The following is a 57671-nucleotide window of genomic DNA, read 5'->3' as shown; positions in this document are numbered from 1 at the left end:
TCCTATTTTATGCAAATATTTTGCATAAAATAGGAAACACTACCATAGTATGTTTGATGTAGCTATATTTTACTAAGTAAAATCTTCGTAAAACTCTTGGAATTTCTGTAAAACTAGTGTAATATCAATTACATAAGCAAATAAACCTATAAATATACCAATAAATTGTTGACTCATCGCAATATTTGACATATACTATTAATCGTATCTATGGTTATTTGCTCTATTATTCAAGGAAACTATTTCTAGAAAGCTATTATACATAACGTTTTCAAGTCTGATAGTTTTCGGGAATAAAATATTTTTCAAAAATGGGAGGAATACTTTGATGTCAAAATCAAAAGTAAGTCGCAAATTATTTGCTACAACAGCTAGTGCTGCATTAGTTGCATCTGCTGTAGTACCTGCAGCTGTATCTGCTGCTGAGGTTAAAGACCTAGACAGCGTTGCAGAATACGCTAAAGACGCAGTTAAAGAATTAGTTGGTTCTGGTGTGATCCAAGGTGACCAAAATGGTAACTTCAATCCAACTAAGAACATCGACCGTGCTTCTGCTGCGGAAATTTTAAGAAAAGCTCTTGATCTTTCTACTGAAGGAACAGAAGATTTCACTGACGTAGAACAAAATGACTGGTTCTACAAATCAGTAGTAGCTACAGCTAACGAAGGTATCTTCGAAGGTAACGAAAAGAACCAATTCTTACCTAAGAAAAACCTAACTCGTCAAGAAGCTGCTAAAGTAATCGTAGCTGCTTACGGATTCACTGGTAAAAAAGAACTTTCATTCGATGACAGTGACAAAGTTGCTGCATGGGCTAAAGATGCTGTTGAAACTGCAGTAGCTGTTGGCATTATGAATGGTAAGCCAGGAAACAAATTCGCTCCAACTGATAACATTACTCGCGCAGAATTCGCTGTAATGATCAAACGTGCTATTGATGCACAAGTAACTAGCGTAACTAAAGTTGACGTTACAAACGAAAAAACTTTAGTACTAACTGGTACTGGTTTACAAAACCTTAAAGCTGAAGACCTTACTTTAGCTGGAAACGTTGTTAAATCTATCGATGCATCTAGCACTAAAGCTACAGTTGTATTCGAAAATGGTTTCCCTCTTGACACTGAGCAAACACTTGCTGTTAAAATTGGAGAAGAAACTAAAGAATTCAAATTCACTTTCTCTCTAGATGAAGTGAAAACAGTTGAATTAGATGTTAAAACATATGATGACGATACTGTTGGTCAATTACTAACATTCAAAATCAATGGTGCTGCAACAACTGCTGACACTGAATGGTTACGTCAAGCAGGATACTCTGTTAATTTCGTAGCTGTTGATGAATCTACTAATGCTGCTGCTGCTGATTTCTTTAAAGGATCACCTTCTACTTCTTCAACTGGTCTATTAAATGATGAAGTTACTGTAGGTAAATACACAGTAGAAATCCAAGTAGTAAAAGATGGTAAAGTAGTAGTTTCTGATAAGAAAACTATTACTGTAGCTGACTTAGAATCAACTACAACTGCTATTGACGCAGTGCAATTAACTACTGCTGGTGGTGTAGTTCTAAACAGCACAACTTTAGTAACTGGTGAAGTTGCTGATATTACTCGTATCATTGGAGATGCTGCTGGTAAATCAGACATCGCATTACCTGTGACAGCTGCTGAAGTAACATCTTCTAACCCATCAGTAATCTCTGTTGATGGTCAAGAATTAACTGCAAACGTTGCTGGAACAGCTACAATTACAGTTAAAATTGGTAATGTAACTAAAACTTTAAATCTTAAAGTTGAAAGTGCTGCACGTACAGTTGCAAAAGTAACTCCAAGTGAGTCTACAGTTAAAGTTGTTGACGGTGTTACTCGTACAATTCAAGTAACTGCTTTTGACCAATACGGTGACCCAATTTCAGTAGGTTCTGCTGATATCACTGAAGATATCCCTGAAAACTCTAGTTCTGTAGCTCTAGTATCTGCTGATGATCTAGCTACTGCAGTAAATGGTAAGACTACTGCTGGTTATACTATAACTGGTGCTGAAGTTGGAACTGGAACAATCTTATTTAAAGATACTACTGGTAAAATCGTTGGACAAATTGCTGTTCAAGTAACTGACGTTAATAACATTGGTTCTACTAAGATTGAACACACTATCGCTACTACTCCAGTTAGTTACGCTGTAGGTGTTGGTTCATCTAAGGACTACCAAGTTTCTCAATTCAACACTAGTGGTTTCTACAATGATGTAGTTACTTTAAGTGCTACTCCTGCTGCTGGTGCATACACTGTTGAGTCAGCAGACACAAATATTGCTACTGTAGCAATCGATGCTGGTGGTGAATTCTTCACTGTAGCTGGTGTGAAAGCTGGTAAAACTGACATCGTTGTTAAAGATGAAAACGGCCTAGTTAAACATAAATTCACTGTAACTGTATCAGCTGATCAAACTGCAATAACTAAAGTTAACTTTAAAGCTGCTGCAGCTGTTGATTATGCAGGTAAAACTGTAGATGTAAATGATGTTTTAGATGTACGTACTGATGGATCTAATAATCCAATCGTATATGGTATCGAACACAATGTTGATACTATTGCAAAAGTTCGTCTAGATGCTACTGCTCCTGCAACTGGTATTCTGTATATTGACTTAGATAACACTGGAGCTAATGATAACAATGATATCGTATTAGGTGCTGTAACTGCTGAAGTATTATCTGGAGCTACTGGAACAGTATCTGCTGGTTCTATTGATATTCTACCAGGTTCATATACTACTGCTGCAACTGATAAAGCATCAATCCTATTCCGTGTATTAGTAGATGCAAATGGTGATGGTAACTACACTGTTAACGAAGCTGTTGCAACTACTACACTAAATGTTAACGTAAAATAATTAGTTAACTATTAATACTTTATGAAGTCTTATACTTCATATTACAGATAAAGCCTTGTAGAGAACTTCTCTGCAAGGCTTTATTTTGTTATTCTAGAGGAACACTGAGACAGGATCCTTATACTAAAATAGTACCGTTTAATAATAAAATGTAATAGTACTTAAAGAATCGCCGAGAAAATAGAACTTTCTAGGGCGATTTTTTGTATTTGTGTATTGGAAATATAATTTTATAGTGTGAAATGTAAGTTCGCCAAAGTTCAAAGTTCAAAATCGAATCTATTACCAAATAATATAGCTAAGAGAGTTTCTGACTAAGGGTGAAATGCTAGGGGAGAAACGCAAGTCGGAAATTGCGAGCAATATCTGGAAATGAATGCTAACACGTCAATTTATATGTTATAATATTATGAAAATTATTAACAACTCAACTGTTACTTTCAAAAAGAGATAATCATTCATTTCGAATTAAAGGGGCGGTTAAATTGATTAGTCATATCGAATGCATGAACCTAACGAGAAACTTCAAAGGGGATGGAACACAAACAATAGCATTAAAGGACGTTAATTTGTCCTTCAATAAAGGAGAATTCACCGCAATCATTGGTCCATCCGGTTCTGGTAAGTCTACCTTATTAAGTCTTCTGGGTACATTAGACAAGCCTAGTGAAGGCACTATTATGTATGATAACGAAGAAGTTTTAAGGCAAAGTAAAAATAAGATTGCAGATTTTCGCTTCGAAGAGATTGGTTTTATCTTTCAACAATTTCATCTACTACCCACATTAACGGCATTAGAAAATGTCATGACCCCATTGTTTTCCAGAAAAGTCCCATACAATAAATTAGAACGTGCCAAGGAAGTTCTCGGGCAGGTTGGACTCAGTGATAAGTTGAATTCCCTTCCCTCACAATTATCTGGTGGACAACAACAGCGTGTTGCGATTGCCCGTGCTATTGTACATAAGCCAAGCTGGTTATTAGCAGATGAACCAACAGGTAATCTAGATACCGAAACAGGGGAGCGGATTTATGATTTATTAAAAGAATTACATGTACAAGAAAACTGTGGAGTGTTATTTGTAACCCATGATCCAGCACTTGCAGCAAAGGCAAACAGGATAATTACAATGAAGGATGGATCCGTACTTTCCGATAAGCTCTTGGAACATGTGGGTGCAACATTATGATTCGGTTTATTTGGCAGAATTGGTGGAGGAGGAAGGAACGGTTTATTCTACTCATTATTGGTGCCTTTATAGTTAGTGCTGGATTAACTTACTTAATCGGTTTATCGGAAACGAATAAAGGGACCATCGTCGATACGCTACAAAAGCGTTGGTCAGCTTCGTATGATATCGTTGTTAGACCAGAAGGGACTCGAAGTGTTACCGAAGACAAACAACTGCTGGAGCCCAACTACTTAAGTGGATTAAGTGGTGGGATTAGTCTGGAGCAGTATGAAACCATAAAGGATATACCAGGTGTAGAGGTAGCGGCGCCGATTGCGATGATTGGCTATGTATGGTATGACGTGGACTTTGGCCAGGTGGAATTGCAAGAGGAAGGCATTTATCGAAGGGTCATGACCAAGAAGGTCAACAATGGTTTACAAGAAGAAACAGAGTCCAACAACTACTACTTTCCATATAATGTCTGGGATATAGCTAATAAAGGGCCAGAGTATGGCGTAGGTGATCAATACCTGGAATGGCTTGTCAGTGGTGAATCCCTGCTGGCAGGAATCGATCCAGAACAGGAAGCGAAGTTAGTCGGTTTAGATAAAGCGATAATTGATATAGGATCGAGTAGATATTTTTCGAATGAGGACAAACATTATGTCAATGAATCAACAGGCTTTCATGAATTACCGATTATCGTAAATCAACATTCTTTCCTGGACAAAATGGATCGTATCACATTTGAAAAGCTAGACATCGGCATTACGAAAGAAAATGCATATGAAGTGATGGAAGATGTGAAAGAAAACGGTGGGGCAAGCTACTTAGACACAATAGATGGTCAAGTAGTCGATACGTTTTCCGTTTCTGGCGAAGAAGCATTTCGTGCATTTGTGAACAAAATGACTGGAGTGGATTGGGAAACTGGGGAAGTGCTGGACCCAAGTGGGACGAAAGAGAATAGTGTCGACTCAGCTTATATGGGTGTTTCAGGCATTGTATATAAACCAAGCCCGTTGGAGTACAGTGAGATTTCAAGTCCATATCCAGATCGCTGGCCATATTCGTATCAAGTAGTTCCGGTTCAAAATGGCGAAGATGCCCCTCCATTGTATCAGGATAAAGAGTCCTATCGCGAGCCGGTACTAACTGCAGAAGACTTTATGGAGATGCCAAGAATAAGACCGGACTGGATAGGTTTCTATGATACGGCTAATCTATCCATCTCCAAAGACCCAACAACAGAGTTACCGATGGAAACATATCGTCCAGCGACTGCGGAGTATGTGATGGATCAAGGTGGTAATCCAATCAATCCGCCTAAACAGCTAAAGCCGACTGGTGATCCGTATAACTTTTTAACAGATCCACCCGGAATGCTGACGACTATTGAAGCGGCGGAAGCAATACTAGGAGATGAACCCATTTCTTCTATTCGTATTAAAGTAGCTGGGGTAGCTGATTTGGGAGATGAAAGCCAAGTAATGTTGGAACAGGTTGCTAGGGAGATTGAGGAAAAAACTGGGCTGATAACCGATATTACGCTTGGTTCATCACCACAGCTAGCGTTAACCTATGTTCCGGGTTTAAACGGTCAAGAAGATATTGGTTGGCTACAACAGCCATGGGTCAATATTGGTTCTTCGATTTCTATTTTTAAAGAAACAAAGATTGGCTTTTCAGGAGTAGTTGCGAGTGTGATTGCTGTTGCCATCATCTATGTATGGGCATCGGGAATTGTGAGTCTACTGGCTAGGAGAAAGGAATTTGCTGTTCTTCTTTCCATTGGTTGGCGTCCAAGTAGGTTGAGCCGTTTATTGTTTATAGAATCGAGCCTGATTGGTCTTTTTGTAGCATTGATTTCTTGGATGATGCTAGGTTTTGTGTATGTATCGAGTGATGCTACGATAACCTTTGACCGTTTCTTGTGGACAGGTCTATTTGGGCTGATGGTATATGTGTTGGGGTCATTTATTCCAATGCTCATGACTAGAAATATCTCGCCGTATGAAGCAATGCGAACGGGAGAAATAGCTGGTAAAGGTAAACAGTTGATTCGTGCTCGAGGAATTAACCGAATGGCATTTAACCATTTTATTGGAAAATGGAAAAGGAGCTTTCTATCGGTTATTTCAATTGCCTTACCAACGGCTCTGTTGGCTGTTTTCCTGTACATTACATTCCGGTTAAGGGGTGTGATGTACACGTCATTACTAGGGGAATATGTAGCTTTAGAGATTGGTCCTGCTCATTATGTGGCTATAATCGTGTCATTGGTGATAGCTATCTTAACAACCGCTGAGATTACTTGGCAGAATGTAACGGAGCGAAGAGAAGAGATTTCCTTACTACAAGCGATTGGGTGGAGAAGATGGCAGATTCGGAGACTTATTCTGGCGGAAGGAGTCCTTAGTGGACTATTTGCGGCATGTATCGGTCTAACCATTGCCTTTCTGATGATATGGGGGCTATATGGTGCATTTCCAGGCGAAGAAATTGGGTTTATTTTAGCAACAGGGTTGATTCCAATCGTCATTGGGTTAGTTGGAACCATTTTCCCAGCTGAACGAGCCGTCCGCATCACTCCGAATCAGGGGATGGGCGGAAATATTACCAATCGGAGAACGGTGGAAAAGTGGATGAAGTGGGTTGTGATTGGTACCTCAGTCGTACTAGTGGGAGGCTTTTTGGTAACGATGATACAGATTGCTCCAAATATCGAACAGGCGAAGGATTTGCCAGAAGCTGAACAGACGTATAGTCCAACGGAAGGGGATGTTTCTGGAGAGGTACCAATAGAGAAAGAGGAAGATGGTTTAAAGAATGATGAAAGCCCTAAACAGGAGTCTGGGGAATACCCGTTAGAGTTTAATGCGGACCAGACTACGAATGATGTTGGCTGGGGTAATGTATTATTTTATACGGCTAAAGAAGTGGAAAGTACATTAGGAAGCCCAGAAGCGGGGATGAAGCATATCGCCATTGAGTTTACATTTGAAGTACTGGATCACATGTCATATGAAATCCTACCAAAGCGGTATTTTACTATAGTAGACGGGGAGGAATCGTACTTTCCAGAGAAGGTTACGATCATTGAGGCTGTAGGCTGGGAAGAAGAGAGATATCTAGAAGGAAGAAATGATGGTAAGCTTCAAGCAGTCCTAGAATTTACAGTACCAGAGACGATAGACAAGTACGGATTATTATTAAGAGCAGGTGGCCTTAGTAAAGGGGCAATGATTTGGTTTGAATAGTGGAAAGGTGCTCCGGAAAATGGGGCACCTTTTTTGGTACATGGGGACAGGTCCATTGTCCCATTTTACGGCATTGCAAACGGTAGTTGACAAAGTGCAACCTCTGTTTGGTAGAAACAAGCGAGATATTTTCCTAAGCTATAGATGTTCCGTTAGAAAGAGAAGCATTTCTAATGGGATACAGAAGAGTATTCACTCAAAAACAAATTCAGAGAGGAAAGATGAAATGAAACATGTATCGATTATTGGAATTATTCTTACAGTAGGCACATTAGTTCTTTTAAAGGTTTTTCAAGACTCTATACCGAGAATTAGTGAACCAATAACAAATGTACTCATATTTATAGGCTTTCTAATTTTTTCCATAATCTATGGGGTATCACATATGAAAAATAAGTAGTTTAGTTGCTTAGAAGGATGATAAGATGGAATAAATGTAAGATGAATTTATTTTACGAATGAGTTATACAAACATGGAGTAATATTAGAAAGGAGTTAAAGGAAGTGACATTCGGTGAAAAGCTCTTAAAATTGAGAAAAGAAAATGGCCTTTCCCAAGAGGCATTAGCGGAAAAATTAAACACATCTAGACAAGCCATTAGTAAGTGGGAAAATGATCAAGGATATCCTGAGACAGAAAAACTTCTAATGATTGGTAATATTTTTGGGGTCTCGATGGATTATATCTTAAAGGACACCCCAGAACCTAGTACTGATAACGAGACCGGGTATTATGTTAGTAAAGAAATGGCAGAGGGGTATTTAGTGACTACTCATAAATCTTCTAAGTATATAGCATTGGGATTTTTCATGATTGCACTATCGTTTATTCCTTATTTCATTTTTAAACAGAATCCGGCTATTTATATGATTCCAACCATCATTTTTGCTACATTCGGAATTGGAATGTTTGTTTCGGTGTCCTTTTTCGAGGAAGGAAAATATAAGGTATTAAAGAAAGAGTCTTTACTTTTTGATAGAAAGTATCATACAGAGCTGACAGTTAGATATGAAGCCTTGAAAAAAAGATATGGTGTTATAAATCTAGTGGGGGTGTGTTTATTTGTTGCAGGTCTCTTGGCCTTTGGAATAGATAGAAAATATATTACATCCGAATTTTTAGAGCCTTATTACCCAGTATGTATCGGATTGATTGCAATTGGTATCTACCTTATCATACGGACTACAACCCTGCTCGAAGCATATAAACTTTTGGCGAAAAATGAGGACTATACCAATAGTTTAGGCTTTAAGATGCGAAGAAAAGTAAGGAAAAAGGTTGATGAATTTTAAGGTTGAATGTAAATAGTTAATAGAGATACTCTAGGGATTGATCAGAGTCCATATACAAACTATCATACTCTTCAACCGTAATATTTAGAAACCTGCAAATTTCTTCATCGGTTAATCCATTGGTTAATAAATTTTCCGTTTTTATTTCTTTATTGGAAGACATTCCCATCACCTCGTTATTAGTGTATTCATTTTCAGTTCAAGATAATCTAGTTATTTGAAATTAAGAAAAAAATCCACATCTAATTTTATTAGATGTGGATGATTAAGCGATTATAATATTCCATCTTCTATTAAGAACTGAATAATCCGATTGGTATTCTTATTATCATGGAATTGATTTATATTTCTATATTTATTAATATACTCTTTTTCTAGTTGATACTCTTGTTGAATGGCCTGTTTAACAGTTTGCATTAACGATAAAATGTCATACACAACAGGACCTGGGGCGTTGGAATCATTGACGGGTGGTTCTGCTTTATAATTTCGAATTAGATAATCTTTCTCTTCCCAATAGAATATTGGATAAGCCCCTCTGTAAATGGCATCATAAATCGCTGATGAATAGTCCGTGATAAAGATAATTGATTGTTTTAATGCTTCGGACGGATTGTTCGATATGATTTGTCGATATTCCGGCATATTGTCATAGATAAAATCTGAAAACTTATTATGCGGAACGATAAGCAATCGATCTAGTAATCCTTCCTTTTCGAAGGCATGGATGACTTTCATGATGGATTTATAATATGTCGTCTCTTCTAGTTGATTACTATATATCAAGCCCTCTTCCCAATAACGATAAGTAGGCATATAGGCAATCTTATTTGCTCCCTTTTCTAGATTTGCATAGTCAAAGGTCGCTAAGCCTGATAGGATTAAATCCTCTTGCTCATAATTCATCTTCTTAAATTCCTCAGCTTCTAGCTGCGAACTGATGACAGATTTATAGACATTGTAATTCGTTTTATCCTTATGAAATCCATAAGCCATTGGATTATCAACAGGCTTGGCAAACATAATCCCATGCTGTAGAAATACTAATGGTGTCTTCATTATTTTATTACGAAGACTATCAATGTAAAGACGATCATTGAGAACATGGTTCGATAGTTCACTAGAAATGAGATAATCAGCATGAAAGATAGAAAGATAATGTCTGAAACTATACTTCTTAATGATATTTCTACCATATTTAGTCTTCACAGCGTTGTAATGCATAGATTGCTTATTTAGTATGAAGTAATTTTCCGAGCGATTTGTTTCCGTATCCATTACTTTTTCAAATACGCGGAATGCTGACTCATCTGCTTTATTACTTTTCTTTTCAAAATAAAGATTTAGATTTCTCCGCCTATCTTTTAAAAGAAATGATAGATTTTTTGCTAGCTTTATCTTCATGCGATTAGCTAGTGAATATTCCTCTGAAAAAGGGATGATGGTTGCGGTAATATTCCCTTTTAAATTGGTCCGGATAACAAATAATTGATCCTGCTGTCTTTTAAGTGAGTAGGTTTTCACTTTTTTATCTGGTCTCTTAAAATGCAGATTATGAATGAGTCGATTTTTATTCCCTATATATAAATTGTTGTGAATCCGATTATCAATATTCACGGATGTTATGGGAAAAACAAAAAATCCATAACGTTTCAGTAGCTTTATCTTGGCAAAAGGACGATGAAATTTAGCAATTTGATGTTCCGAGTTCCGAACATATAAGTATTCATACTCTCGAAAGGAGTTATATGCACTGTGTGTAAATCGACCGAAGATGTAAAAATTCTTAATTCCTTTCAGAATTCGTAAGGAAGCTTTATGCTGGGTAACTTTTAATGGATTTCCTTTTGCAATATAAATTCCATTTCTCTTTACGTAAACATAGTAACGCCTTTTATTGATTACATAAATAGCAAGCAGATTTTCATGCTTGAAATAAGTGACGGCATCTTTACTGAATAAACGTTGTGGATGCTTTACCTTTAGCGTATTAAAGTTTACCGTACTTTTACTATTATCGAAGTGATTGTGAATCACAATTTCCTTATCACTTTGGGTAGCAACAGATATTTTAGAATGTGCCTCAAGAGCATTTAATAAGATTTTGCATATCATTAATTCATTTGTTTCCGTGTCATAGGTAATGATTAGGTTGTAGATGTCATAGGTTACTTTTGCTAGTACTTTCCTTCTACTATCAGATGCTATCGCAAGACTAAGCTCAGATCTGAAGTCAATCTCATCCGTTGTTGGAAAGGAGTTTATCATTGCAATAGTCTTATCATGTTGATCGGAAATCCTAACTCTCGACAAACCCAATTGTTGTACCGTAATTGCATTGTCAAAAATATCTATCTGATATTGGAACTTCTTGTCAGTCGTAAAGGCTTTCTCTTTTAGAAGATAGATTTTATTATCCAGAGAATAAACATATAGATTCTCACTTGTTGATAATTCATACTCCAGTATAAGTTGATCGCTTAACTCATGTTCAAATAGGAGAACTGCCGTGTCATCCTGAAGCTCTTCCACATGGAACTTCAATGAGGTATTCAGTTGTTTTACAAATAAATGGATCCATGATTCATTAAGTTCAATAACGTTTATTAGGTTATGATAAATTCTGTAAATAGTAGACCATGCCTTTCATTTATACCCATAGAAAGTGAATGTGTAGGGCGGAATTTGTATATTGAGGGAAAGTTAGATTACTAGATTAACTAGAAGTAATTAACCCTGTATTTTTACCCACTTCCATTAATATATATAACAAAAAAACAGCCCCGGAACAAGGAGACAGGGCCATTGTCTTGAAACTGTAATATAACATGGCGGTGGGAACAGCCTGCCTTCTTTGATCAAATTTCAAAACCTTGTTTCAATGGGGATATAACTCATGTATATTTAAAGGGACACAATACGATGTAAAAGAGTGGTTCAATGGTATCGAGTAAAAATGCAATACGAATTTACAATAATAGGAGAATAATCTATTTAGGGGCGGTCGTTATAACCATTATTCTAGGTTTAGCATCCAGGAAATTCAGCGACCTGCTTCCGATATTTTTGGCTAATAATGCTGGGGATGTACTGTGGGCTGTGATGATTTATTTTGGTTTCCGTTTATTACTAGTACGAAAAAGTCATGTAACAGCTTTCTGTCTCAGTTTAATAGTTTGTTTCGGTATAGAATTTAGTCAATTATATCAAGAGGATTGGATCAATCATATTCGAGGAACATGGCTTGGGGGATTAATCCTGGGAAAGGGATTTTTAGTAGTGGACTTAATTCGGTATACGGTAGGAATAATTATCGTGGGAATATTGGATTGGTGGAACAAGGAATCGAATCTGTATGAAATGAAACTATTTTATTAAAAGGTACGTATAGATGTATGGGTATTAAATAAACAAAAGAGGTGTTTGTTTTGTTGAAAAGATTTTCCATGGTGTTTTTGACTTTGGTATTCGCTATCGTTATGTTACTTTTGGCTGCAAAAAATCCTACAGGCCCAAATACGGTTTCCTTCGATGAACCAGTAGCACTGTTGTTATCTCTAGGAACTCTTGTCTTGTTATTTGTACCTCCTTTAATTTTATCGTTTTTTAATAATTTTACAGTTAAAATCATCTCAGCTATTTATCAAGGCTTTGTCGTTTTGGGCTACTTAATACTTATTCCAGTAGGCTATCTGATTCCGAGTACTTCGGTAATTGTTACGGCAGCTTTCGGTGCTATTATTAGTGTTTGCAGTATCATTGTGACTATTTTGGTAGGATCGAATAATGGTAGTTTGGTTTCTAAATAATATACGGTAGCTTGATTAAACATGATAGTTTAATAGAAGAAGGATTTGCTTCCTTCCGTATTCTTGGTTATTCGGATACTAACCCAGATTATTGAACTAAAGGGACGTTAGTGGAGTAAAAAGGGGAATTAATAATGACAAAAGATAAATTAAAGGGTTTAACTGGACTGGGTTCTTTCATAACTGTAATTGGATTTATATTTCTTTTCTTCAGTGTTAATTTTGGTACATCACTTGCTGATAATTGGTTGGTTAACCAAGGTGGTGCGGACACTTCAATGTACCTAATAGTAACAGAAGGTTATATAAATATTTTCTTAGTTGCTGGAAGTATACTTTTTGGGATCGGTCTTGCTATCGTGGTTTTTACTTATTACAAGATACTAAATATTAAAGAATAAAAGTGAATTAATTGCATCAGTACTTGGTGCAATGGCAGGACTTGGCGGAGGTATCATTATTAAAGCTCTGCGTGATTTTTTAAATGATTATGATTTACAGACCATTGGAGTTTTGTCTGCCGCAACTGTATTAGCCATGGCAACCGTTTCCCTAATAAAATTGAGGATTTCAAATGTACGGATTGACAAAGAAAATGGATTTATCATTGCAATTGGCTCGATTCTAGGTGGTGTTATTGGCAAGTGGATATTTAACATTTTAGTCTTAGAGATGGGCTTAGACCAGTTAATAGGCAAAATTCAATCTAGTATACTAGCAATTTTACTGAATGTCATTTTTATTATTGTAATTATAATTCTGATGAATGTTTATAATGTGATCATGTAATAGTTAAGTCTATATAGAAGACTTAACTATTTTTGCGGGTAGTATATTTCTAGGTTTCTTCTGAGAGCTTGAAAAAGTTATTCAGAGTACGATGCTACTCAAAACGTACATTTTCCGATATTTCTTTAATACTATCCCAATTTAAAATGTGAATTTCTTCTTCTACTCGTTCGATAATCCCTGATTCTGTCCAGTCTTTTAGTATTCTATTTAGGTGTCTCTTTGTAGTTCCAATCAATGAAGCAACATCATCTAAAGAATTTGTTTTTATATATTTATTTAGTTGTGATGGTGAGTGAATCGTGCATAAATAAGCAGCTAATCGTACATTGACTGGTGAGAGTGCATTTACTCTTGATGAAATGGTGCAGGTTCGAAGCTTATAAGCTAGCTCCTTCAATAATAGTTGATTAAATTCACTATCATATTTTAAATGTGTTTCGTACACTTCTAAAGGAACAAATAATATTTCGCATGGCTCTACTGCAATACAGTTTGATTCAATTAAGCAATCTGCAAATATTTCAACATCCCCCATAATCGATGGCTGCTGGCAAAAGCGTAATAGTAACTCTTTGCCGGTCACTTCCAGGCTAGAAACCATATATCTTCCAGAGAGTAAAAAATAGATGCCTTCTATCTTGTCCCCTGCTTTGATAATAAATTCATGAGGTTGAAAATTTTTGATAGAAAGAGAAGATATTAGATCATTTGTAAAAGTATAGTGATAGATTGATTGAAATTGATTTTGATTCATTTTTCCCTCCGAGACATCTGTCCTTTATCAATGTTATTAATTTTAATATAGTAATAGTAATTTATAAAGAGGTAGGGATCCATATGAACTTTGTATTTGATTTAGACGGAACACTATGTTTCGATGGCAAGAGTATTGATGCGGAAATTATTCAAGTACTTCAAGAGTTAAAGTTAGCAGGGCATCAAGTGATTTTTGCTTCAGCAAGACCGATACGTGATTTAGTACCTGTTATTCCTAAAAGCTTTCATGAAGGATTGTTGGTTGGAGGAAACGGTACTTTTACTTCTGAACATGGGAAAATTCAAGTAACGCATTTTGAACAACAATTATTAGACAAGTTCATCTCTCTCGTTCACCAATACCAATTAAATTATTTAGCAGATGGGGAATGGGATTATGCTTATACAGGTGATATTTCACATCCTATTTATCTAAATATTGATAGAACGAATTCATCGAATATCCCCTTGGAACAATTACAACCAGTCTGTAAATTAGTTATATTTGAACCTAGTGAGGAAGTGTTAGAGCTGCTAGAAACATTTCCAGTTACAGTAACACACTATAAATCGGAGCATGCAATCGACATTAGTCCTCTGGGGATTAATAAGGTTAGAGGATTACATATGTTGAACATTCAGCAATTTATTGCTTTTGGAAACGATAGTAACGACCAATGCTTATTTGAACAAGCTATACACAGTGTTTGTGTCGGAAATAATGACGTGAAGCGATTTGCAAAAGAAAATATTGAACGAACAGATGTGGCAGAAAAAATTCGGTCATTGATGAGAATGTATCATCGGGAGGATTCATCTACGGTCGTTAACAATTAATTAAGATTTAATAGAATTGAATTGTTCATTTTAGGTGCTTTTCTAGGCACCACCAATCACCCCACATCCAACATATACCTGAAACTAAATGCTATCAACATCCGTATATATACTAAAGGAGTTGCTTTTATGAAAAAACTTGTCGTTATGTGTATTACTTTATTATCTCTAGTCCTTTTTACACAACCAGTGTTTGCGGAAGTTGAGTATGCCATTGAGGATGTTGGAATAGATGCTTTTCTGATGGAAAATGGGGATGTTGCAGTAGAGGAAAGGTTCACCTATGATTTTGAAAGTAAATTTAACGGGATTACCCGTACGATTATTCCAAAAAAGGGTACATCTATTGAAGACTTGGTGGCTAGTGAAGATGGAAAGACACTTAAAGTCAAACAAGAAGATAATGAATATAAAATTTATCGAAGCGGTAAGGAAGAAACAGTGACAATAGAAATACGTTATACCATTGAAAAGGGAGTAGAGGTATATGAAGATGTTGCACAGTTCGCATGGCCGTTTTTCGATAGCAGCAATGAATCGCAATACGAAAACATGACAATTCAAGTACATCCACCTACTAATACAAGTGATGTTACGGCTTATGGATACGATGAAGCGTACGATACAGCAGAAGTGTTGGAGGATGGATCTGTCGTTTTTTCACTAGGTTATGTGGAAGATGAGTCGAATGGCGATATTCAAGTCGTATATGATGCTGCTCTTTTTAGTGCTGCTTCACTAACGAGTGAAAAAATGATGAAAGATACGATTATGACAAAGATTGCTAATAACGAAGCAGAAATAGCTGCGTTTCAAAATCGAAAAGAGTGGTTAGATAGCATTGCCCCTTATCTAATAGGAATCTTTGGATTATATTTTGTTGTCTTGCTTTTCACAAGCATGCATAAAAGGTCAGAACAAAAACATGAGGTTCAGAGACTCTTTAAGGAGAGCTTTACTATACCGAAACTGAAAATGAGCTTACCTGCCACCATCTATTATACTAACCCGTTTACACCGAATGAGCAGTTATTGACCACATCGTTGTTAGAATTAGTTCGAAAAGGTTATGTGCAGTCCAACAACGAGAAAGAATTTCGGTTAGTTAGTCGTGATACAGAGTATGAACACGAGCGTTTATTAATCAAGTTTTTGTTTGATGTTATTGGGGACGGTTCAGTATTTAGATTTGGTGACATAAAAACATTTACAAGAAAAAAATCCAATCATACCGTGTACAACGAGCATGTTCATAAATGGTCAACTGCCATTCAAGAGGAAATAAAATCGTATAATCTCACTAAATCGAAAGCAGGCTTTCGATGGATGGTTGCCTTTTCAGGCTTATTGCTTATTCCATTGAGCATTGTTTTAGGAATTCATGAGTTATTTATGTGGCTATTTTTCTCGATTATTCTAATGTTTTGTTTAATCGGATTCAGTATTTTTCATAATCCAAGAACAATGGAGGGGGCCATCATATGGGAAGAATGGAAACAGTTTAGAAAGAACTTCGATGAGCTTGTATCCAACCGTTCCTTAAGATGGGGGAAAGAGGAGCAAATTATTGCGATTAATTATGCGCATGGTATTGGTGATAAGAAAATGATTGAACAAAATAAGTCACTTTTCTATCAGGATGAATTTGCTGGTGCCTCTTCTCATGCGAGCTCGGATACAACGAACTTTATGATTTTCTTGCTCATTGCCACATCGGCGAATCAACACTTTACTGAAGCGGGTACTGTTGTCGCTGCTACTACCAGTACGTCCACTACGGCAGGGACGGGAACAGGAGTAGGCGGTGGAGGCGGCGGATCAGGCGCGTTTTAGCGGGGGGAGGAAATCTCCTCTACTTACCTATTTTTTAAAAACCTCACTAAGAATGAGACCTTAGTGAGGTTTTTTAATTTGAACATGATGCTATGTAAGATCCAGTTTTAAATTAGTTTTTACTTCAGAAAAAATGAAATGAGTTACCGTTGAAGCAATGGGATTAACCGTATTGATAAATTCTTCGGCTTCTGCAAAATTATTAAACTGAAGTTTCAGTAGAAAACATGCGTTACCAGCAACACGATAACAGAATTCTATATTGGAAAAACGTTGGATCAATTTATTAAACCCCTGATAATCTCCATTTTTTACAGTTGCCTCTACAATGCATTGGATGGGCTGTCCAACCTTTTCATAATTTACCTCTACAGTATATTTCTTAATGACACCAAACGATTCCATTTGTCTTACTCTTTCCGTAACAGAAGGAGAAGAAAGATTCACTCTCCTTCCAAGTTCACTCATAGATAGCCTACTGTTTTCTCTCAATTCATTTAGTATTTTCATATCTAATTCGTCTAATTTCATATTTAAAGTAAATCCTCCAAATAAATTAATTTTGAAAAGAAAAAATGGGTAACTTGTAAAATGAGCAATGTTATTAGCGGATTTATTATTATATCATCAATATACAAGGAGGTTAGGATGATGGCAAGGATTAATCTATCGAATAATGGGGATACTCCATTCCAAAAACTGTTGGGCCATAATCCAGCAGTTATGAAAGAATGGTCATCGTTAAGTAAGGTTTTAGAAGAAGAGGCTTTTTTATCAAGTGACTTAAAAGAACAGGTTAGACGAACGTTAGCTCAGAAAAATGGGTGCGAATATTGTAAGGCGAAAGGAAAACCTGATCCAAATGTGTTTGATGAAAAAACCTCTGTTGCAGTCGGATTTGCCGAAGTTTTTCTAAAACAAAAAGGGAATATACCAGATTCTGTTTTTCATGTATTAGTGGATTGCTTTTCTGAAGAGGAAATAAGTGAGCTAGTTGCGTTTATTTGTTTTACAAGCGCACAACAATATTTTGGTGCGGTAATGAGATTAGAACCAAAATCCTTTATTAGGGAGTGATTGGATGGAATAGTGAATGACAGAAAATATCTGTCATTCACAAAAAAAACAGACTGAAAAAAACTTCCTCTTTATAGAATTGAAATAAATCAAGTTTCTGATCGAAATGTTTTTCCTACTTCCTCTCCTAATCCAAAATAGTGCCTAAAATTATAAATTAAGGGACTCCATCTTGCGGGATTAATGTGATTTTTATGGATGATGATGCTTTCATCTGCATGGAAATGTAATACTTGTGTCTCCACTATGGCAAATAATGAATTGTACTCAGGGACTCGTATATCTTTAACCACTGCTTCGATTTGAATTGGGCACTCCTGTATTCGTGTTGGTAAGACTGTCTTTGAATCTATGGGTGTAAGTCCAGAGGCTTCGTATTTTTCCTTTTTATAAGTAAAGCCAATCTCTTCCTTACCAGTTGGTATGTTCTTGGTACCAGTGTAAGAAGAGATTTTTTCGACATTTTCCCATAATGCTGGACTGGGTAAATTAATGACACATTCCTTATGCCTTTCTAAATTTTCTATTGCTTTTCCGCCAAGCCCTACACCAAGGACAATACAATCACCAAGAGCCCATGAGGAAGACATTGGGCTTATATTCGTGGTTCCGTCTTCATTTAGTGTGTTTAGAAGTAAAGTTGGTGTTCCGTAATACATAATTTTTGGTTTGATTTCTTTGAACGTAATAGATTTATTAATCGTATTCAAGTCAAGTTCCTCCTTTTGAATTCCTTCTTTTTATTGTAAATGGTTAATAGTTCTACTATCATCGAAATATGAATGTAAGGAGGAATAATATGAATCCCGATATTTCTAAAATTGCTGCATTGTTATCTGATTCAACGAGATCTACTATTCTACTAAGTCTGATGGATGGAAGTATCCATCCAGTAACAGAACTCGCTCATATGGCAAAAGTAAAACCACAAACAGCAAGTTTTCATCTACATAAAATGTTAGAAGTAAATCTTGTCCGTGTGGAAAAGCATGGAAGGCATCGCTACTATAAGCTAATTAGTAGTGAGGTAGCGAAAATCATCGAATCCATGTTAGTTATAGCACCAGAACCTACTGTAAATTCATTAAGAGATTCAAGAGAAAAAAGCGCCATTCATTTTGCTAGAACCTGTTACGACCACTTGGCTGGATATATTGGTGTGCAAATTACTAATTCGTTAATCCAAAAAGGAATCATCACAAAGGAGAATCTCAATTTTGAAGTGACACCAAAAGGATTACATTTCTTTGAAAATCTCGGAATCAATGTGGAAGAGCAACAGAAGAAACGTAGAGCATTTGCCCGCTGTTGTTTAGATTGGAGTGAAAGGCAGCATCACCTTGCAGGAGCCTTGGGTAATGCATTACTAGAGAGGATGCTAGAACTTAAATGGATAACACGCATGCCTAAAACACGTGCTATTCAAGTAACGTCAACTGGAAGAACCCAATTAGAAAAGGTATTTGGATGGGACACTGGGACAGGTCCCTTGTCCCAAAAATCTACATAACCTGGGTTAATTAAGTCGACAAACAATGTAATTGTTTTAATTTGATTATCAACTGAAAGATCTTAGTTCAGTTAGTGGGAGAAGTGATGTGAAAATAGATAAGTTAACTTGGAGGTTACCCAAAGTGTCTTAGTTAGTAAAGGCACTTTTTTAATTGAGTATTAAATGGGTTCTTAAATCATAATTTTTTCCTGTTCCGGGAATATTATTCTTTGAAGATTTGAATTGGAGGTTGTCATATGGAACATGCCGATAAGGAATTAAATCCATTTAATGTTATGAAACCACTTAATTTAAGTACTAGGGAACAAGATGAATCTCAACCTTTAACCGTTGTTGAAATGGGTAAATTATGGACGACATTTGTTGGAAATAGTATGTCAAGTCAAATCATATCTTATTTTCTTCAACATTGTGAGGATGTGTATATTAAGAAGATATTAGAAAATGCCTTAGCTTTAACTAAAGATTTTTTGCAACGAGTTGAAGAGTTTTTCAAAAAGGAAAATTTTCCAATACCAAAGGGATTTACTCAAGAGGATATAAATTTTGGAGCCCCACGGTTATACGAAGATGAATTTTATGTACATTATTTAAAATATGTAGCTAAGGGTGGTATGAGTATTTACGCAGTAGCAATCCCGTTAGTTATAAGGGAGGATATTAGAGAGTTTTTCATTTATGCAAATCAATGTACGACTATCCTATTAGGGCAAATTAATAGTGTTTTATATGACAAGAAATTAATTGAAAAGCCTCCAATCATTCCAACACCTGAGAAAAATGATTTTATAAATAATCAAAACTACTTAAACGGTTGGTTTGGAGATGTCAGACCACTACATGCAATGGAGATTGTGCACCTTTACGATAATATTGAAAATAACACAACAAGCAAAGCTTTATTATTAGGATTTTATCAAACCGTTAAAGATGAAAAGATAAAGACTTTGTTTAAACGAGGTTTAGATATGACTGATAAGGCAGTGAAGCAATTTAGTGAAAAGCTTCATATCGAAAACTTACCAACACCGTCATACATAGACCATTTGGTTACAACATCCACCTATCCTCCTTTTTCGGATAAGATAATGTTATATCATAAATTTGACATGTTCTCTTTAAAGTTAAGGTCATTTGGGAATTCACTCGCGGTAAATGGAAGAAGAGATATTGCAGCGTTATACGGAAGAGCTACAGTAAACGTTGGTTTATTTGTCGATGATGCTGCAAATATCTTAATTGATAAAGGATGGTTGGAATCACCACCTAAAGCATTCGAGAGAAGTTAAATTAGGTGGGACAAGGGGAGACAGGTTCCTTGTCCCAAAAAATGAAAGCTCTGTGGAGACTTAACTCACCACAGAGCTTTTATTTTTTACTTCAAGTACTGATTACTTACAAGAATATCCTCTAATTCCTTAGTAGGAATAACAAATTCTGTAACCCCCATATAACCTGGTGCTACTTCATATTCATCAAAAGAAATAACTAGTTGATTGTTTGGATTTATATAAAAGTTTTGATCTCTCTTAATGGTTGTAAACACATCAGTATCAAGAACATCTGGTGACTCAATAAAATACATTTTATTTGGGTCTTCCTTCATTTGTTCCTTCATCTGACTAAGAATGTTATTACTGATTACCTCGACATAGCTATCATCCTTGAATAAACTTGGCAATGTCACTAATAATTGGTTTTCTTTATCAATTGTATCGTATTGAATAGTTACTGCAGAAGAAGCAACAATTTCCTCAACATAGCGTCCAATTGATAAGAGTTGGTCTGTTTCGGTTTTAATCAAAAATCCACTATCTACCTGAAGATGTCCATCTTGACCAAAGGCTTGTTGTGACTCCATTTCACTCATGAATTTATCATAGAGTTCTTGACTTTCTGCTAAATACTTTTCGTTTAAGCTTTCCTCTAATGCTTTGTTTTCTAGTTTATCGATAGCCGGCACTTTAATATCTGCTTGATAGTTTCCTTCCTCAACCCTATACTCTTTGAATACCAATACATTAACAATACTCCCTACCACAGGTATATCCTCTAAAGACTTTGCTAAAGTGGGACTAACATTGAGACTGGTTGTAAAAATAATACCCGCAGCTACAATTCCAGCTACCCAACGTATTCCGTGTTTTTTAGGGCTTCTCTTCTGCAGAGCACTTTCTACAATACTGTCTAGTTCTGATGGAATTGGAATTTCCTTATATTTCTTTTTTAATTGATCTATTTTATTGTTACCCATTATGACTGACCTCCTCAAAATCAATGTCTTCTATATGTTCTCTTAATATTTTTAGAGCTTTGTAGATCCGCGTTTTGACGGTGTTAATATTTAAATCCAATACTTCTGCCACTTCTTCTATTTTTAAATCTTCAAAATATCGAAGTACAATCACGCTGCGGTATTGAAAAGGTAATTGATTTAACGCCTGTTCCAAGTCAATATCTCTATAATGGTCTTTATGGCTAGGAAAATGTAATTGAATTGTTGTATCATCTAAGACTGTAACTTTTTTCCTGCGACGAAGAAAATCCAGCGATGTATGGACTACAATTTTATAAAACCAACTTTTTAGAGCATTACTATCCTTTAAAGTATCAGAAGTAATTGCTTTTTGAATAGAATCTTGAACAATATCAAGCGCATCCTCACGGTTTTGTACATAACTATATGCAAGCCGATAAAAATTTTCTTTGTTTTGCATCACATAATCGGCAATCATTTTATCACGCCTAGGCTTTCTCTTTAACACATTACACCTCTCCTTGTATTTTCTTGCTAGCTAACAGAGTACTCATAATATAGACGTGCCAAGTAGGTGAAAAAGTTTTGGACATGGTGACAGGTCCCTTGTCCCAAAGTCGGAGTAACTTGCTATAAACCGTAAACTTAATATTTGTACTCTCAAAAAAAGATGATCCTTATTAGTACAGGACCATCTTTTCTATTATTAATTATAATGTTATAACCTTGCTCTTGATGACTACAGGAGTTAGATTTTTCGCTTCGTTAATCTACTTTTCGTAAATCCAAATATAGTAACGAGTAAGCTCGCTATTCCCCACGTTTGAAGGAATGAACGATATACTCCATCCCAGATAATCGAGAGAAGTAAAGAAACTATGGAAACTAACAAAAATAGCAAAGTATCATTTTCACTTTGGTTAATAATGATACAAAAAAGATACGATAGTAGAAATATGCCTATCATTAGGCATAACCCAATTAATACTCGCAAGCTACTTCTCCCCTTGAATACACTCTAGAAATTAAATTTTTCATTAATAGATTAATTAGCGAGAAGGATATAAGTGCTAACTTGATACGGATCAGAGAAATTACTTAATTAGGGTATCACTAGAAAACTGCTGTTCAGCTGTCATTTTCCTTGTGGGACAAGGGACCTGTCCCCGTATCCCATTCTAATCTTCCTGAGTTTTTACTACTTTAACTTTTTCATAAGTTTGTAATTCTTTAACCGTGGTTAGGTTAGGGAATGCTTCTATTGGAATTTGATAGTCATAGTAATAATAGTTATCTTTTGCATCCACGGAAATGGTTGCTTTTAGCTGTTTAAGAGAGATGTCTTCTTTTTGAATAAATTCAATCACTTGCCGCAGGGTCTGAAGCGCCTCTTCTCGATCGATATCTTCTGCAACTTGGGCATCTGTCACTACTATTGTTGGTGTTGCAGGTATGGTGGATAGTTTGGGTAGCCCTTGGCTAAAATCGAACTTTTTTTCTATTAATGCTTTCTCATCAAGGTGTACCTTAATGTTTGGGCTGTTCTTCAATTTTGAATAATCCTTTAAGGCTAGTTCTATTTCCTTTTCATACATGGTTTTCAGAAAGTGGTCTACATACGTCCCATCCAAGTCCTTGTCAACAGTAAAGGAATAGGAAGACTTATCTTTTGGATAGGCAGTAATGGTAGTTCCAAGTCCTAAACTATTCACTTCCACCTCTACATCAAATTCAATTTGATATTTTTGCTTTAAATAATCCTCGACTTCTTGTTTGGTTTGTTTCTCCTCTTTATTATCGGATGTACCAACCATAATTTGAAAGTACAACATGCCAATGTATGGACGAGCTAAATATAATACCCCGATAACTAGTAAAATCCCAATCACACTTATGATCACTTTTTTATTCATGTGTAAAATCTCCTTGAAAATAGTACCTTTTTTAAAGTATAACATGCTATGTTTCCAAGAAATAGGATGAAAAGTAGAGTTTAAAGCGGTGAAAAAATATTTTGGGAATATTATGGAAGTAATTCTAGTATGATGTAATACCAGGCGAATACACACGAGATTGAGGGGAGGGTAGATTAACTGTTTATGTCGTAATAAGGTAAGGTGAGTCAGTGGCATCAGGAACTTATCTAATAGTTTTATAATAATTATCTTATCGGCTATTTTAAGAAACAGAAAAAATTAACCAAATGATAATACCTACTTCTTAGATGTTCATCAGGTAGGTTTTTTATTTTGGAGAGGAGTAATGAGATTGATAAAAAGAATATCGTTCATGATGATGATCACTGTCATGTTTGTTTTTTCAATTGCACCATCTACATTTGCTGAAGTGGAAACAACATCAAGTGAAGGAATAAAGATACCAGTTCCAGAGTTTGAAAGAAGCTCCATCGATTATGAGGGAATGATTAAATTTCTCGAGGACCTAGAAGCGAAGAGTGAAGGGGAGCTTGAAGTATTTACGCTTAGTGAGAAAAACTACGAGTATGGAAAGAGCCAACAGGGGCGTGACTTGTACGTGGCGAAGATTGGTAATGGAGAAAAGAAGGTGTGGATTCAAGGAAGAATTCATGGGGATGAGCCTTATGGAACAGAGTCTACTCTAAAGATTATCGAGAACCTGGTTCATGAAGCGGATTACTCCTATAAAAAGCTGAAAGATGAATTAACGATGTACTTCATTCCGATGTATAATCCAGATGGCGCTGAAATGAATACTCGAACAACCCTCGTCATTGATCCCGAAACAGGAGAAGTAGTGTTGAATGAAGATGGTGACCCAATCGCAGTGGATATGAATCGCGACTGGATTGAAGAACGTTTTATAGCTAGTGATTCTATCGCGTTTTACGAGTTTTGGGCGGATATTAAACCGGATTTTGCCATCGATATTCACCATCAAGGTCCGAAAACGATGTACAACTCTGATATTCCGGTGACAATGTCTTTAGGTATTTCCTTGGCACCAGGTGGTCCTACGTTACCCGGAATTAAGAATGGGGAATATGATTTGGTTACTCGTCAGGCATTAGTGCATATTTATGATGCCTTAGCACCATATGATGCTATTCATGTAGACCGGTATTCGGTCGGCGATGGTAAATATGTGATTGATATTAAAGGTGGAGTTGTCTCCGCGATGATGCTTGGCTTAAATTATAAGGGGATGAATCCGGATGGACATAGCAATCCCGCGGTATTTTTGGAGACATCAGGAAACACACGTAATGGGGATATTCCAGAAGATCAGCGTGAGAATTTAATTCTTCAGAATGTCATTGCGTTACATTCTTTCTTATATGGATTTGCTACGAACCAATTTGAAAAAGTAGACGCAGACCGTTGGGATGATATCCCACACTATCCATTTGAAGGTTATCAGACAGACACTGGTATAATCCCAGTCTTTAAAGATGTCCCCAATAAATACTGGGCTAGACAATATATTTACTCTCTAGCTGGCAAAGGTGCAATTAAAGGTTATCCTGATGGTACTTTTGGGCCTGCAGATGAAGTTACAAGGGCACAATTTGCAAAAATTCTTGTCGATGCATTAGGACTTGAAGCAGAGAATGGAAAGACATTTACGGATACAACAAACCATTGGGCAAAAGCAGAAATCGCAGCTGCGGTAGAACATGGAATTGTAACAGGGTATAATGAACAAACTTTTGGGCCGGATGATCAAATCACACGTGAGCAAATGGCGTTAATGATCGTCCGGGCGACAGACCTAGATAAGGTTACGAACGAACTACCGTTTACAGATAAGAATAAAGTTTCCAAATGGGCACTTGAGGCAGTACAAACAGCCTTTGGCCACAATGTGATGAATGGATACCTAGACAACACATTCAACCCAAAAGGAAAAGCAACAAGAGCCGAAGCCGCAAAAGTCATCGTCGAAGCAACCCAATAATTGGGACACGGGGACAGGTCCCTTGTCCTACAATAAAGCTCAACTGGTCATTCCGGTTGAGCTTTATTAGGTGGGAAGCACTCCCCCACTTCACCTAGTAATAAATACTTATTTTTCCTATTTTTGAAACATTTTCATCGGATTAGTTCGTCTTATCATTGAGTAAAATGACTAACAAAAGGAGGAGTAGTTTTGAAAAAGAAAGTAGGTATTGCGACAGTAGTGCTGACGGGGATGACTATAATAAGTACCCCTGTATTTACAAGTGCAGAGAGTGAAACACAAGATGAAAAGGCAGTTCCAATTTTATTGGAGGAAACGGAGGAAAAAGCTGATTTGATTTCGGATAACAGCTCCAATCAGGAAAATGTAAGTGACTATGGCATGGCTCAAGGCGTTATAACCGGCATTGAAAAAGACGGAGATGTTGTAACCTTAATTGTGGAGGATAAGGAAAAATCGCTTGTTACCCACTTTACCTTGAGTGAAGATGTACTAGCTTTTAGCAGTGCTACAACAGATGAAATAGCCCATGATACATTAAAAGAAGACTTACAAGTAGAGGTTTACTTTGACAACACTAAGCCTAGAATTATGATTTATCCAGCTGTGATTGAACCTGAATTGATTATTGTCCATGATGGGGAAGAAAAGGGGCAAGTAAAGGTTGGAAAATTTGATGAGAATTTGTTAAGTCTGGATGGAGAGTTACAATTGAAATTGGCTGAAGATACGAAGTTGGTTAGTGAAAGCAAAAAGACGATTACGAAAGCAGATTTAAAAGATAAGGAATTGCTAGTATTTTACAAGATGGAAACCAAGTCACTACCTGCACAAACAACTCCAACGAAAATTGTAGCACTTGACCCACTACATGATGAGCTAGAAGAATTAGTTGAAAAAGACCACTACATGAAAAACGGAACCAAAATGGTTCCATTACGAAGCATTGCTGAACAGTTAGGAAATGCTGTTACTTGGAGTAAGAAGACAGGGTTAATTACCGTTACAAAGGGAAATCGGAACATTACCTTAGAAATTGGGAATAAGGAATATGGGCTGAATAAAGCTATTCATAAACTGGAACATGCGCCGGAGTTGAAGGATAAGAAGACTTATGTTCCGAGGGAGTTTTTTGATTTGTTGTTGAAATAGAGAGGGTAAACCTCTGAAATGGAGTCTCTGCATAGTTTGCTCTTGCAGAGACTTTTTTAGTGGTTAGGATAGTATAAACTTGTATGCAACATTAAAACTAGCACATTCGTAAAAGAACTAGGGAATGTGAGCATCTGCTTTGAAGTGGTGGGACAAGGAACCTGTCCCCATGTCCAAAGGGAGGTAAAAGTTGTGATGCCTATTTTTTGTCACCTGTTTTCCAGGGGAGAATCTGGGGTGGTGAGAGGTTGCGTGATGAGTTTGGTTAAAGATAAATATGTCCCATTTCTGGATGATGTTTACCGATAAAGGTCTTGCCATTTTGGACATAGCCTGCACCAATCCAGTTCCAACTGTTTTGTAGAGTGCACTCTTGGAATTTCTAGCAGCCCCGTATTTATATTCACCTAAAGCGGCAGCATTTACATCTGTATTAAGTGTTATTGATACAGAGAAGTCTTTCTGAAGCCTACCTAATAAATCGTAGTGCTTCCATTTCGTCTTTGGTGTAATCAAAATATATCCGTACGTACTACTATCTTGATTTAAGCCCACCGGGGTCCAAAGCTCCATAACACCAAGTGCCTCAATCACATGTTTACGAAAAAACTGTATTGCCTGATCTAATGTACTATCGTGGTCTTCTGTAGGGAATGTTGTTTAGCGAAAATATTTCCTGTTTCATCTGCAATCACACAAACAAACTTAGTTCCACCTAGCATCATGGTCATATCCTATTTTACTTGTCAACTTTTCCATTCTAAAATAACATGAGAGAAAATAAATGAAAATAAATGAAAATAAGTTGTTAGCGGGATACATAATTTTAAAGGGGAGTGATTTGTATGAGAAAGCCTAGGATTGGAATGGTTGGTTTAGGCGGTATCGCCCAAAAAGCATATCTGCCAATTTTATCGAAAGCAACAGATTGGGAGTTTGTGGGTGCATTTTCACCGAATGCCGTAAAAAGAGATCAAATTTGTAGCCAATATCGTATGCAAAGTTTTACTAGTTTACCAGCATTAATACAAGAAAGTGATGCCATTTTCGTGCATAGTTCCACAGATTCACACTATGCAGTCGTCTCGGAGATATTGAATAATGGAAAAGATGTGTATGTTGACAAGCCTTTAGCAGCAACAGTAGAGGAAGCGGAAAAACTAGTAGAACTAAGTGAAAAGTATGGAAGAAAGCTAATGGTTGGCTTTAATCGTCGATTCTCCCCAATGTATCGAAGAGCAAAAGAATTAGCAGGTGATTTTACTAGCTTCCAATTTGAAAAACACCGTGTAAATGGTGTTGGTCCGGATGATTTCCAGGATACTATGCTGGATGATTACATCCATTTAGTTGATACTGCACGATGGATAGCTGGTGGCGAGATGCGACTTGCCTTTCCAACAATTCAATTGAACAAGGCTAATCATCTTATTTTCGCACAGCATTTGTTCGAAATTGGTGCCAAAGCAATGTTAACCATCACCATGCACCGCAATGCTGGTACCAATTTAGAAGAATTTAAGTTGATTACAGATGGTGCAGTCATTCGGGTGACAAACATGAATGCGATGGAGATTGTTCAAAATGACATGTTAACGATAGAAAGCCCATCCTCATGGGAAACTACTTTGAAGCAAAAGGGGTTTGAAGACGCGGTACACCATTTTATAGCGTGTGTAATTGGAGATAATCAACCTAGTGTTGATGGGGCAGAAGGATTGAAAACACAAATACTTGTTCAACAGTTAATAGCGGAAAATGGTTCGATAAAAACTCCCTACCAGTAGTAGGGAGTATTCGTATTCGTTTAGCTAAAGTAGAGCGTAACTAGGAAGAGTACCCCGAAAATAAGCCACATCCATGAATGATTTCATCAGTAGAAGCCAAAGTTGCTTCATATATGGTCTTATTTTGCTTCTTCATATAAGACTGAACAGCCTTGTATCCTACTGTATAACCGGCACAGAATGGCAGCCCCACCGGTTGATATCCTTCTTGTTCCGCAATTTCATCCCCAAACATATAGCTGCTCACTTCAGCAAACCCTTTAACGTTAAGGGCTTGTCCAATAACATAGGTTGAGTACTCGATTTCTTCCTTATCCATGCTAGTTACCCAAGGTCCTAATTGCTCTGTTCCGTATAATTCTTTTGCAAACGACTCAGCCAATCCTTCTATAACAAGATAATCTCCTACTGTTACATTTCCATGATCCCAATTAAAATATGAAAACCGAATATTATGATGAAACTCATGAGCAATCACCGCAGGAAGTCGCGGTAAATTATAGTCATTTGGATAGATATTGACAGTTATAAACCCAGGAATACCTCCAAACCCCGTAGATCCTCGTTGGAGTTTTAATTTATCAGGGTCTGCAACAAATATCCCAAATTTTAATTCATCTGCATTTATTTTTAATCCCGACCTATTGCTATTTTCTATGCAGTTTTTAATGGTATGTTCCGCTACGGTATAGATGTCGTTTTCTTTTAGGATTGATAAACCCTGTTGGATTTGGTTCCTGTTAGATAAGTCTGCGTAGCCAAGCATTTTGGTAGCCATGATAACGTCATACCCATTCTCGTGCTTCGCTTTTATAGGAACATGGATTAAATTCCACATCTCTCTAAATGGTTTCATCATGGTATAACGAAAATAATCTTCTCTTTCTCTTATATTCGGGATCGCAAGTAGTTCTTGATATTGTTCTAGTGTTTCGATTATTTTAAAGGTCAACCCCATTTCAAATCACCTTTTGCGCAAATAGATTTAGATACTTCTTTCGTTGTAATCAACGTAAATCTCCTCCATATTTCAAGACTAAGGTATTACGTAACGTTAATGTCAACTAACTTTACGAGATAGATTTTAAGAATAAATTGTTTGCCAGTGCCCCTGTCCCGATTGTAAGCGTCTTTTCGGTATTCTAAATACGATTTGCACATTAGAAAAGCCAATTACATGGAGTGACAAACCTGTACAGTTTGTTTGCCTCCTATGTGTAAAGAAAAACAGCCAAGAAGACCTCCAAACATTATATGAATTACTAGGAAAAATCATCGAAAGCAGAACAACCGTCCAAAAACTCATCAAAGCCCAAACCCACCAAACCTTTATGCGGGACGCGGGACAGGTCCCTTGTCCAAAAACTAGAGAAGAGCGCTACAACATGTAAAACTGCTGCAGCGCTTTTCTTTTGTCTCTATCCAAATAATAGTATATGGTTTGTATAGAAAGACATCTCTTTCCGAAGTTTCCCTAATTGTATAGGAAAAAAATCAATACATAACATAGCAGGTGATAAGATGAATCTAGGAACGATTGGTACAAGCTGGATCACAAGTGATTTTATTCAGGCAGCAAAAGAAGAGGGTACATGTAAACTGCATGCTGTCTATTCACGATCAGAGCAAAAAGCTAAGGATTTTGCGGATACACATGGCGCTGAAACTTACTTTACAGATTTAGATCAGATGGCGAAAAGCGACAAACTCAATTGTGTTTATATTGCCTCTCCCAATTCCATGCATGTTGAGCAGGCGATCCTTTTCTTGGAGAACAAAAAGCATGTAATCTGTGAAAAGCCGATGTTTTCTAATCGTAAAGAATGGGAAAAGGCTATTCAGGTAGCCGAGGAAAACGGTGTGTTTTTATTCGAGGCAATGCGAAATATCCATATGCCAGGATTTCGAGCATTAAAGGAGAGTTTGGATAAGATTGGAGTACCGCGAAGTGCTGTCCTAAACTATTCTAAGTTTTCCTCTAGATATACGAATGTCTTAAATGGCGAAGAGCCGAATATCTTTTCGTTAACCTATTCCGGTGGTGCTTTGGTAGATCTAGGTGTTTATCCATTAGCAGCAGCCATTGATTTATTCGGTAAACCAGAGGATGCTACCTATTATCCAGTCAAGATAAGCACCGGTGTTGATGGTGGCGGGACACTCGTTTTACGCTACGCTAATTTCAATTGCACGATTCTATGCTCGAAAATTAGTACTTCCTATAATCCTTCAGAAATCCAAGGCGAGAAAGGGACGATTACGATTGATGATATCGGATCTTTTGCCAATGTGAAGTTTATCGATGATTCGGGAGAAAGTTCGATCGCAACTAATCATCCTAAGTCAGATATGTATTATGAGGTAGAAAGCTTTGTCTCTATTATGAAGGAGAATGATCGAGAAAGATATCAAGCTCTTCTGAAGCATAGTAGTGAGGTTCTCGAGATTACAGAGAAAGTACGTAAGGATAACGGAATTGTATATAAGGCTGACGAGAAATAATTGGTGATAAACCCGGCATCTTATTGATTAGAACTTAATCATTAAGGTGCTTTTTTATATTGGAATAGGTTGAGAAAGTGTGGATGTTGCTGGTGGGACAAGGAACCAGTCCCCATGTCCTTGCTTCCAATGTAGTAAAAAAGTACCATTTATATATTTAAAAAAAGTCTTTTCTTTTTCTGATATCTAGTACATAATGAAAAAGTGTTAAGCGAACAAACGAAAAAACGTTGAAGAAGCTTAACAAAAATTTTAACTAAAAATAGGTCGAAAGTCCTATGTTAGACGACATGAAATCGATATCACTATGGTGTATTCCGCAATTTTCTTATTAATCTATTTTTATTATTACCGTAGTAGATTGAAAGATTAATGTAATGTCAACTATAGTTCATAGATCTTACCAGGGGGAAAATATTTAATGGCAAAATCACATAAATTAGTTAAAACTTCAGCAGCAGTTTTAGTTGCGTCAACAGTAGTTCCTGCAGCAGTTTCTGCCGCAACATTGAACGATATCAATTCAGTTCCTGCTTACGCAAAAGATGCTGTACAAAAACTTGCTGATGAGAACTACCTTGTAGGTGACGAAAATGGTAATTTTAAGCCTGGCAACATCGTAGACCGTGCACAAGCTGCAGAAGTACTACGTAAAGCGCTGAACTTACCTGTTGAAGGTACGGAAGATTTCTCTGATGTTTCTTCAAATAATTGGTTCTACAATGCAGTAGTTGCTACATCACCTGAACTTTTCGAAGGTACAGGCAACGGAAAATTTAATCCAACTGGTGCTTTAACTAGAGAACAAGCGGCAAAAGTTATCGTAAATGGCTTTGGCTTAACTGGTGAAACTTCACTTGATTTCTCTGATGCGAAAGACGCTTCTAGCTGGGCAAAAGCTGAACTTGAAGTAGCTGTAGCAAATGGAATCATTGAAGGTAAACAATCAAATGGTAAAACTCTACTTGCTCCACAAGCTCAAATCACTCGTGCTGAATTCGCTGTAATGGTAGACCGTGCGATTGAAGCGGCTGCTGCTACTGAATTTGTAGTGGAGAGTGTTGAGGCTACAAATGGTAGAGAATTAGTAATTGAATTTAGCCAAGCTGTTGATGAAACTGATGCTAAAGACCTTTCTAACTACACAATCGAAGGCGTAGATTTCACTGGTGCAACTGCTGAAGTTTCAGAAGATGAAAAAACTGTTACGATCACGCTTGCTGCTGGTAATGAAATTGACGTTAAAAATGCAGCAGTAGTAATTGACGAAATCGTATCTAAAGAAGATGCTGACGTAAAAACTGCTAAATTTATATCTCTTATGACTTATACAGATGCAGCTGCTCCAACGGTTGCTAATGTAAAAGCAGAAGGTACAGAAGCTGTAATCAGCTTTGATGAAATTATTGCTAGCGAAGGTACAGTTAGTCTTAACGGTGCACAAATTAGCACTGTAGTTGGTTCTACACCTTACTATGAAGTAAGTGGAAAAACGTTAACAATTAAAAACTTAACGGAAGAAGAAAGCTATAAAATTGATATCGTTGGAGCAGAAGATAGCTCAGGCAATCTTTCTAACCCTATCACTTTAAACTTCACTGTAGCTAAAGCTGATGTTGATGAAGCGAAGCCAACAGTTGCAACTTCAGTATCTCAAAACAAACTAACGCTTTCTTTCTCTGAAGCAGTAGACCCTGGTACTGTTACAATTGCAGGAACTCCAGTAGCTGCTGGTAAAGTAGTTGCTTCTGATGACAAGAAAACTTATACAGTTGATGTACAAGATGCTAATCTTTTCAACGGTACAACATTCTTCTCTGGAGAAGTTGTAGTTAATGGATTTAAAGATGCTGCACAAAATGCAATGGATGAAGTTAAATTCGATGCTACTTTCACTGCAGACACAACAGCACCTAAATTCCTTTCAGCTACTGTAAAAGCTGGTGCATCTGATGATGTATTACTATTAACTTTTGACGATGCTGTAACTTCTGGTGACTTAACAGCAGTTGCGAATGAATTAGTAATCAAAACAAAAGATGGTATTAGACAAACAACAGGTAATATTATTGACCTTACTGCTTCTAACGTAGCTTTTGGATATGACTTAGATGGAAAAGATTCTATTAAAGGTAACGAAAAGAACGTAGTCGCAATCACTCTAACTGGTTTAGTAGACGAGTCTTCTTACGAGTTTGAATTAGATGGTTCATCTGTTGAAGATGTATATGGTAATGCTGTAGCTGATACAATTGACTTCTCTGTAGTGGTTCCTGAATTCGTTGCAGCTGAAGCAGATCCAACTGCAGTTGTAACTATCAGCTCACAATCTCTAGCGGCTGATAACCGTACTATCAATGTACAATTCAACAAGCAAATGAGCGACTCTGCAAAAACTCTATCTAACTACAAACTAGGTGGAAAAGCACTTCCAGCTGGTACGGAGATTAACTTTGTTAATGATAGAGCTAACGTAGAAATTATCCTACCTGCAGGTTCTATTACTGCTAATGGTGCACAACAACTTGAAGTAACTGGTCTAGTTGATGTGGATGGCAATACACTTGTAGATGGTAAAGTAGTGAAAACTATTAGCCTAACTGAAAACGTTGCTCCAACAGCTGGTACTATTTCAGTTGTAAGCAGTAAATCATTTACTGTAAACTTCTCTGAAGCAGTAGCAAACAACGCTTCAGTAACTGGAGTAACAGTGAAAATTGCTGGCGATGATGTAACATCAGCTTCAACTATTGAAGTAGTTAACGGTAAACTAGTTGTAACAACAACTGAAAACTTCGCTCCAACAGACAGCATCTCTGTAGAATTCAAAGACACGAACATCGTGGATGCTAATGGAAACAAAGTAGTAAACAAAACAGTATCTAAGTAATTGGTACACGGGGACAGGTCCCTTGTCCCAGTTTTAGGAAAGCTCTATGGGAGTAATCTCTCGTAGGGCTTTCTTTTTTTGTAAAAAATGCTTTCTTCTAAACTTGATATCTTGAAACAAATAAGTTATTAATGAAAGTGACCACTAGTCAGTTCCGACTTTGAGAGCAGGTTCGATTGTGATAACCTCATCAAACCTTAAAATTCTGGGGTGGCAAGTTTTTTAACGTAGTAAGATTAATAGACGAAGTTATAAAAAAATATAGCCTTATTTAGATTAAGAATTAGAGGACTATTAGGGTAGCTACATATAAACAGAGGGTAGAGAGGTTTACATATGAAAAAGAAAAGAAAGTTAATGATTTTTCTATTGGCAATATCACTGCTCATACTAATTGGTTTGTTCTTTCCTACGTGGACACCTAGTATAAAAGGGGAAAACAGTATTGCGATATTAGAGCAAGTAGAAATAAATGGAACTGATCTGGAAGTGATGATACGAGGTACCGACAAGCGTAATCCGATAATTATCTTTGTTCATGGTGGACCTGGTTGTTCGGAAATTCCTTACGTTAGAAAGTATCAAGATATACTGGAAGAACATTTTACCATTGTTCACTATGATCAAAGAGGAAGTGGTAAATCGTACCATTTCTTTGAGGATTATTCCAATCTATCAACTGATATACATGTAGCGGATTTATTGGCACTTACTGATTACATTAGAGAAGAATTTTCACAAGAAAAGGTGTTATTAATCGGACATTCATTTGGTACCTAGATTGGAATGCAGGCTGCAGATAATAAACCTAATAAATATGTTGCATATATAGGGATTGGACAGGTGGCTAATACGATTGAAAGTGAAATGGATAGCTTGGAATATACAATAGACCAGGCGCAACAAGCCGGTAAACAAAAAGATGTCGACAGACTTATGAGAATGGAAGAATCTATTAAAAGTGGGGAAGATCATACCCCTAGAGACTTGGTACGAAAATATGGGGGCGCAGCAAGGTTAATCAATGATAATATGGATTATTACAAGGGGTTTTTAACAAACCCAGAATATAATTTGCTTGATGTTATTCGTTTTGTAAGAGGAGTTTCGGAAACACAAGAAATTTTATTGGACGAAGAAAAAGAGAATGATATTACAACACTGGTTAAAGGACTAGATATTCCTCTTTATTTTGTAATGGGAAAGTATGATTATATGACATCCACGACCGCAGCCAGAGACTATTATAATTCCGTAACAGCTCCTATTAAAGATTTTGTCGTATTTGAAAACTCGGCACACTATCCTCAATTTGAAGAAGAGGAAAGGTTTGCAGAATGGTTGATTCAAACGTGGAAGAGTTTAGAAGAAAGCAAGACTGATAGGATTGAGTAAGAAGGGAAGTCCGGTTAGACTTTTCTCAACGCTTTATTGGAGATTTTATCGAAGACGGGAATAGTATATAAAGTGTGTGGGAGAAATCATTCGATGGGGTAAACTGGGAACACAGACTTTCAGTTCATCTATCGAAGGTCAATGTGTTAGGGTAAACAGAAAGAATACTAGGCTGAAACAGTTAAAGGATTTACCGTGAAAGTTCCTTAACTGTTTCTACATTATTAGAAGCGTTCAACAATACAACTCCACCGATAATCAATAGAATCCCAAATATTTTAAACGCTCCAAGTACTTCATCCCAAAATAATACACCGATTAAAGCGGTTAAGGCAGTTCCTACTCCCGACCAAATGGCATATGCTAAACTTAATGGAATGGTTTTCATACATAATGATAAGCAATAAAAGGAAATTATATAGCCAGTAGCAACTCCTAGAGACGGAAATAAAACAGTAAATCCATCGGAGAGTTTAAGCATCGTTGTACCAAATACCTCTGCAATTATGGATATGGTTAAATAAATATATCCCTTCATAGCTTCTACCTCCTTCACTGGGATTAATGCGCTCCACCAATATTCAAAAAGATTACCCCACTAATAATCAAGACTAGGCCAAAGAGCTTTTTACTATTAAATCCCTCTTTGTAAATAATAATGCCAACCAATGCTGTAAGTGCAGTTCCTACACCAGCCCAAATGGCATATGCCACGCTAATGGGTAATGTTTTCAACGATAGTGATAGAGCATAAAATGCCCCAGCGTAACCAATTAATACTCCTATTGATGGTAGGATTTTTTTAAAACCATTTGAGGCTTTGAGTAAGGAACTGCCAATAACTTCGGATATAATTGCTACGAACAATAATAGATAGGCATGCATGATGAATCCTCACCTCTTGTCATTTCAGATAATTGCTTCATTACTTGATTTATTACTTATCATAGCTTTTTTAAGCTACTACATCCAATTTTAGTGCACTTAATCTATAATAACAATGTAGATTGTCGTATTTTATTATCAACCTAATCAGGAATATATCGAAAGGTAATTCCATACCATTGGAGTATTATATTATTACTGGCACTGAGGGAGTATGGAGAGTAATAGTACATTAAATATCTAGATTTTATATTTTTGTACAAAAGGTTTTTTTCTTTCGTTCTTCCTTATGATCAGAGTAATGTGGGAATTCTAAAAATATTTACGAATGCCGTAAGGAGTTAAGATAGTTTAAACCAATAAAGAATCCATTTTGCTTGAGATTTCAACAAAATGGATTCTTTCTAACGCCTAGGACCAAGATACCACTTTAATAAGGCATTCTATCATAAATTGTTTCGGTGTCTTGTTCTGTTTCACGCTTAAGTTCTTTTTCCATTGCTTGCTCATGTTAAGGGTAGAGGAATTAAATAAAAGTAAAGAGATTTTTGATGGTATTTTTAGTAGGGTTGAAATTGCTATTGAAACAAAGGATTATTTTAACTATCCACATGTAGAATACATCACCTATGTGATAGTTATTGATAGTAAAATCGATATGATTGATCGAAAAATTAAAGCAACTGCTAAATTCATCAAAGGGAATATTCCTGTTGAGTTTAGAATTGGTTTTATGTTTTCAGAAGAGACAATCATTCAACAGGACATACATGAAATCGTTGAAAAACCACTTTTCGCGGTGGAAGCTGATAGGTTATTTACTGATAATGATTGGCTTGCTACATATCGTTCGTGGTTGATAGAAGCTGTTCAGACGAATATCAAAACGGTAACACTAGAAACGAAGTCTGGACAATTCAAAGCCCATAATTTCTCGGTTAGAGATATTTATATGCTATAAAAAAGTTAGGAGAGGGTAGAATAAGTTACCCTCTTCTTTTCATTTCTAAAAAGAGAGTCCCCCACATGGTGTTTGGATTGTTTCGAAGCCCATGCAAGGTTCTGGGACAAGGGTGATGTGACCCCGTGTCCCACTAAAAATAGACGTAAGATATCTTATTTGTTAAAATAATGTAAAGATTTTGGGGGACATTTTTCATTTTGTAAAGGATGTTTTGGATGGCGAAGTTTGAACGGTTTCGATTGGAAAACATCAATTGGGAGCCATTAAAGAAAAAGACGCTAAAAATTGTACAATGGTTTGCGTCTTACACGGAATGGTTCTTATTTGTATTTCTTATGATGTATAAATTCTATCTGTTTGCAAGATACACGGATACGGTATTTTATGAAACGGGTGCTAAAGGTTTTCTAGAGAATATTTATCTCTTTTTATTTAAAGGAAAATCTTTCAATTATCTACAACATGAGCTTGTATTAGTAAGTCTCGGATTTTTACTGCTTTTCACGTTTTGGGTACTATTTTTAAAAAGAAAAGCAAGAATCATTTCACTTATTGTACTTAATTTCTTTATAACTTTCCTTATCTATGCGGACTTAATTCATAAACGATACTTTGGTGGATTCACGTCTATGTCTGAATTGTTTCAGATAAACCAGGTTGGGGATGTCGCTGGAAGTATTATGGAGTTAATTGAAGGAAAGGATATTTTCTTTTGGGTCGATATTATCATCTTAATCCCAATCATTATTTGGGTATTGAAGAAAATTGACCTAAAACCCTATAAGCGCAAGATTCTTGGTGGATTCATGGCATTATTTATCGGCTGGTTCTCGATGTCACAAAGCATGTTCACGTTTTACTACGATTATGGTGGTAAAGACGTTCTGGAAAAGATGGTATCAGATGAAACAGCATATAGCTATACCGGTATATTAGGTTATCATTTTTTTGATGCCAAAAGATTTATTAAGGATTATACCTTATCGAAAAAAGGTGTTCCGCAAGAGAGAGATAAGGAAATTACCGACTATTTTGAGGCAAAGGAAGACAAGATTAATACGGATACATTTGGCTTGATGAAAGGTAAAAACTTAATTATCGTACAGATTGAGGCGTTACAAGATTTTGTTATTGGTAGGGAAGTTAATGGGGAGGAGATTACTCCTAATTTAAATCGATTGAAGGAAGAAAGTGTTTACTTTGAAAACTTCTTTCATCAGACTGGTCAAGGGCGGACATCTGATGCTGATTTATTGGTGAACACATCACTTTACCCGTTACAGTCGGGATCTGCATTTACTAGGTTCCCTGTGAATACATACCAAACTATTGTAAATTCATTACAAGAAAAGGGTTATAGTTCCAGTGTGCATCACGCCTTTAACCCTAGTTTTTGGAATCGTAACGAAATATACAGAAATTGGGGTTATGAAAAGTTCTATAGTATAAACGATTTTGAAGGTGAACAAATTGGTTGGGGTGTTAATGACAAAGATTTCTTAATACAGTCCATTGACCAAATGCCTGAAAAACCGTTTTATTCCTTCTTAATAACCTTAACAAGTCATCATCCTTATCCGATGCCGGAAGAATATTACACATTAAATGTAGACGGTATACAGGATAAAGTCTTAAGGGACTATTTGACCGCAACACATTATACCGATCAAGCAATTGGTTTGTTCGTCGAAAAGTTGAAGGAAGAAGGATTATGGGAAAATTCTGTTGTAGTCTTTTATGGGGATCATGATGCTGGCATATTAACACAGGGGCAGGAAACTGGATTATTCGCTACAGAGGGAAGTACTAATTCAGTTGATTACCTCCTTGAAGCGGATAATATTCCGTTATTAATTCATTTTCCTAATGAAGAGCTGACAGGAACCTATGATAAATTTGGCGGTCAAATTGATTTAGCACCGACCATGCTTCATCTATTGGGAGTGGATACTAGCAAGAAATATTTCTTAGGTGAGGATTTATTTTATGATGGAGAACGTCACCCTGTCGTGTTTAGTAATCAACATATGACAGATGGTAAGGTATGGTATGTACCTTCAGAAGGTGCATTTGCTAGTGGAAGCTGTTATGATTTAGAAACAAAAGAAATGATAAGTGTGAATGCATGTCGAGATATGTATAACCAAGCTATAACAGAGCAAGAGGTTTCTGAGGACATGATTCTCGGGAATTGGCTAAAAGATAAAGAATAGGGAAAGACGTAAGCGAACTTTCCCTATTAAATATTTAGAAAGTTGTTAACAGGAACTGGCAAATGGACGATATAATTAATAATATGGTAAAATGTTCTAACGGTGTTTCTTTTGTTACGAAATGATTTTAATAATGAAGTATACTTTCCTTGAGTAGTAGGGAAAATAGTAAAAGCAACTAATTTTATGTTTCTTTTTCAAGCATGGTTACCAAAAATTATCTGAAAAATAGATGGGTTGGCTTGAACTATTTTTATTTTTCCTTCATAATTTAAGGGAACTAAAGAATAAGTACGGGGTGTGCCTATTTAAATGAGTAAAATTCATAGAAATGATCCTTGTCCCTGTGGAAGTGGCAAAAAGTATAAAAACTGTCATGGGGCAAATAATGTAATTGATTTCGATCCGAATTTAATCAACCAAAGATTAAATCAATTGCATCAACAACTAATCACATTTGCATTCGAAAACTACGAACAACAGTTATCAGATCAAATTACAGCCTATTCACAGCTAAGTGTTGAGGATAATGAAGAGCTGGCTGATATCTATAATACTGGACTAGCGATTTGGATCATCTTTAATGTTCCATTCCTGTCAAGACAACGAACTGTCTTTGACGCGTTCTCAGAGAAACAAATGAAGAACATCGACTTCAGCGTTCGAAGCAGTTTCCAAAAATGGAATGGTACGGTTCCTTCCGTATATGAAGTCGAATCTGAAGAAACGTCAAGCGAGAGCTCTGTCATGGTGAGAGAGCTAATTTCTAATGAAACGTTTGAGGTTCCAATTATTTCTAGTGAACAAGTGAACAAAGGAATGCTGTTTGTTGGAGCTTTACTTCCTTTCATGCGTTTTCATAATTTCTTTTATACCTTTATTAAATTATTTGATCGTAAACGTGATGATATTAAGGCGTTATTGCAAAAGTATCAGGATAAGGATGGCACATTAAAAGAAAGCTTTCCAAAATTCCTAGCAGAGGCTTTGGTTCAGGAACCGGAAATAGAAATATCGACGAATGGAAAAGTACCTCAGCTATTTGCTAATAAAATGCTTGCGAAGGATATGGAAGAAGAGGTTGTTCGAAAAGGAATTTCCTTATGGAATGAATACCAGGAAAAAGAAAATCCTTCCATTAAGAAAGCAGAGTCTTATGCAGCTGCATTAGAATATTATGTGCAAAAACACATCATGAAAAATGACAGTCTAACACAGACTGAAATAGCAGACGAGTATAATGTAGCAGCAGGAACGGTTTCTAATAATTATCGTAAGTTAATCGATGCTTTAGGTGGCAAATCATAATGTGAATAAAAAATAACCCCCAGATTTGGGGGTTATTTTTTTGTTTTGTAGTTTTGGCCACTTGGGGTTGGGAGAGGACAAAGGCGGGCGAGCACAATGTGAAAGTCGCACGGGCGGTTTGGAGAGTTGCTCGGGTGGGTGGAGCGAGACCTCACACGAGGGGTTTGGAGAGTAACGCGGGTGGGCGAGAAGTCGCTCACAAGTTCAGAAATTAAAAGGTCGCGCGTGCAACATAAGAATTCGCGCGAGGGGTATGAAGAGTAGCGCAGGTACCAAGCAAACTCACGCGAGAGATAGAAATAGCCGCGCGAAGTACAGCTGTCCGCGCGAGAACTCGGTAAATAGGCTTGAGAAAATAGCTCTCCCGCGTTGGAAAAGGAGAGGTTCGCGCGAGAAAGATACCCCATCGCGCGAGAGCTCCCTCACAAGTTCAGAAATTAAAAGGTCGCGCGTGCAACATAAGAATTGGCGCGAGGGGTATGAAGAGTAGCGCGGGCACCAAGAAAACTCACGCGAGAGATAGAAGTAGTCGCGCGAAGTACAGCTCGCCGAGCGAGAACTCGGTAAATAGGCGTGAAAAATAGCTCTCCCGCGTCAGAAAAGGAAAGGTTCGCGCGAGAAAGATACCCGGTAGCGCGAGTGCTCCGTATTAAGTTCAGAAATTACAAATTCACGCGTGCAACATAAGAATTCGCGCGAGGTGTATGAAGAGTAGCGCGGATACCAAGAAAACCCACGCGAGAGATAGAAATAGTCGCGCGAATTACAGCTGACCGCGCGAGACCTCCATAAAGTGGCGTGAGAAAATAAATCTCCCGCGTTAGAAAATGAAAAGCTCGCGCAACCAGCCTCCACTCCGGCGCAACCAGCCTCCACTCCCGGCGCAACCAGCCCCACTCCGGCGCAACCAGCCCCTAATTCGCCAAAACTTTCAATCATTTTTCTAACAATCTATTAATCATTTATTCTATTCATGTTATCATGGAGAAAGATTGATATTTTTGGGGAGGAGAAATATGAGACATTTGAAGTTTAGTTTGGCTGCTATGGCGGCAACGTTAGTTATAATGCTGTTGCCAAACCATGTAACATATGCAGATGTGGAAGAACAAGTGGCTACAACATGTGATTTTCAGTCAGAATCAAATGGGAATCCAGGGTATAGCACGATTAATTGTTTGTTAACGGAAATGGCTCTTGCTTATGATGTTCCACCTGAGATTGTTAAGGCCATTGCGGAGGAAGAAACTGGTTGGAAACATTATGATGAAACCGGGGAAGTTATCATTTCAGATGATAATGGAATAGGGATCATGCAGATTACGAATCAATCTGCTTATGATGAACAGCAGCTGCAGGACGATATCGTTTATAATATCCGTGCAGGTGTGGAGATACTGGATCAGATGTTTGACCGTACTGATTTACCAGTTATTAATTCCAAGGATAGGGATGTATTAGAGCATTGGTACTTTGCGATGATGGCTTATAATGGAACAAAGCCTGTCAATAGCCCAATTGTTCAGTCCACTGGTAAGCGAAATGTGGGTGCTTATCAAGAAAAGGTTATCCAAAATATTGCTGACCTGGGCTTCATTCAATTAGAACAGCTGCCATTTAAGGTTAGTGATTTCAGTTATGACAGCAACAGTGATGCCAATATTGTTTTTAACACGATGGATTATCATTTTGTTTTACCATTCACGAAGACAAAGCATGAATTTGTTAATGGGGATAAAGTTTCTGTTACGACTGCAGTTCGTCTTAGGGAAAGACCGACTACTACTAGTAACAGCCATACCTTAACAAAAGGTGAAATCCTTACTATTACAGGTCCATTTGTATATGACGAAAATCCTAGTAATAAAAATCAGTTCGTATGGTATCCTGTCAAACGTAGTGATGGGACAAAAGGTTATGTAGCATCAAGTTATTTAAAAACTTGGTTTAAAGATTTACCGAAGAACCATTATGCCGTTGATCATATTTATTATTTACATGATCGGGGCATCATTAATGGCGTCCCAGGTGGCAATTTTGGCCTTAGCTCCAAGTTGAATAGATGGCAAGTGGTGTTAATGGTTGTTCGTGCTAATAATCTTTCCTTGGAAAATAGACCAGATATTCACTTTAGTGATGTTCCGAAAAGGCATAAATATTATAAAGAAATTGCAGCTGCAGTTGACGAAGGGTATTTTGAAGGGGCAGCAGATGGGAAATTTAATCCAGATGCAACCTTCACTAGACGTGAGATGGCTGTAGTGCTTCAAAGGATTTATGATTTCCCTCAAGCGTCTTCCAGTCATCCATTTGATGATGTGCGTGCAGATGCAGGCTCAGGTTGGTATGAGGATGCTGTTGCAAATCTTTATGAAGCTGGAATTACAAACGGTACTGGTGGTGCCGGAGGTCTGAAGTTTGAACCGCTTAAAACTGTTAGCCGTGATCAATTTGCTGTCTTTATGACAAGAGCAATGGATGAAAGTTACAGATTAAAATAAAATTATAATCATAATAAGGGCAGTCTTTCATAGTAGAATGGAAAGGCTGCTCCTATTTTATGGACAAAGGCTCACCAATAGAAAGGAGAGTTGTCTTGAAAAAAATTGTTAAAATTATACTAGGTATGATGGCGTTACTACTAGTAGGAGTCGCCACGGTTATTATATTATTTAATATGGGTATGAAGCCTGATAAGAAGGAAGAAGAAAAAGTAATCGCACAGGCGAAAGAATATATGGAAGAAAAATTTGAAAAAGAAGATTACGAAATTTATGATGTGCTTTATGATAATATGGGGAATTATACGGATTTTGAGTATGCAGCTAGAGTAAGACTTAGTAGTGGAGATGAACTCTATGTGTTCTATCATGACACCTATGATCAAGTAGTTCATAGGACAAAGGATGACGTGCAGTAATCCATATAAAAACGAATGGGGGACATGTCATCCCCTTTTTTTATTTCTCAAGTACTCCCATACCTTCCAAAACGGCTTTAGCATCTTGGTTCAAATAACTTTGAATTTCTGGGCGGATAAATAGCTTAGGGTTGCCCTTAATTGCAAGCTTGACCCCTCTTAAATTAAATTGTTTTGCATAATTATTGATTGAGTTGATGGTGGCCATTTCTGGGCGAGTAAGTGGTGGAAAACCAGATTCAATCCGTTCCAGAACAAAGTTCAGAATTTCTCTGGCATTAGTGTTTAGAAGATGTTTGTTTTCACTTAGTAGTTCATAATTGTTCTCAACATACCTTCTTGTAATCCCGAATTCAAGATTTTCAGAGGAGGTATTTACTTTTTGAATAATTTCATCTAGTTGCATCACGTTATCCCCTTTTTTCGGCTATAATCGACATCTGTCATATTATTATAATTTTCGGTGGATTTCCACGAATTTGCTCATAGTGGTATCTGTATTTCTTGTCCTTGCTAAATTGGTTATTATTCCTTAGAATTAGTTTGTAGAAATAGGGAGAATAAGGGGATGTTTTGGTGAAAACCCTGAATAATATAATAATTACGGTGCTTTTTATCGGATTTATTTTTGGATTCGGTTTGATGATTTGGCTTCACCCCGATAAGGAGATCTCCGAAGTGGAAAATCGCACACTAGCCCAGCGACCTGTGCTTGATCCGGGAAATATTGTGAATGGCGAATATATGACACAATTTGAAAATTATATAACCGATCAATTCTTTTTACGTGATACGTGGATAGAAGGATATATGGATTATCAAATTTTAACTAATCAAACCTTTATTAATGGTTACTATATTGTAGATGACTGGGTCTACCCAGAGCCTTTTACAGAAGTGGATGAGAAAGCCATACGAAATGCTGCTGAAAAAGTGAATGAGTTGAATGAATTTACAAAGGAACGTGGGATGGAGCTGTTTTATTTTTCTTTACCTGATCGAAGATATATGCTAGATATTCAGTATCCATTTTGGGTTGAGGAAAGTGTTGGACAAGCAGATAAGCAACTGCTGCTTTCCTTATTTCCGGATGAGCACCTCAAGCTTGTCGATATAGAGAAAGAATGGCAAGGGAAATGGACACAAGACGATTATGATAACTTCTACTTCCGAACTGACCACCACTGGGATATGGATGGTGCACTTGCTGGTTATGAGGTCATCCGGAATAGCTTTCACCAGTTATCGGAAAAGTTCCCAGACACACCCTTCCAGCGAGAAGCGTATAATTTAGAATGTCCATTAACGGATCGGAATTTCCTCGGTAGTTATAATAGACAGCTTTATAATTATATCGATTCTGCTAGTGAGGAAATGTGTTATGCAATACCCACTGACTCTAATATGTCAGACTGGACTGTTTACCTAAAAGGAATGGGGGAAGAGAATCTACGTGAATTCTCCTATATCTATGGAAATGCGGTGGAGACTGACAAGGAAACTGTAACCTATTCAGATGTGTATGTCTCTGATTTTAATGAGATTCATATTATAAACCCAGCGAAAGAAAAGGCAGGGACAAAGGTATTATTCCTGAAAGATTCCTATGCCAACCCACTCTTGCCGTTAGTTGCTGATAATTTCTATCAAACAACCTATTACGATGTACGCCATAATAAGGATCGAAATCTTTATGAGTTTATTGAACAGCATGATTTTGATATCGTTGCTTTTCTGTATAGTGATGGACGGACACTGGATTATTTATATGACTTTGGTGAGGCCCCGAAATAATTCAACCTCATGAATGGGCAATCCCGTTCATGAGGCATTATTCCTTAAGGTCCTAACACATTTCCGATAGCTATCAAGAAAAATAAGAGAAGAAATAACCCTATGAGTAAATAAATAACTCCCATAAACAGAAAAATCTTATGGTATTTGAAATTGAACAAAATTGCAATCACATAGAAGATTATTGATAACAATATTGGAGTGCCCCAATAGCCGGTTCTAACAACAAAGTTATATGCAGCAACTGCTAAAGAGAGAATAGATAATAGAATAAAAATAATACTAGATTTCTTCATAGGAATACCTCCAGAGATTAAAAAGTATGAGAGGAGAGGATTATTATCGCATTTTTACAGGCGTTTATACTAATGTTAGCTTTATATATCGCCAATATTATTTTTCTAGTGAAGAAAGACCTTGTGAAAAGAAAGCTTTGGAAAAGCATTATTATCGTTCTAAATATTATCGCGATAATATTTGGTGTCGGATTTATGTATTTCATGACCATTCTACTTTCATTGGCGGGTGGCGCTACTTTTGCTTATATTATTTACGTTGGATCTTGGATTTATTTTGTACTGTTCAATATTATATTAACGATTTTCGTGATACGGAAGAAAAACTAGTAAACTGGGGGATATTTACCCCAGTTTATGTATTTCTCTTCCCATTGACTCTAGTATATAAACAACTGGTACTTGAGTCGTAATATTCGCTTCCTCGCTGAACTCCTCTGTCACAAAATAAGGTATATTAATATCGGAAATTCTTGCAATAGTTGATAACTTATTATTGGTAATGCTGATAATCTTGCTTCCTTTTTGTTTTAATTGGTTTAAATGTGTTACAGTAAATGAATTTTCTCCAGTTACGGATAGTGCGATGGTTACGCTATTTACCATGAGTTTGGATTGAATCGGGAATAAGGGATCTTTAATGTACATCGAGAATTTCCCAAGACTTGAAAAATATCGTGCCCCGTATTCGGCTAAAATACCAGAACTACCGATACCGAAAAAAATAACATTATCTGCATTGGAAACCTGGAGAGCTGCTTCTTTGATTTTTTCATCCAAATCACCTCGAAGTGTTCGTTCAAAAAAGTCAGCGAGAGCATATTGTGTACTGTTTATAACAGGTTTCTGATTGTTCTCGTTTATGTGCATCTTTAACTTAACCTTAAACTCAGAAAAACCTTCACAATGGAGCTTCTTGCAAAAACGTAAAATAGTCGCTGTGGAAACATGGGTTTCATCTGCTAATTCTCGTATTCGCATATAGATGACCTTATCGGCATTTTTTACGACGTAATTGTAAATGGAGATTTCTAATTCATTGAAAAATCGAATCACTTCATTTGAAAACAACATCGGAATCTTCTCCTTTTGTTTCGTGTACTATTTTTAATGTAACATAAAAACTTATAAGTTACATCTTGTTACATTCTTGTCACAGGTGACTAAACTTGTATCGGAAAACTAGTTTTTTAGAAGTTATTTTCTAACTTCCTGCAAAACGGTAGACTATTAATATAGCGTAATGAAATGATGAACATTGGAGGAATTCTAATGATAAAACTAGTATTATCTGATATGGATGGAACATTTTTAAATAACCATGGTGACTATAATAGAGAATTGTTTCAGGAAGTCAAACAGTTGATGCAAGATAAAAATGTTGTTTTTGCACCTGTAACTGGTAAGCAGTGTGAACGAGTAGAAGAACTATTTGGAGATGATGCTGCTGATTTTTGGATTTTAGGTGATAGTGCAACGAGAATTAAGCATCATGGTGAATTCGTTTATGAATCATTGCTAAGTAATAAATTAGGCTTAGAAATCATTCAATTGCTTGAAGAAATCAGCCTAGAACATACGGTAATTGCTTGTACGCGTGAAGGTGCTGTCATTAAGGACACCCTATCCAGTGAAGAAGAGGCAATTGTGAGAGGTTCTTATGCACAAATCAAAAAAGTATCTCATTTTCATGAGATAACCGATGACTTTGTAAAGATTACTATTCATGATCCGCATTTACGTTGTATGGAAACTAGGGAAAAATTGTCACCATTCTTTGAGTCAGCGTATATTGTTGCTTCTGAAGCTGCATGGATTGATATCGCCAATGCTAATGTCCACAAGGGAACAACAGTTGAAGCGTTACAGCGTATGTTAAATGTGACACCTGAAGAAACGATGGTTTTCGGTGATGGGTATAATGATATTGAGCTAATGGTTCGTGGTAAGTATAGTTTTGCAATGAGAAATGCTGTAGATGCAGTCAAGGATGTAGCTAATTATATTACTCGCTCCAACCATGAGGATGCGGTGATGAAGACGATAAGGGATGTATTATCCTTACAGAAATAAATGGTAATTATAAAGGAATAATTTGCCTTAGTTGTGCCGTTCCCCTGAAAATGACTTATGGGAGAGGAGCAGTTCAACTAAGGCTTTTTTTATAATTCCATAGGTTAGATGAAATTACGGGAATTTATTTATTTTACTAATAATTGGGAGTATAGTTGAATTAATACAAGGGGGGAGAATTAATATGTCAGCCATTAAAAGAATTATATTTTTAATTATATTTCTGGTAATAATGTGCTGCGCTATATTTTATTTTCATTATGGAACACCTTGGAATATGAGCAAACATAAGAGACTCTTTGAAACTTACTTAGAAGATACATACCAAAAGGATTTTATTATCTCCGAAATATCCTACGATATGTTTCCATAACGCCTATCATGCGAATGCATATGAAAAGGGTAAACCTGATTTAAACTTCTATGTTGGGGAAGACAATATAAATAAGGAAATAAATGATGGATATCAATTTGAAATTACGGTTGACGAGGCAAAGAATGATGTTGAAAGCATATTAAACGAAGGGTTACCCGGTTATATAAAATTTAATGTAGAATTAATCAGCGACACTAATAAAGAGCTTGAAATCGGTATTTGGACTAATCAGGACGTAGATGACAATACTAAACATCAAATTAAAACAAAAATAGAGGGAAAGGGTTATATTGCTAAACAAATGTATTTTTATAAGGAATAGTCTCCCTCCATTATTAGTTCCTTTTTTCGATATAAGGAGATATACTTCCTTCGTTAATCTCCATATTTTTGAAGGCTATTCAGATATTTGTGATAACTCTGTAGGATAATATGGTAGAATTTGTTTTAGATTAAATTTATTAATTGGATGGATGCTTCGATGTTATACATACTTGTTTGCATATTGACGGTTCTTTTTATCCTTATGTTAAATACGAATTTTATTAGAAAATCAGTATATTCATTAATATGTAACCTTCCGAGTGAAATTACGATTATGCATCTATCTGATATTCATGGTAGAACGAGATTTTTAAATGGAAAATTATCCTCGCTAATTATTGAGGTGAATCCTGATGTGATATTTATAACTGGTGATTTGACCACGACTCCGAGACAAGTAAATTCAATTATTCAAGAATTAATGGTTATTCAAGAAAGAGGTATTCCGACGTATTTTGTGCATGGCAATTATGAAAGGGAATATAGGCGGAATTTCAAGAAACATCTTTACACGGCTGATGAATTTCAGAAAAGGACTAACCAGTTGAGCAAGCATATGACAATACTGGAAAACGAGGGGCAAAAGGTTACCATAAATGGTGTCTCGCTGTATGTTTATGGATTTGATAACTCTTTCTATGGAAATGAACAAAATCTCAGTGAAGAGAATGGGGATTCCGATTTCACGTGTTATTTAGCCCATTCGCCAAGTATCATCTCCTACGTCACGGAGAATGGTTTAGATTTTAATTTGTTGCTGGCAGGGCATACACACGGGGGACAAATTCAATTATTTAATAAAATGATAGGTCCCTACAAGCATTTCCATGTGGGACTCAAAAAGTTAAAAGACAAACAATACTTTTATATCACAACAGGCATTGGAACCGTTAGAATTCCTTTACGGGTGAATAGTAATCCAGAAATAGCAATTTTTAAAGTGAAGTAAACAATGGGGGAAGAAATATGACAGAAATATTTGCAATCGCGATTTTTTTCGGGCTTTTTGCTATCTATGATGCAATCCGAAAAATGAATAATAACATCTTAAATCAAACAGAAGAAATTAAGAAGCTGCGTGAAGTGTTAGCGGAGAAGAGTGAACATGAATAATGAATTGAGAAATAAGCTCGAGACACTGATCGGGCAAATTACAGATATTCATCAATTAAAGAACCAAGGGTGTACTTCAAAGGTGCGGAAAATCACGACATGTAGTGCAAGTTATTTGTTGAAGAGTTCCTATGATGATCGATATAGGGAATGGCTTCGTAATGAGGCTATGGTACTGCAAAAATTAAAAGGTAATCAAAAGATTCCTGTTCCTCAATATGTTGGGTTTGTGGAGGAGCAGGAAGCAAGTCATTTGGTTATGTCATTTGAGGAAGGGATTACGCTCACCACTGCTCTAGAGCAAGCTGGTAACGAAGCGGAGAGAACAGCGTTAATGACGAGCTTCGGTAAGCTGCTTCAAAGACTTCACGAAACAGATGTTATAGATTCTTTGAATGAGCGAGAGGATTGGTTGGACCGCCAATTAGCAACAGCAGAAAAATATGTAGTACAGGGGAAAACAGAAGGTAGCATGGAACTATTACAGATACTGAAGTCGCGTAAACCACTTCCGGTAAAACAAACTATCATCCATGGGGATTGCACACCGGACAATGTTCTAGTAATCGGTGGAGAGGTGCGATTATTTATCGATGTTGCTGCGATGACAGTTGGCGACCCGCGCTATGATGAGTCTTTAGCGATTGGACGATGGATAGAAAAGCCTGAGGGATTGGCAGCTTTCTATGAAGGGTATAAGCGTTATCGGGTATCGAAGGAAGAGTATACGTATTTTGATGAGGGGCTTTATGAATTTTTCTAGGTAAATGAATTGTTTAGCGCTTTTTTTCGTCTATATTAGTGGAACTAGTACATTCGAGAGGTACGAGTACTGTGATATTTTTATAGATTAGACAGGGGGATTAGCTTGGATATTCCAAAGGAAGTCGAGAAAGTTTTAACCGATTATATGAATCTAATGAACGAACATTTGCCTGGTACATTGGAAGGATTATATGTACATGGATCGATTGCGCTTGATGCGTATGTGGATGGTTCTAGTGATATTGACTTTATTACGGTTACAAGTCGTCCATTAACAACCGATGATTCTGAAGCCTTATTAAAGGTTCATCATACGTTAGAGCTTACCTATGAAAAGCCAGAGATGGATGGCGTATATATCCAATGGAAGGATATGGGGAAGCTTTATCGGGAGAAAAGCGACCTAAATGAAGCGTATGCCTTCTATAACGATGGAGAACTTCAATTTGGTCATTATTTTAATTTTAACCCTGTGACATGGTGGACATTAAAGAATGGCGGGATATCCATAGTAGGGCAGGATCCAGCTAGCTTCGACTATGGGGTAACAGAACAAGATCTGTATTCCTATGTCCTTACCAATATGAATACCTATTGGGCAAACAGATTACAAACGGTTGAAAATACGGCAGATAGCATAGTTGCGCTTTCTTCTGAACAGATTGACGAAGAAGTAGAATGGACCGTTCTAGGATTACTACGGCAGTTCTACACGCTAAGGGAAAAAGGAATCATTTCAAAATTAGATGCTGGGAAGTATGGGCTAGAAGTAGTCCCTGCCGAGTGGCATCCGATTATAACCGAAGCAATCAATATAAGGAAAGGTGTAATTGTTCGATATTATGATTCGGAAGCGGAACGAATCCATGATGTAATACGCTTTTCTAAGTATTTAATTAGGGAGTGTAATTAGAGGGATATAGTTCCTCGGGGGTGGGATATAGACCCTGCATGGAGAAATATAGTCCTCCTTACTTGAGATATCGTCCCTTCGTGGGAAAACATAGTCCCACATAAATTAAACCTACATTCTCCAAAGTTAGCATACTTAAAAAAGGTATTTATAACTATTAAGGAGTGGAATTCATGAGAAGAATAATACTCGATTTAGCAGTTACCTTAGATGGTTTTATTGAAGGGAAAAATGGTGAGATAGATTGGTGCATTATGGATCCTGAGATGGATTTCAACGCTTTCCTGCATCAGATTGATACCATTTTTTATGGGCGAAAGAGCTATGACATGTGGGGTGAATATATTCCTGAGAATGATGCGAGTGACACGGAAAGGGAAATGTGGAAGCTCGTTCATAGTAAAAAGAAATATGTATTCTCAAAAACGCAAACAGGTACGAATCATGGAGTGACATATATAAAAGATAATATTCGTGCAGAAGTAGCAAAAATAAAGGCGTTACCAGGAAAAGATATTTGGTTATATGGTGGCGCGAGCCTAATTACTACATTTATTAAGCAAGGGCTTATTGATGAATACCGATTGTCTGTCCATCCTGTCGTTTTAGGAGAAGGAAAGCCGTTATTTATGGATATTAGTCAACGATTGAACCTAAAATTAGTAAATACTAGAGCATTTTCTTCTGGTGTTGTGCAGTTAATCTATCACACTGATAATAGTTAATAATAGAATAAGGAAGGTATTCTCTATGAAGCATAAAGTATCCCTAATCCATTCTAAATCACTACCATCTGTTGACTATGCATACGCATCACATGTTCCAGCTGGAATGGATATTTTATTTATGGCAGGGGCGTGTCCACTTAATCAGGATGGAGTTGTTGAATTATTAAACGATTATGCGGCACAAGCAAAGCTTTGTGTAACGAACCTAAAAGTAGCATTGAAGGAATGTGGGGCTAATCTTGAGAATATAGCCTATACACGGGTTTTGGTAGCTTCAAGCAAGCAGCAGGATTTAGTTACTGCATGGAATGCGATTCGAGAGGAATTTGGTGAGCATGATGTACCAAGTACTTTATCTGGAGTGACGGTGTTAGGATACAGTAACCAATTGGTTGAATTGGAAGCAGTAGTGGCTGTTGTTTCGAAGGGTGAATGATTAACATATTGGAAAAGGACGTAGATTAGATTTCTCCCTCCATCTAGAAGAAAGGCAATATCAAGTTTCACTATGACCAGAAAACTAAGAAAATAACGATACAATCTACTTAAATACAGTTCGCGCTATACAAAAGCCCTTTTGCACTATGAGTGTGTCAAGGGCCTTTCTGCATTTAATTTTGATCAAAGGAAGTAACTCACTCCATTTATTATTGCTTTAAAATTATCAGATTCTTCAACCAGCTGACTGGAATAATATGCTAATATGGATAAAAGGAAAAGAAATGGATACTTCACTGGTTGTTGGGAGGCAATACAACATATGAAAGTGCGGCTTACGGAATACAATGAACATTGGTCTAATCTGTTTCAATCAGAAGTAAAACTATTAACGACTATTTTTGGAGACGAAATCATCCGATATGAGCATTTTGGAAGTACTTCTGTTAAAGGGATGAAGGCAAAGCCTGTAATCGATATGATGTGTATCGTGAAAGACATTGAAGAGATTGACAACTACAATAGCAAAATGATCTCTCTTGGTTATGATGCCGCAGGAGAGTGGGGAATCTCGGGTAGAAGATTATTTCGTAAGGGTGGGGAAAACAGAACCCATCATCTTCATTTCTATCAAATCGGAAACTCTGAAATTGACCGTCATCTTATTTTAAGAGATTATTTGCGTACTCATCCTGAAGAGGTTGCTAGATACAGTGAATTTAAAGAGGAATTGGCTCAACGTTTTGATGAAACTATGGAATATAGCATAGCCAAGAAGCAGTTTGTAAAGGAATTAGAGGAACGGGCACTCGATTGGTCTTCTAGTAATCATCGAAAAGGGTAGTTTAAGAACAGATAGGAGTTTCTAACTACTGATAGCAAGAAGAAATGAAGGAGATAGAACACTATGCATATACCAAAGCACATTATTTCAGCTGCAGCCATTGTGTTAAATGAGAAAAACGAGATTCTATTAATAAAAGGTCCGCGAAGAGGTTGGGAGATGCCTGGTGGTCAGGTGGAAGAAGGAGAATCAATGATGGAAGCGGCGATTCGCGAAACGAAAGAGGAATCTGGCATTGATATTGAAATTACGAAGTTCTGTGGCATCTTTCAAAATGTAGACAAATCAATTTGTAATTCACTATTTTTAGGAAAAGCAATCGGAGGAGAGCCAACGACAAGTCTAGAATGCCTAGAAGTAGGTTTCTTTCCTATAGCGCAAGCATTGGAAATGGTTACGGCTGGGAACTTTAGAGAAAGAATTGAATTATGTTTAGATGAAAGCAAGCATCCTTTTTTTGTAGAATTTTAGAAGGAACATAGGTTTGAACATTCAATCGTCCAGTTACGATTATTATTGCATAACCGGAACGTATGTTCTATAATAATGAAAAGATAGGACGGTGAAAGATTTGAGACCTAACTTAACTAAAGATATAAGTGTAGAAGATTTTAGAGATTTTTATTGGTTAAAGGAAGAATTGCAAGCTTTTTGCAGAGAAAATGGAATTAGTGCATCTGGTTCTAAACTAGAACTTTCAAGTAGTATTGAGTTATTTCTAAGAACTGGAGAGGTTTTAAAACCGATTAGAAGACCAAAAGTGAAAAAGATGGAACCGCAAATGGATTTAAGCCTTGATACGGTGATTACAGAAAACCATCGTTGTAGTCAACATGTCAGAGCATTTTTTAAGACGATAATCCCGAAATTCCATTTTTCCACCTATATCCAAAATTATTTTAAAAATAATATCGGAAAAACATATCGGGATGTTGTGGAAGCTTGGTATGAGGAAGAAGAACGAAAGAAAGACCCTTCCTATAAGAAAAACATTGCACCACAGTTTGAATATAACCAATTTATTCAAGACTATTTTGCTGATCCGAATAACCAAGGAAAAAGACGTGAAGATGCAATTGAAACTTGGAATGAAATCAAGAAACTTCCTGGAAGTAATAAGTATATACCTGTGAAGTAGATTAGTTTCTCCTTTAGTGTCTAGTAACATTATAGTTGGGAATTTACATTATAGTTCGTACATTTACATTATAGATATCAAATTTACAATAAAGTGGATAGCAACATTTTTAAACCCTCTTCCTTTAAATAGGACAGAGGTTTTTTTGTGGTTTCTATAAAGTGAGTAGAAATCCTACAAATTATCAGGGTTATCTTTTAAAGAGACTTTGAGTTTAGAATTGGTTCTATATGTTAAAATAAATATAACATTATGAATATTGAGTACTTAAACTAAAGGGGCAGGTTAGTGGAACAAGTAGCTGTCGACAATCGAATAGGATATTGAAAGAATATTTAAGAGGAGGGGTTAAAATGAAAGAAACTACTGATATTAATGAGTTTGATAATACATTAAATGCTGTTAATAATCTTACAGAAGAGGATGCGAAATCCTTGTTAAAAATCATTTATGGATTTGTTAATACTGCAATGACAGGAAATGGTGGGGATAAAGTGAAATTAGAGGTAGTTAATAAGGTATCAGATATTTATAAACGTATTCCAGAATTGAACAAGTTAAGGAATAAATAAAAGTGCAAAAATAATGATAGGTTTTTAGATATTATGAATAAATGTACTTAAAGTAACGGGTGCAATCCTAAAAGAAGGAAATGCATCATTTTATTGAATTAATTTAAGGGCAGTTTAGAAAATAAGTGTCTTGGGGGAGAGAATGGTGAGCGAACTTAACATAGTAAAATTGGAAAATGAGTCAAATGAGTTGAATGAGTTAGTAGCATTAATGACAAATAATAATTGGGAATACCACCCAGATCCGAAACCTTCAGTCGAGCAAATTGTTAAAGCATACCATAAAGGTTGGTATCAAGAGGACAGGGAAACTTTTTGGATAGAAATTGATAATAGAAAAATTGGATTAATTATTATACACGATATAATCGACACTATCCCTTCGTTTGACATTCGTTTGGACAATAGTGTTAGAGGAAGAGGGGTTGGAACAAAAGTTGTTAATTGGATTACAAATTATATTTTTGGTTTGCCTGATAAGAAAATTAGGATTGAAGCATATACACGCAGTGACAACATAGCGATGAGAAAAACATTTAATAAATGCGGGTTTGTAAAAGAAGGATACTTACGAAATGCTTGGGAAAATAATGATGGTAGTATTTCAGATTCTATTTGCTATGCATTCATTAGAAGTGATTGGGAGAACAAGGAAATAACTCCGATAAGACTAAATGATTTACCTTTCTAAGTATCTTCATTATTAAGCTAAAGGGTGATTTAGAACTAATTGGTGCCAACGAGGCAGAATTGTTTAACAAACAAAAGGTTTAAGGTTTGAACTTTTAGGGGGGATATTATGTTTCATTTTCAAGAGAATAATATTACTGTTTTTCAAAGCTCATTGTATATGACTTCCACAGCGATAATTCAATCTAATGAGGTTATTATCATGACCGATCCTAATTGGCTACCTGGTGAAATCCAGGAAATTAGGAACTTCATAGATAAGCAATTGAATAATAAGGATCTGTATATCATTTACACTCATAGTGATTTTGACCACATTATAGGTTCTGGAGCATTTCCAGAAGCAAAAGTAATCGCTTCAGAGGAGTTTATGAATAATCCAAATAGCGCAGAAATTGTTCAAAAAATTTATGATTTTGACCAAGGATACTACCTAGAAAGAAATTATGTTCCTACTTATCCAGAAGTTGATATACCAATTGTTAATAATGGAGAAAGTATTAATATAGGGGACTTATCCTTAACTTTTTATAAAGCTCCTGGGCATACAAATGATAGTTTATTTACTGTCATTGAACCGTACGGGATATTCCTCTCAGGTGATTACCTATCTGATGTGGAATTTCCTTTTATATTCGGTAACTATAAAGATTATGTAAATACCATAGAAAGAGCTTCGTATATTATAAATAATTTCGATATCAACTATCATATACCTGGTCATGGATCCACCACGAAAGTAAAACAGGAGATGTTAAATAGAATAAATTTTTCAAAGGATTATTTACAACAACTAATTAATGATAACGGGGATTTAGAAAGTAAATGTCGGAATAAGTTTCGCTTTTTTGATGGAATGAAAAGCATTCATTTTGATAATAAGAATTTAGCCAAAGAAGAAAGTTTTTAAGGAACAAATTATTGCATTAAAGGATGCGTTAATTCAAGAAGGATTAACGCACTTTCGTGTTGAAATTAGTATATTAATACTAATATATAAAGTACCTACTCAAATAGGCGGATTAGAGGAATACCAAGAAAACTTGTTCCAAATAAAAGGGTGGAATAATAGATGAAAATAGCTTTAAAGAGAGATGCTTTTATAGATCTCACTACATATACTGAAAAAGTACAAAGAGATACGAAAGCATCAGGTTCTGCAGTGGTTATTATGAAAGATAATAATATAATACACGAATGGTATTCGGGGGAGCATCATTTTGAGCAAGGGGCAAAAAAGGTAAATTATGATTCAAGATTCAATGTTTATTCGGTTAGAGTTACTTATGTTGGACTCGCAATTGCAATAGCTATAAATGAAGGCATATTAAACTTGGATGATAGATTAAGTGACTATTTAAAGGAATATAATAAAGAAATTCTTGGAGAGACAACAATTAGACATCTATTAACAAGGTGTACGGGTATAAAATTTAAAAATAGTAACGTTTATCGTACCTTTGATTTAGGAACTGATATCGAGGGAAAGAAACCAGAAATATTGGCGGAAATCTTATACAAAGCTACTGGAAAAACAGTAAATGACATCCTTTCAAAGAGAGTGTTTAAACCATTAAATTGGACAAACACTGGATGGGTTACTGAAGGGGGCAACAATTTAGTTTGTGATATAGATTTATCTAAGAGCTATCCTACATTGAGAATAGGTTCAAATATAGGTGATGAAAGAAATCTATATGTAAGTGCCAGAGAATTAGCATATTGGGGGAATTTACATTTAAACAAAAGAGTATTTGAAGGTAAATCAATACTTCCACAAGAGATATTTGAACTAACTACTTCTATTCAAAACCCTAATTCCTTACCCCATCAACTGCCAAAGTTCGGTTTTTTATGGTGGGTTCAAGATAGAGATGTGACTGTTAGTTACAATGAATTAGGTTCAGAATTACCAAATGGTTCTTATCAAATACTTGGAGCGTCTCGTTGTTCCTGTACCGTTATTCCCGAATATAATGCAGTTGCTGTTAGAATGTCTAATAGTTTAAATGCATACGAGAACTTAGGTTTCGATTATATTAAAGATATTCAAATGTTTGGGAACCTGGTAATTTCAATTTTGAAAAAATGAAACTACGTTATGAGAGTATAATTATAATGTTTAACCAATAGATTAATTGAATTTTAAGGTGG

At 36.4% G+C, this 57671-nt stretch carries 55 protein-coding genes and 2 pseudogenes; 42 read left to right on the top strand and 15 right to left on the bottom strand.

Features of this window, described 5'->3' with window-relative positions; genetic code table 11:
• Positions 1–328 precede the first annotated feature (328 nt).
• The 5 genes from G5W_RS0105105 (at position 329) to G5W_RS0105085 (ending at position 8624) form a co-directional block, all read left to right on the top strand.
• Positions 329–2896, top strand: coding sequence for an S-layer homology domain-containing protein (locus G5W_RS0105105; protein WP_010094762.1), 2568 nt, complete (start codon positions 329–331; stop codon positions 2894–2896).
• A 485-nt stretch (positions 2897–3381) separates the two neighbouring features.
• Positions 3382–4086 carry an ABC transporter ATP-binding protein gene (locus G5W_RS0105100; RefSeq protein WP_010094761.1) on the top strand — a complete coding sequence of 235 codons (705 nt, stop codon included), beginning with the start codon at positions 3382–3384 and terminating at the stop codon, positions 4084–4086.
• Positions 4083–7331 (top strand): ABC transporter permease, encoded by a 3249-nt coding sequence (locus G5W_RS20495; protein ID WP_010094760.1) that lies wholly within the window; start codon positions 4083–4085, stop codon positions 7329–7331. The genes G5W_RS0105100 and G5W_RS20495 overlap by 4 nt, the downstream gene beginning before the upstream one ends.
• A gap of 19 nt (positions 7332–7350) precedes the next feature.
• The gene (locus tag G5W_RS0105090) at positions 7351–7731 is read left to right on the top strand and encodes a hypothetical protein (protein ID WP_138918967.1); all 381 of its coding nucleotides are present in this window, start codon (positions 7351–7353) and stop codon (positions 7729–7731) included.
• A 104-nt stretch (positions 7732–7835) separates the two neighbouring features.
• Positions 7836–8624 carry a helix-turn-helix domain-containing protein gene (locus G5W_RS0105085; protein ID WP_010094758.1) on the top strand — a complete coding sequence of 263 codons (789 nt, stop codon included), beginning with the start codon at positions 7836–7838 and terminating at the stop codon, positions 8622–8624.
• 16 nt (positions 8625–8640) lie between these two features.
• Here G5W_RS0105085 and G5W_RS23715 read toward each other — a convergent pair whose 3' ends face one another.
• A complete protein-coding gene (locus G5W_RS23715; RefSeq protein WP_010094756.1) occupies positions 8641–8787 on the bottom strand; it encodes a hypothetical protein in 147 nt (48 codons plus the stop codon).
• Positions 8788–8897: 110 nt separating this feature from the next.
• A complete protein-coding gene (locus G5W_RS0105075; protein WP_010094755.1) occupies positions 8898–11156 on the bottom strand; it encodes a CDP-glycerol glycerophosphotransferase family protein in 2259 nt (752 codons plus the stop codon).
• 408 nt (positions 11157–11564) lie between these two features.
• Here G5W_RS0105075 and G5W_RS0105070 point away from each other — a divergent pair, with 408 nt between their 5' ends.
• The 4 genes from G5W_RS0105070 (at position 11565) to G5W_RS20490 (ending at position 13222) form a co-directional block, all read left to right on the top strand.
• A complete protein-coding gene (locus G5W_RS0105070; protein WP_010094754.1) occupies positions 11565–12002 on the top strand; it encodes a ribosomal maturation YjgA family protein in 438 nt (145 codons plus the stop codon).
• Positions 12003–12052: 50 nt separating this feature from the next.
• A complete protein-coding gene (locus tag G5W_RS0105065; protein ID WP_029191019.1) occupies positions 12053–12433 on the top strand; it encodes a hypothetical protein in 381 nt (126 codons plus the stop codon).
• Between the two features lie 134 nt (positions 12434–12567).
• The gene (locus tag G5W_RS0105060; protein WP_010094752.1) at positions 12568–12834 is read left to right on the top strand and encodes a hypothetical protein; all 267 of its coding nucleotides are present in this window, start codon (positions 12568–12570) and stop codon (positions 12832–12834) included.
• A gap of 31 nt (positions 12835–12865) precedes the next feature.
• A complete protein-coding gene (locus tag G5W_RS20490) occupies positions 12866–13222 on the top strand; it encodes a hypothetical protein (protein ID WP_010094751.1) in 357 nt (118 codons plus the stop codon).
• Positions 13223–13316: 94 nt separating this feature from the next.
• Here the strand turns inward: G5W_RS20490 and G5W_RS0105050 are convergent, their stop codons facing one another.
• Complete coding sequence (locus tag G5W_RS0105050) at positions 13317–13979, bottom strand: Crp/Fnr family transcriptional regulator (protein ID WP_010094750.1); 663 nt, start codon at positions 13977–13979, stop codon at positions 13317–13319.
• Positions 13980–14062: 83 nt separating this feature from the next.
• Here G5W_RS0105050 and G5W_RS0105045 point away from each other — a divergent pair, with 83 nt between their 5' ends.
• Complete coding sequence (locus G5W_RS0105045; protein WP_010094749.1) at positions 14063–14818, top strand: HAD-IIB family hydrolase; 756 nt, start codon at positions 14063–14065, stop codon at positions 14816–14818.
• Positions 14819–14947: 129 nt separating this feature from the next.
• A complete protein-coding gene (locus tag G5W_RS0105040; protein ID WP_010094748.1) occupies positions 14948–16651 on the top strand; it encodes a DUF2207 domain-containing protein in 1704 nt (567 codons plus the stop codon).
• Between the two features lie 90 nt (positions 16652–16741).
• Here G5W_RS0105040 and G5W_RS0105035 read toward each other — a convergent pair whose 3' ends face one another.
• Complete coding sequence (locus tag G5W_RS0105035; RefSeq protein ID WP_010094747.1) at positions 16742–17182, bottom strand: Lrp/AsnC family transcriptional regulator; 441 nt, start codon at positions 17180–17182, stop codon at positions 16742–16744.
• Between the two features lie 120 nt (positions 17183–17302).
• On the opposite strand from G5W_RS0105035, the gene G5W_RS0105030 reads away from it, so the two are divergent.
• Positions 17303–17728, top strand: a complete 426-nt coding sequence (locus tag G5W_RS0105030; RefSeq protein WP_010094746.1) for a carboxymuconolactone decarboxylase family protein — start codon at positions 17303–17305, stop codon at positions 17726–17728.
• Positions 17729–17817: 89 nt separating this feature from the next.
• Here the strand turns inward: G5W_RS0105030 and G5W_RS0105025 are convergent, their stop codons facing one another.
• The gene (locus G5W_RS0105025) at positions 17818–18387 is read right to left on the bottom strand and encodes a flavin reductase family protein (protein WP_050801651.1); all 570 of its coding nucleotides are present in this window, start codon (positions 18385–18387) and stop codon (positions 17818–17820) included.
• A 140-nt stretch (positions 18388–18527) separates the two neighbouring features.
• Between G5W_RS0105025 and G5W_RS0105020 the strand changes: the two genes are divergently transcribed.
• Together G5W_RS0105020 and G5W_RS0105015 are read left to right on the top strand one after the other, a co-directional pair.
• Positions 18528–19238, top strand: coding sequence for an ArsR/SmtB family transcription factor (locus G5W_RS0105020; RefSeq protein WP_010094744.1), 711 nt, complete (start codon positions 18528–18530; stop codon positions 19236–19238).
• 239 nt (positions 19239–19477) lie between these two features.
• Positions 19478–20530: a DUF3231 family protein gene (locus G5W_RS0105015; protein ID WP_010094743.1), complete on the top strand. Its 1053-nt coding sequence runs from the start codon at positions 19478–19480 to the stop codon at positions 20528–20530.
• An 86-nt stretch (positions 20531–20616) separates the two neighbouring features.
• Here the strand turns inward: G5W_RS0105015 and rsiV are convergent, their stop codons facing one another.
• The 3 genes from rsiV to G5W_RS0105000 form a co-directional block, all read right to left on the bottom strand.
• Positions 20617–21495, bottom strand: coding sequence for an anti-sigma-V factor RsiV (rsiV, locus tag G5W_RS0105010; protein WP_010094741.1), 879 nt, complete (start codon positions 21493–21495; stop codon positions 20617–20619).
• A complete protein-coding gene (locus tag G5W_RS0105005; RefSeq protein ID WP_033445575.1) occupies positions 21488–21976 on the bottom strand; it encodes an RNA polymerase sigma factor in 489 nt (162 codons plus the stop codon). Before G5W_RS0105005 ends, rsiV begins: the two co-directional genes overlap by 8 nt.
• Before the next feature lie 700 nt (positions 21977–22676).
• Entirely contained in the window at positions 22677–23411 is a 735-nt protein-coding gene (locus G5W_RS0105000; RefSeq protein WP_010094737.1) for a hypothetical protein, read from the bottom strand.
• Between the two features lie 355 nt (positions 23412–23766).
• Between G5W_RS0105000 and G5W_RS22675 the strand changes: the two genes are divergently transcribed.
• Positions 23767–25434, top strand: coding sequence for an S-layer homology domain-containing protein (locus G5W_RS22675; RefSeq protein ID WP_010094735.1), 1668 nt, complete (start codon positions 23767–23769; stop codon positions 25432–25434).
• A 192-nt stretch (positions 25435–25626) separates the two neighbouring features.
• A complete protein-coding gene (locus G5W_RS22670) occupies positions 25627–26589 on the top strand; it encodes a copper amine oxidase N-terminal domain-containing protein (protein ID WP_010094733.1) in 963 nt (320 codons plus the stop codon).
• 117 nt (positions 26590–26706) lie between these two features.
• On the opposite strand, the pseudogene G5W_RS21995 reads toward G5W_RS22670, so the two are convergent.
• Positions 26707–27228 (bottom strand): annotated as a pseudogene (locus tag G5W_RS21995) (ROK family protein); the annotation flags it as partial.
• Positions 27229–27434: 206 nt separating this feature from the next.
• Between G5W_RS21995 and G5W_RS0104975 the strand changes: the two are divergent.
• Positions 27435–28376: a Gfo/Idh/MocA family protein gene (locus tag G5W_RS0104975; protein ID WP_010094728.1), complete on the top strand. Its 942-nt coding sequence runs from the start codon at positions 27435–27437 to the stop codon at positions 28374–28376.
• A 40-nt stretch (positions 28377–28416) separates the two neighbouring features.
• On the opposite strand, the gene G5W_RS0104970 is transcribed toward G5W_RS0104975, so the two are convergent.
• Complete coding sequence (locus G5W_RS0104970; RefSeq protein ID WP_010094727.1) at positions 28417–29334, bottom strand: DUF2268 domain-containing putative Zn-dependent protease; 918 nt, start codon at positions 29332–29334, stop codon at positions 28417–28419.
• A 136-nt stretch (positions 29335–29470) separates the two neighbouring features.
• Between G5W_RS0104970 and G5W_RS23140 the strand changes: the two genes are divergently transcribed.
• The 4 genes and pseudogenes from G5W_RS23140 (at position 29471) to G5W_RS21990 (ending at position 35163) form a co-directional block, all read left to right on the top strand.
• A complete protein-coding gene (locus G5W_RS23140; RefSeq protein WP_081472426.1) occupies positions 29471–29767 on the top strand; it encodes a PTS sugar transporter subunit IIA in 297 nt (98 codons plus the stop codon).
• Positions 29768–29897: 130 nt separating this feature from the next.
• Positions 29898–30878: a Gfo/Idh/MocA family protein gene (locus G5W_RS0104965; protein ID WP_010094726.1), complete on the top strand. Its 981-nt coding sequence runs from the start codon at positions 29898–29900 to the stop codon at positions 30876–30878.
• A 421-nt stretch (positions 30879–31299) separates the two neighbouring features.
• A complete protein-coding gene (locus G5W_RS0104960; RefSeq protein ID WP_010094725.1) occupies positions 31300–33768 on the top strand; it encodes an S-layer homology domain-containing protein in 2469 nt (822 codons plus the stop codon).
• A gap of 336 nt (positions 33769–34104) precedes the next feature.
• Positions 34105–35163: pseudogene (locus G5W_RS21990) on the top strand (alpha/beta fold hydrolase).
• 190 nt (positions 35164–35353) lie between these two features.
• On the opposite strand, the gene G5W_RS0104950 reads toward G5W_RS21990, so the two are convergent.
• Complete coding sequence (locus G5W_RS0104950) at positions 35354–35701, bottom strand: DMT family transporter (RefSeq protein ID WP_010094724.1); 348 nt, start codon at positions 35699–35701, stop codon at positions 35354–35356.
• 23 nt (positions 35702–35724) lie between these two features.
• A complete protein-coding gene (locus G5W_RS0104945; RefSeq protein WP_010094722.1) occupies positions 35725–36048 on the bottom strand; it encodes a DMT family transporter in 324 nt (107 codons plus the stop codon).
• A gap of 508 nt (positions 36049–36556) precedes the next feature.
• Between G5W_RS0104945 and G5W_RS0104940 the strand changes: the two genes are divergently transcribed.
• From G5W_RS0104940 to G5W_RS20460, 5 genes are all read left to right on the top strand, one after another.
• On the top strand, positions 36557–37009 hold the full coding sequence (locus G5W_RS0104940) for a hypothetical protein (RefSeq protein ID WP_010094720.1): 453 nt from the start codon (positions 36557–36559) through the stop codon (positions 37007–37009).
• A 218-nt stretch (positions 37010–37227) separates the two neighbouring features.
• Entirely contained in the window at positions 37228–39225 is a 1998-nt protein-coding gene (locus G5W_RS0104935; RefSeq protein WP_010094718.1) for an LTA synthase family protein, read from the top strand.
• Positions 39226–39537: 312 nt separating this feature from the next.
• The gene (locus G5W_RS0104930) at positions 39538–40533 is read left to right on the top strand and encodes an SEC-C metal-binding domain-containing protein (protein WP_010094717.1); all 996 of its coding nucleotides are present in this window, start codon (positions 39538–39540) and stop codon (positions 40531–40533) included.
• Positions 40534–41549: 1016 nt separating this feature from the next.
• Positions 41550–43034: an S-layer homology domain-containing protein gene (locus tag G5W_RS22665; RefSeq protein ID WP_010094713.1), complete on the top strand. Its 1485-nt coding sequence runs from the start codon at positions 41550–41552 to the stop codon at positions 43032–43034.
• Positions 43035–43129: 95 nt separating this feature from the next.
• The gene (locus tag G5W_RS20460; protein WP_010094711.1) at positions 43130–43453 is read left to right on the top strand and encodes a hypothetical protein; all 324 of its coding nucleotides are present in this window, start codon (positions 43130–43132) and stop codon (positions 43451–43453) included.
• Between the two features lie 40 nt (positions 43454–43493).
• Here the strand turns inward: G5W_RS20460 and G5W_RS0104910 are convergent, their stop codons facing one another.
• On the bottom strand, positions 43494–43859 hold the full coding sequence (locus G5W_RS0104910; RefSeq protein WP_010094709.1) for a hypothetical protein: 366 nt from the start codon (positions 43857–43859) through the stop codon (positions 43494–43496).
• Positions 43860–44029: 170 nt separating this feature from the next.
• Between G5W_RS0104910 and G5W_RS0104905 the strand changes: the two genes are divergently transcribed.
• Complete coding sequence (locus tag G5W_RS0104905) at positions 44030–45247, top strand: alginate O-acetyltransferase AlgX-related protein (RefSeq protein WP_010094707.1); 1218 nt, start codon at positions 44030–44032, stop codon at positions 45245–45247.
• A 44-nt stretch (positions 45248–45291) separates the two neighbouring features.
• Here the strand turns inward: G5W_RS0104905 and G5W_RS0104900 are convergent, their stop codons facing one another.
• On the bottom strand, positions 45292–45543 hold the full coding sequence (locus tag G5W_RS0104900; protein ID WP_010094705.1) for a hypothetical protein: 252 nt from the start codon (positions 45541–45543) through the stop codon (positions 45292–45294).
• A gap of 72 nt (positions 45544–45615) precedes the next feature.
• Here G5W_RS0104900 and G5W_RS0104895 point away from each other — a divergent pair, with 72 nt between their 5' ends.
• The gene (locus G5W_RS0104895) at positions 45616–45873 is read left to right on the top strand and encodes a hypothetical protein (RefSeq protein ID WP_010094703.1); all 258 of its coding nucleotides are present in this window, start codon (positions 45616–45618) and stop codon (positions 45871–45873) included.
• A 15-nt stretch (positions 45874–45888) separates the two neighbouring features.
• On the opposite strand, the gene G5W_RS0104890 is transcribed toward G5W_RS0104895, so the two are convergent.
• The gene (locus tag G5W_RS0104890) at positions 45889–46614 is read right to left on the bottom strand and encodes a MurR/RpiR family transcriptional regulator (RefSeq protein ID WP_029191016.1); all 726 of its coding nucleotides are present in this window, start codon (positions 46612–46614) and stop codon (positions 45889–45891) included.
• A gap of 201 nt (positions 46615–46815) precedes the next feature.
• On the opposite strand from G5W_RS0104890, the gene G5W_RS0104885 reads away from it, so the two are divergent.
• The 14 genes from G5W_RS0104885 to G5W_RS0104815 all read left to right on the top strand — a co-directional run bounded on the left by G5W_RS0104885 (position 46816) and on the right by G5W_RS0104815 (position 57609).
• Positions 46816–47616: an HAD family hydrolase gene (locus G5W_RS0104885; protein ID WP_010094699.1), complete on the top strand. Its 801-nt coding sequence runs from the start codon at positions 46816–46818 to the stop codon at positions 47614–47616.
• 857 nt (positions 47617–48473) lie between these two features.
• Positions 48474–49265: a metallophosphoesterase gene (locus G5W_RS0104875; protein ID WP_010094695.1), complete on the top strand. Its 792-nt coding sequence runs from the start codon at positions 48474–48476 to the stop codon at positions 49263–49265.
• Positions 49266–49282: 17 nt separating this feature from the next.
• Positions 49283–49429, top strand: a complete 147-nt coding sequence (locus G5W_RS23940; RefSeq protein WP_010094692.1) for a hypothetical protein — start codon at positions 49283–49285, stop codon at positions 49427–49429.
• Positions 49422–50192, top strand: coding sequence for an aminoglycoside phosphotransferase APH(3') (locus tag G5W_RS0104865; protein WP_010094690.1), 771 nt, complete (start codon positions 49422–49424; stop codon positions 50190–50192). The genes G5W_RS23940 and G5W_RS0104865 overlap by 8 nt, the downstream gene beginning before the upstream one ends.
• 105 nt (positions 50193–50297) lie before the next feature.
• On the top strand, positions 50298–51107 hold the full coding sequence (locus G5W_RS0104860) for an aminoglycoside adenylyltransferase domain-containing protein (protein ID WP_010094689.1): 810 nt from the start codon (positions 50298–50300) through the stop codon (positions 51105–51107).
• Between the two features lie 173 nt (positions 51108–51280).
• The gene (locus tag G5W_RS0104855) at positions 51281–51832 is read left to right on the top strand and encodes a dihydrofolate reductase family protein (RefSeq protein WP_010094688.1); all 552 of its coding nucleotides are present in this window, start codon (positions 51281–51283) and stop codon (positions 51830–51832) included.
• 25 nt (positions 51833–51857) lie between these two features.
• Positions 51858–52271 (top strand): RidA family protein, encoded by a 414-nt coding sequence (locus G5W_RS0104850; RefSeq protein WP_010094687.1) that lies wholly within the window; start codon positions 51858–51860, stop codon positions 52269–52271.
• A gap of 324 nt (positions 52272–52595) precedes the next feature.
• Positions 52596–53117, top strand: coding sequence for a GrpB family protein (locus G5W_RS0104845; protein WP_010094686.1), 522 nt, complete (start codon positions 52596–52598; stop codon positions 53115–53117).
• 63 nt (positions 53118–53180) lie between these two features.
• Entirely contained in the window at positions 53181–53588 is a 408-nt protein-coding gene (locus G5W_RS0104840; protein ID WP_010094684.1) for an NUDIX hydrolase, read from the top strand.
• A 100-nt stretch (positions 53589–53688) separates the two neighbouring features.
• Entirely contained in the window at positions 53689–54255 is a 567-nt protein-coding gene (locus G5W_RS0104835; RefSeq protein ID WP_010094681.1) for a DUF6434 domain-containing protein, read from the top strand.
• Positions 54256–54608: 353 nt separating this feature from the next.
• Positions 54609–54827, top strand: coding sequence for a hypothetical protein (locus tag G5W_RS0104830; RefSeq protein ID WP_010094679.1), 219 nt, complete (start codon positions 54609–54611; stop codon positions 54825–54827).
• 145 nt (positions 54828–54972) lie between these two features.
• Positions 54973–55518, top strand: coding sequence for a GNAT family N-acetyltransferase (locus G5W_RS0104825; protein ID WP_010094678.1), 546 nt, complete (start codon positions 54973–54975; stop codon positions 55516–55518).
• A gap of 108 nt (positions 55519–55626) precedes the next feature.
• A complete protein-coding gene (locus G5W_RS0104820) occupies positions 55627–56427 on the top strand; it encodes an MBL fold metallo-hydrolase (protein WP_010094677.1) in 801 nt (266 codons plus the stop codon).
• Between the two features lie 162 nt (positions 56428–56589).
• Complete coding sequence (locus tag G5W_RS0104815; RefSeq protein ID WP_010094676.1) at positions 56590–57609, top strand: serine hydrolase domain-containing protein; 1020 nt, start codon at positions 56590–56592, stop codon at positions 57607–57609.
• Positions 57610–57671 lie beyond the last annotated feature (62 nt).

It is taken from the genome of Ornithinibacillus scapharcae TW25 (assembly GCF_000190475.1).
GTDB lineage: Bacteria > Bacillota > Bacilli > Bacillales > Amphibacillaceae > Ornithinibacillus > Ornithinibacillus scapharcae.
Note: the sequence above shows the minus strand (reverse complement) of the source record. Positions and strands in the feature narration are given on the sequence as shown.

Excerpts from the sequence above, each read along its gene's own strand:
- G5W_RS0105045 (WP_010094749.1), top strand. The coding sequence starts at position 14,063 with ATGAACTTTGTATTTGATTTAGACGGAACACTATGTTTCGATGGCAAG.
- G5W_RS0104865 (WP_010094690.1), top strand. The coding sequence starts at position 49,422 with ATGAATAATGAATTGAGAAATAAGCTCGAGACACTGATCGGGCAAATT.
- G5W_RS0104830 (WP_010094679.1), top strand. The coding sequence starts at position 54,609 with ATGAAAGAAACTACTGATATTAATGAGTTTGATAATACATTAAATGCT.
- G5W_RS0105020 (WP_010094744.1), top strand. The coding sequence starts at position 18,528 with ATGAATCCCGATATTTCTAAAATTGCTGCATTGTTATCTGATTCAACG.
- G5W_RS0104975 (WP_010094728.1), top strand. The coding sequence starts at position 27,435 with ATGAGAAAGCCTAGGATTGGAATGGTTGGTTTAGGCGGTATCGCCCAA.
- G5W_RS0105000 (WP_010094737.1), bottom strand. The coding sequence starts at position 23,411 with ATGAATAAAAAAGTGATCATAAGTGTGATTGGGATTTTACTAGTTATC.
- G5W_RS0105025 (WP_050801651.1), bottom strand. The coding sequence starts at position 18,387 with ATGTATTACGGAACACCAACTTTACTTCTAAACACACTAAATGAAGAC.
- G5W_RS23715 (WP_010094756.1), bottom strand. The coding sequence starts at position 8,787 with ATGTCTTCCAATAAAGAAATAAAAACGGAAAATTTATTAACCAATGGA.
- G5W_RS0104910 (WP_010094709.1), bottom strand. The coding sequence starts at position 43,859 with ATGCAACTAGATGAAATTATTCAAAAAGTAAATACCTCCTCTGAAAAT.
- G5W_RS0104820 (WP_010094677.1), top strand. The coding sequence starts at position 55,627 with ATGTTTCATTTTCAAGAGAATAATATTACTGTTTTTCAAAGCTCATTG.
- G5W_RS0104950 (WP_010094724.1), bottom strand. The coding sequence starts at position 35,701 with ATGAAGGGATATATTTATTTAACCATATCCATAATTGCAGAGGTATTT.
- G5W_RS0105040 (WP_010094748.1), top strand. The coding sequence starts at position 14,948 with ATGAAAAAACTTGTCGTTATGTGTATTACTTTATTATCTCTAGTCCTT.
- G5W_RS0105060 (WP_010094752.1), top strand. The coding sequence starts at position 12,568 with ATGACAAAAGATAAATTAAAGGGTTTAACTGGACTGGGTTCTTTCATA.
- G5W_RS0104850 (WP_010094687.1), top strand. The coding sequence starts at position 51,858 with ATGAAGCATAAAGTATCCCTAATCCATTCTAAATCACTACCATCTGTT.
- G5W_RS20490 (WP_010094751.1), top strand. The coding sequence starts at position 12,866 with ATGGCAGGACTTGGCGGAGGTATCATTATTAAAGCTCTGCGTGATTTT.
- G5W_RS0105070 (WP_010094754.1), top strand. The coding sequence starts at position 11,565 with ATGGTATCGAGTAAAAATGCAATACGAATTTACAATAATAGGAGAATA.
- G5W_RS0104815 (WP_010094676.1), top strand. The coding sequence starts at position 56,590 with ATGAAAATAGCTTTAAAGAGAGATGCTTTTATAGATCTCACTACATAT.
- G5W_RS0105105 (WP_010094762.1), top strand. The coding sequence starts at position 329 with ATGTCAAAATCAAAAGTAAGTCGCAAATTATTTGCTACAACAGCTAGT.
- G5W_RS0105030 (WP_010094746.1), top strand. The coding sequence starts at position 17,303 with ATGGCAAGGATTAATCTATCGAATAATGGGGATACTCCATTCCAAAAA.
- rsiV (WP_010094741.1), bottom strand. The coding sequence starts at position 21,495 with ATGGGTAACAATAAAATAGATCAATTAAAAAAGAAATATAAGGAAATT.
- G5W_RS0104945 (WP_010094722.1), bottom strand. The coding sequence starts at position 36,048 with ATGCATGCCTATCTATTATTGTTCGTAGCAATTATATCCGAAGTTATT.
- G5W_RS0104875 (WP_010094695.1), top strand. The coding sequence starts at position 48,474 with ATGTTATACATACTTGTTTGCATATTGACGGTTCTTTTTATCCTTATG.
- G5W_RS0104840 (WP_010094684.1), top strand. The coding sequence starts at position 53,181 with ATGCATATACCAAAGCACATTATTTCAGCTGCAGCCATTGTGTTAAAT.
- G5W_RS0104940 (WP_010094720.1), top strand. The coding sequence starts at position 36,557 with ATGTTAAGGGTAGAGGAATTAAATAAAAGTAAAGAGATTTTTGATGGT.
- G5W_RS0104900 (WP_010094705.1), bottom strand. The coding sequence starts at position 45,543 with ATGAAGAAATCTAGTATTATTTTTATTCTATTATCTATTCTCTCTTTA.
- G5W_RS22665 (WP_010094713.1), top strand. The coding sequence starts at position 41,550 with ATGAGACATTTGAAGTTTAGTTTGGCTGCTATGGCGGCAACGTTAGTT.
- G5W_RS0105015 (WP_010094743.1), top strand. The coding sequence starts at position 19,478 with ATGGAACATGCCGATAAGGAATTAAATCCATTTAATGTTATGAAACCA.
- G5W_RS0104845 (WP_010094686.1), top strand. The coding sequence starts at position 52,596 with ATGAAAGTGCGGCTTACGGAATACAATGAACATTGGTCTAATCTGTTT.
- G5W_RS0105050 (WP_010094750.1), bottom strand. The coding sequence starts at position 13,979 with ATGAATCAAAATCAATTTCAATCAATCTATCACTATACTTTTACAAAT.
- G5W_RS0104960 (WP_010094725.1), top strand. The coding sequence starts at position 31,300 with ATGGCAAAATCACATAAATTAGTTAAAACTTCAGCAGCAGTTTTAGTT.
- G5W_RS0105090 (WP_138918967.1), top strand. The coding sequence starts at position 7,351 with ATGGGGCACCTTTTTTGGTACATGGGGACAGGTCCATTGTCCCATTTT.
- G5W_RS0104970 (WP_010094727.1), bottom strand. The coding sequence starts at position 29,334 with ATGGGGTTGACCTTTAAAATAATCGAAACACTAGAACAATATCAAGAA.
- G5W_RS0105005 (WP_033445575.1), bottom strand. The coding sequence starts at position 21,976 with ATGATTGCCGATTATGTGATGCAAAACAAAGAAAATTTTTATCGGCTT.
- G5W_RS0104885 (WP_010094699.1), top strand. The coding sequence starts at position 46,816 with ATGATAAAACTAGTATTATCTGATATGGATGGAACATTTTTAAATAAC.
- G5W_RS0104935 (WP_010094718.1), top strand. The coding sequence starts at position 37,228 with ATGGCGAAGTTTGAACGGTTTCGATTGGAAAACATCAATTGGGAGCCA.
- G5W_RS0104855 (WP_010094688.1), top strand. The coding sequence starts at position 51,281 with ATGAGAAGAATAATACTCGATTTAGCAGTTACCTTAGATGGTTTTATT.
- G5W_RS0104965 (WP_010094726.1), top strand. The coding sequence starts at position 29,898 with ATGAATCTAGGAACGATTGGTACAAGCTGGATCACAAGTGATTTTATT.
- G5W_RS0104930 (WP_010094717.1), top strand. The coding sequence starts at position 39,538 with ATGAGTAAAATTCATAGAAATGATCCTTGTCCCTGTGGAAGTGGCAAA.
- G5W_RS20495 (WP_010094760.1), top strand. The coding sequence starts at position 4,083 with ATGATTCGGTTTATTTGGCAGAATTGGTGGAGGAGGAAGGAACGGTTT.
- G5W_RS0104895 (WP_010094703.1), top strand. The coding sequence starts at position 45,616 with ATGTTAGCTTTATATATCGCCAATATTATTTTTCTAGTGAAGAAAGAC.
- G5W_RS0105035 (WP_010094747.1), bottom strand. The coding sequence starts at position 17,182 with ATGAAATTAGACGAATTAGATATGAAAATACTAAATGAATTGAGAGAA.
- G5W_RS23940 (WP_010094692.1), top strand. The coding sequence starts at position 49,283 with ATGACAGAAATATTTGCAATCGCGATTTTTTTCGGGCTTTTTGCTATC.